Source organism: Flavobacterium artemisiae (assembly GCF_042678225.1).
Taxonomy (GTDB): domain Bacteria; phylum Bacteroidota; class Bacteroidia; order Flavobacteriales; family Flavobacteriaceae; genus Flavobacterium; species Flavobacterium artemisiae.
On sequence record NZ_JBHUDZ010000017.1, the window covers coordinates 12,939 to 70,609 of the forward strand.

Genomic DNA, 57,671 nt, shown 5'->3' on the forward strand with positions numbered 1-57,671 from the left:
AACCGAAATTCGCAAACCAATTATATTATTTGTAATTTTGCCGCACTAGCAAAATACACTATGACAACACAACAACTACACGAACAAATTCTTCAAAAAAAATCATTTTTATGCGTTGGAATTGATCCAGACTTGGACAAAATGCCTGCTCATTTATTAGAAACGGAAGATCCGATTTTTGAATTTAATAAAGCGATCATTGACGCCACACACGATCTTACTGTTGGATACAAACCAAATACTGCATTTTTTGAGGCATATGGAATAAAAGGCTGGATGTCACTTCAAAAAACAATCAATTACATCAACGAAAATTATCCTGATATTTTTACGATTGCAGATGCTAAACGCGGTGATATCGGAAACACATCGAGCATGTATGCCAAAGCTTTTTTTGAAGATTTAAATTTTGATAGTGTAACTGTTGCGCCTTATATGGGAAAAGATTCGGTTGAGCCTTTTCTAGCTTTCGAAAATAAACATACCATAATGTTGGCCTTAACTTCTAATGAAGGCGCGTTTGATTTTCAAACTTTAAATGTAGACGGAAAAGAATTATATAAACAGGTTTTGGAAACTTCTAAAAAATGGAAAAACAGCGAAAACTTAATGTATGTGGTTGGCGCAACTAAAGCTGAATATTTTACAGAAATCAGAAAAATTGTTCCAGATAGTTTCTTGTTGGTTCCTGGAATTGGCGCTCAAGGCGGCAGTTTATCTGAAGTATGCAAATATGGAATGAATGATAAAGTAGGACTTTTGGTAAATTCTGCAAGAGCAATTATATACGCTTCTAAGGGAACAGATTTCGCAGAAAAGGCTAGAGAAGAAGCTTTGAAAGTACAACAAGAAATGGAAAGTATCATTAGTTTACAGTTTCAGGTTTAAAGTTTCAAGTTGCTTTACTTTGAACTTAAATTTAAAATTTAACCGCCAAGTTCGCAAAGGTTACGCTATGAACGCAAAGTTATTTTTCTTTGCGAACCCTGCGAAAAATCTTTGCGAACTTTGCGGTAAAAAAAACATCCCAGCACACTTGAAACTTTAAACCTGAAACAAAAAAATAATGAAACAATTCACAGATCAATTAGGAACAACTCATTCCTTTGAAAATACTCCAAAACGTATTATTTCGCTTGTACCTTCACAAACCGAATTATTATATGATTTAGGTTTGGAAGAAAAAATCATCGGAATTACGAAGTTCTGTGTGCATCCGTTTCATTTTAAATCAACCAAAAAGATTGTTGGCGGTACTAAGAAAATTCATTTTGAAAAAATAAAACTTCTTGAACCTGATATTATAATTTGTAATAAAGAAGAAAACACAGAAGAAATCGTAAATCAGTTAAGTGAAATATGTCCGGTTTGGGTTACGAATATTGTTTCTGTTGAAGATAATTTTCAAATGATTTCAGATTTCGGTCAAATTTTCAATTGCAGAACCGAAGCTCAAAAGTGGAACAACAAATTGGCTTTCGCCTTGAGCGATTTCAAAAATTATATAAAAGATATTCCGTCCAAAAAAGCAGCTTATTTTATTTGGAAAGATCCGTATATGGTTGCAGGAAATGATACCTATATAAATGAATTATTAAAACTCAATCATTTTAAAAATATCTACGAACACAAAGGACGTTATCCAGAAATAGAATTAAAGAAAATGCGTCTTGAAGGCGATCCGGATATTGTTTTTCTTTCGTCAGAACCATATCCGTTTAAAGAAGAAGATGCTTTCGAAATCGGACGTTTTACACATCACGCCAAAACAATATTCGTAGATGGCGAAATGTTCTCCTGGCATGGAAGCCGATTATTAAAGGCTTTCGCTTATTTTAAATTACTTCATGAAAGGTTGAAAAAATAGTTTTTATTGTTTCAAGTTTGAAGTTTCAGGTTTATTGGAAGGTAAATTTAAACGCAAAGGGCGCTAAGATTTTTAATATTCAGTATTTATTAATAAACGCAAAGTTCGCAAAGCTTTATCTATACAGCTTTGCGAACTTTGCGTTTTAGTAAGCCTTACCAATATAAAAATCTTAGTGCCCTTTGTGGTTAAAAATTATACCCAAAACAACCAACCTGAAACAAATAAAACCTGAAACCTCAAACAAAACAAATACCAAAAAAAATGCCGACATCAGGAAGACGCCGGCATTATTTAACTAACCAAAACCAAAATAATAAATAACCAGTTTATTACATTACAAAGGTCAGACATAAAACAATGTTATGCTGTTAAGATCTTGTTATTACTTTGTTGAATATAAGTTAATGTCAAAACTTGGAGGGTTTTGTGACTAAATTGTTTTCAAGAAGGATTTGGAATTTGGTATTTTTTTATTTGAATTTATACCAAAAAAGAATGCCGGCATCTAGAAGACGCCGGCATCATTTAACTAACCAAAACCAAAATAATAAATAACCAGTTTATTACATTACAAAGGTCAGACATATATCGAAGTATTGCTGTTAAGGTTTTGTTATTACTTTGTTGGACATACGTTAAGATTTATAAAACCGCTTTTCTGAGCATTCTGCAGCGTTAAATAATTTTTGGTTATTAAAACATAATAACAATCGATTTTGTTTATGAATCTAATAATGATAAGTTTGTATATTTGATAAAACATTAAAAATCAGCAAAATGGATTCAAACAAAAAATTAACAACTGCAACAGGAACACCCGTTCCAGACAATCAAAACATTCAAACAGCCGGCCCTCGCGGACCCGTTTTATTACAAGATTTTTGGTTTCTAGAAAAAATGGCGCATTTTGACCGCGAAGTAATTCCGGAAAGAAGAATGCACGCCAAAGGATCTGGTGCTTACGGAACTTTTACCGTTACGCACGATATCACGAAATACACCAAAGCCGACTTGTTTTCTGAAATTGGGAAGAAGACTGAAATGTTTGTGCGATTTTCTACTGTTGCAGGAGAACGAGGTGCTGCTGATGCCGAAAGAGATATTCGTGGTTTTGCCATGAAATTTTATACGAATGAAGGAAATTGGGATTTGGTTGGTAATAACACGCCAGTCTTCTTTTTCCGTGATCCGATGAAATTTCCTGACTTGAACCACGCAGTAAAACGCGATCCAAAAACCAATTTAAGAAGTGCTGATAATAATTGGGATTTTTGGACTTTACTGCCAGAGGCTTTGCATCAGGTAACGATTGTAATGAGCGACAGAGGAATTCCGAAAACGTATCGTCAGATGCATGGTTTTGGAAGTCATACTTTTAGCTTTATCAATGCACAGAACGAAAGACATTGGGTAAAATTTCACTTAGTGTCACAACAAGGAATTGAAAATCTTTCTGATGAAGAAGCTGCTCTCTTGGTTGGAGGCGATAGAGAAAGCCATCAAAGAGATTTATTCAATGCGATTGAAGAAGGTAATTTCCCGAAATGGAAAATGTTTGTTCAAATTATGTCAGAAGAACAGGCAAAAACGTACCGTTTCCATCCTTTTGATTTGACAAAAGTGTGGTTAAAAGGTGATTTTCCACTGATTCCAGTTGGAGAATTTGAATTAAACAAAAACCCAGAAAACTATTTTGCAGAAGTAGAACAAGCGGCATTTAATCCAGCGCATGTTCCGCCGGGAATTGGATTCTCGCCAGACAAAATGCTTCAGGGACGTTTATTCTCTTATGGAGATGCACACCGCTACCGCTTGGGTGTAAACAATTATCAGATTCCGGTAAATGCTTCAAGATGTCCGTACAATACATTCCACAGAGATGGAGGAATGCGTGTTGACGGAAACAATGGAGGACGTAAACATTATGAACCAAATAGTTTTGGAGAATGGCAGGATACGCCAGAATTAAAAGAACCGCCATTGGCAATCTATGGAGATGCGTATGCGTACAACTTTAGAGAAGACGACAGCGATTATTTTACACAGCCAGGGCTTTTGTTCAATTTACTAACGGAAGACAAAAAACAGCTTTTATTTAAAAACACTGCTGGGCAAGTTGGAGGAGCTCAGAAATTTATTCAGGTTCGTCACATCAGAAATTGCTACAAAGCCGATCCAGCATACGGAGAAGGTGTCGCAAACGCTCTAGGAATGACAATGGATGAAGTAAATAGCTTTGATGATCCAAGATTGAGTATAGTGGCTAGGTAAGGTCTGAGTTTCTGAGCTTCTAAGTTTCAAAACTTCTAAGCTACTGAGATTTTTCCTGACTTATTTATAAAGTAAACCCGACAGGTTTTTAAAACCTGTCGGGTTTGTGTTTATGTTCAAAGATTGTAAGACTTAGAACCTTAGTATCTTAGCACCTCAGTACCTTAGGAAAAAACCACCGTCTTATTACTATAAACCATTGTTTTACGTTCGGCATGCAGTTTAATGGCTCTTGCCAAAACGATACGTTCTAAGTCGCGTCCTTTCATTATAAAATCTTCAACAGAATGAATATGCGAAACTCTGGCAATATCCTGTTCGATAATCGGCCCTTCGTCTAGTTCTTCTGTAACGTAATGACTTGTTGCTCCAATAATTTTTACACCGCGTTTAAAAGCTGAATGATAAGGTTTGGCACCTGGAAAAGCTGGTAAAAACGAATGGTGAATATTAATGATTTTATTCTCGTAAAGCGAAATTAATTTTGGCGTAATGATCTGCATATAACGCGCCAAAACAATAAAATTGATATTGTATCTTTTTAGAAGTTCAATTTGTTTCGCTTCGCCTTCTTCTTTGTTGTCTTTTGTAAAAGGAACATAATGAAATGGAATATCAAAACGCTCTGCAATTGATCTCAAATCATTATGATTGCTGATAATAACCGGAATCTCTACATTTAATTCGTCTGCGCTGTAACGTCCTAAAATATCAAACAAACAGTGATCGTATTTAGAAACAAACAAAGCCATTTTTGGTCTTTGTTCCTGATTGTACAAATCCCAAGACATATTAAATTTAGAAGCAAGAGTTTTGTCAAAATCTTCCTTGAAACTTTCAAGTGTAATTTGAGAATTTGTAAATTCACATTCCAATCGCATAAAGAAAACATTTTGTTCGACATCAACATGCTGGTCAATGTAGGTAATGTTTCCTTCAACTTGGGCAATAAATGTGGTCACTGAAGCAATAATGTTTTTTTGATCTTTACAGTGAATCAGAATGGTTATTTTTTGCATTTTTTTGGTTGGTTTTTTGGTTTAGTTTCAAAGGATCAAAATGGCAAAGGCTCAGAGTAAAAACTTTGCTCCTTTGTTACTTTGAACCTTTGCAGCTTAGAAAATCTATTTTCCGTCTTGAAGAGCAAACACACTTTTTAATAAAGGTGATGTTCTTGCAGAAATATTATTTCGAATTTCTTTTTCTTCTACAGCGATCATTTTAAAAACACCAGTAAGCGCTTGATTAGTTGTATAATCTGTTAAATCTGGGTTTATCTTTTTTACCAACGGAATAGTATTGTATTTTGTAATGATATTTTTCCAAACCGCATCGGCACCTACTTTTTCGAAAGAACTTTTAATTACCGGACTAAATTTTGAATACAATGATGTAGTAGTTGTTCCTTGTAAATAAGAAGTTGCAGCAGAATCATTTCCCAAAAGGATATTTTTAGCATCTGTAAAAGACATATTTTTTACAGCCGATACGAAAATTGGAGTAGCTTCTTTTACAGCATCTTCGGCAGCGCGGTTAAGCATTTTGATTCCTTCATCTGCAAGCGAACTCAAACCAACTTTACGTAAAGTGGCATCCACTTTTTGTAATTCTTCCGGCATTAAAATTTTTACGGCTTCATTTTTATAAAAACCGTCAACGGCAGTTAATTTGCTTACTTGTACAGTAATTCCTTTGTTCAAAGCTTCTTTAAGTCCCGACGCAATATCAACAGAACCATTTGGCAGCTGTGAAGCAATTTGCGGTAATTGGTTTAAAATCTGAGGTACTTGTGCACAAGAAGTCAGAGAAAAGGTAAGCGCAATGATAATAATTTTTTTCATTAGAATTGGGAGTTTTTTATAAGTTTCAAAAGTACTATTTATTCAAAAATAAAGCCACAATTTTATTACTGTGGCTTAACAATTTGTTTTAAAATTAACAATTGAATTTTATTTAGTTGAATGATTCGCTTTTAAATTTTTCAAGGAATAAAACTAATTATGAATTAAGCTCTCTCAATACATTTTCAGTGAGATCTTTTCCTCCAATTAAAATATAATAAAGCGATTTGAAAAATTCTAAAGGTTTCCAAGGATAGGCCCACCATCCAACAGTCATATTTGTGAATAGAAATTGCAGCGAATATTTAATGCTGCTTTCGTTTGGGCGGATAAAGTACACATTGTAGTTTCGTCTGTATTCTTTAAAAATTTTTAAAATTGAATAAGGAAAGCTGACAAATTTTGCGCCTTGCTGTACTAAAGTGTTTATTTCAAAAGACGATAGGCCTTCTGTATTTATGGCTTTGATTCTCATAATAAAAATGTTTAATTTCTATTCGTAGTTTTACTTCAAATTTTCATCGTTTAAAAATGTTTGTATTGTAAAAATTAGCTTTTTAATATTGAAAAAGCCATTTTAATAATTGAAAAAAATAAGGGGTAATCTAAGATTTGGGATCTAAGTTTGAAAGATTTTTTCTTTCAAAACTAAAAACCAATTTTAAAATTACCCCTAAGTTTAAATAAAATCAATTTTGATTTTTTTCTTATTTATCGGCTACTTTGTTTTCAGGAACCAATTCTTCAGTCAAATTTGTATCTCTGTTATAAACATCTTGAAAGAAACCAATTTCACCATTTTCGTTTACTAATGACGTAAAATAAGTAATATAGATTGGCACTTTTTTAGTTAGTTTAAAACTATTTTCTGTTTTCCCAGCCATAGCTTTATCAATTTTTGCTGGAGTCCATTCTGGATAATCTTTAAGCATTGCATACGCTAATTCTTTTGCCATTTTAAGGTTGATACAACCGTGGCTGAAAGTTCTTTTTTCAAAGTCGAATAATGTTTTAGACGGTGTATCGTGCATGTAAATATCATCCGAATTTGGGAACATAAATTTCACTAAACCTAAAGAGTTGTCTGGTCCTGGTTTTTGTCTCACTTGTCCATTTACCATTTCCATGTTTTTTTCGGCAAGATAATTTGGATCTGCAGCGATTTTAGATTTTAATTCGTTTTGTACAATACTTTGTGGCACTGTCCAATATGGGCTAAATACAATTCTGTCAATTTCGCCGTTAAAAATGGTAGTTTTTGTCAAAGGCGCACCTACAAAAACTGGAGATTTCAATTGAACTTTTCCGTTTTTAACATAAATCATTTCGTATGACGGAACATTAACCAAAACATATTCGTCACTATTCGCCATTTGAGAGGCAATTTCACGGCATCGTTCCATGTTCAACTTCAAAGTAGTGATTTTATCCGAAACCGGAATATTCATTTCTTTAATGTGTTCTTCTGCCAAGATATAGTTTGGTTTAAAACCGTTACGAACTTTGTATTTCATAACTGCATCCATTAGTTCACGGTCATACACTTCACTTTTAGAATCATGTTTTAAATCTCCTAATAAGTACAAACGAGTTCTAACTTGTGCAATCGTACTAGATTCAGCATCTGGACGTAATTCTTTATACGGCGTTTCAGCAGGAACAATAGGTTTCCATTTTTTTGAACGGTCTAATTTTTTGTATTGTTTTAAAGCATCCTGCAGTTTGTAGTATTGATCAAAACTCACTACTGCGTCGTCTTTTACATTTTTTGCAGAAGCTTCTTCGATAGTGCTGTAGTTTAAGAAATCTTTCAACAGAGCATCATAAGATACTTTTTTCTTAGCTTCAGTATTATTTTTTTTGGCGTATACAATATATAAAGAACTTAAAAGCATGTCTGCATCAGTTTTAGAAAGTTTGTTTTCTGCTGAAGAATCAAACAATTGTTCGATTTCTTTTTGATACGGAATTACCAAGTCGTTGGTGTTTTTTGCTTTTTCGTATAATACAGAACCAAATTCATTAACTTGTTCTTCATCAAACCAAATACTTCCAAGTGATCTGTTTTTGTATAATGACATCACATCAGATTTGTATTTTTTCAAATCAGAATATCTTTTAAAGAAATCATTTGAGGTTTTCTCTAAATCTAAATCTGTATTATTTAGTTTCGTTGCAGCCGGAGAATTTTTATATAAAGAATTACTATTATCAATTCTGTTAAAAGATGATATAAAAAAACTCAAACTTAAAATTACGGTGAATAGATTAAATGTTTTCATTTTTTAAATTTTTACGTTTTTACTTTTCCTTTACGTGTTCACTTTTTCATTAAAGCTTGGGGTAAAAATTTGGGGCTTTTCTACAATGCTAAATTACTTCAGAAGGCTCTCAGACATGTTTTTAGATTTTAATTAAATGTTGCGAAATTGCCATGTCTTTAAGCTTTCTTTAACTATATCAGTTACTTAGCGCAATTGTTACCCTTTAAAATCAAAAAAATGAAAACTTTTTTGTTAACATAAAGCTACTGTGATCATCAAATTTTAAAATATTTTGTAAATTGCCTCCAGAAAATTATCATATTCATAAAATGGAACAACAAAAAACATATATTCCTAAAAATAAAGTAAGAATTGTTACTGCAGCGTCTTTATTTGATGGACATGATGCAGCCATTAATATTATGCGTCGTATTATTCAGTCAACTGGAGTTGAGGTAATACATCTTGGTCACGACCGAAGTGTAGAAGAAGTGGTAAATACCGCAATTCAAGAAGATGCTAATGCTATTGCTATGACTTCTTATCAAGGCGGACACAACGAATACTTTAAATATATGTATGATCTGCTTCGCGAAAAAGGAGCAGGACACATTAAGATTTTCGGCGGTGGAGGCGGTGTAATCCTTCCAAGCGAAATTGCAGAATTGCATGAATATGGTATTACAAGAATTTATTCTCCAGACGACGGCCGTTCTTTAGGACTTCAGGGAATGATTAATGATTTGGTGGAACGTGCCGATTTTCCAATTGGAGATAAATTAAACGGAGAAATCGATCATATAGAAAGTAAGACACCGACAGCAATTGCACGTTTGATTTCTGCGGCAGAAAATTTCCCAGAAATTGCAAAACCAGTTTTTGATAAAATTCACGAAAGCAATGCAACTTCTAAAATTCCGGTTTTAGGAATTACAGGAACGGGTGGAGCAGGAAAATCTTCTTTGGTTGACGAATTAGTTCGTCGTTTCTTAATTGATTTTCCAGAAAAAACAATCGGATTAATTTCTGTCGATCCTTCGAAAAGAAAGACCGGAGGAGCACTTTTAGGAGACAGAATCCGTATGAATGCGATAAATAATCCTAGAGTTTATATGCGTTCGCTGGCAACACGTCAGTCAAATTTGGCTTTATCTAAATATGTTGCCGAAGCGATTCAGGTTTTGAAAGCGGCAAAATACGATTTGATTATTTTGGAAACTTCAGGAATCGGACAGTCTGATACCGAAATTATGGATCATTCTGATGTTTCTTTATATGTAATGACCCCAGAATTTGGAGCTGCAACACAATTGGAAAAAATCGACATGCTTGATTTTGCTGATTTAGTGGCTTTAAATAAATTTGATAAACGCGGTGCATTAGACGCTCTACGTGATGTAAAAAAACAATATCAAAGAAACCATAATCTTTGGGATAAAAGTCCAGATGAAATGCCAGTTTTCGGCACAATTGCTTCGCAGTTTAACGATCCGGGAATGAACACGCTGTACAAAGCAATCATGGATAAAGTGGCAGAAAAAACCGATTCTGATCTGAAATCGACTTTTGCAATCACTAAAGAAATGAGCGAGAAAATATTCGTGATTCCGCCGGGAAGAACACGATATTTATCTGAAATTGCCGAGAATAACAGAAATTATGATGAGACTGCAATTGCACAGCAAAAAGTAGCGCAGGAATTATACGGAATCTTCAAAACGATTGAATCTGTTTCTGGAAAAGAACCTCAGATTACAAAAGCAGGAATCGACGATTCTACTGTTTTGTCTGGAGGATTTCAGGAACATGACGAAAACAGAATCTTTTTAAATCTTTTGCTCAATCAATTTGATAAAGTAAAAATGGATTTAGATCCATACAATTGGGAAATTATCCTGAATTGGGCTGATAAAGTAGCCAAATACAAAAATCCGGTTTACTCATTTAAAGTGCGTGATAAAGAAATCAAAATTGCGACACATTCTGAAAGTTTATCGCATTTGCAAATCCCAAAAATTGCTTTGCCTAAATACGAAGGCTGGGGCGATATCCTGCGTTGGAATTTACAGGAAAATGTTCCTGGAGAATTTCCTTTCGCTTCTGGATTATATCCGTTTAAGCGTGAAGGCGAAGATCCGTCGAGAATGTTTGCGGGCGAGGGCGGACCAGAAAGAACCAACAAACGTTTTCATTATGTAAGTGCGGGAATGCCTGCCAAACGTCTTTCGACAGCTTTTGACAGTGTGACTTTGTACGGAAATGATCCAGATTTACGTCCGGATATTTACGGAAAAATTGGAAATGCGGGAGTTTCAATCTGCTGTTTAGACGATGCTAAAAAATTATATTCAGGTTTCGATTTAGTTCATGCTCTAACTTCGGTAAGTATGACAATCAACGGACCTGCGCCAATGCTTTTAGGTTTCTTTATGAATGCCGCAATCGATCAGCAGTGTGAGATTTACATTAAAGAAAATGGTTTAGAAAAAGAAGTTGAAGCAAAAATCAACAAACTATATAAAGACAAAGGAATCGAAAGACCGAAATACCAAGGTGATTTGCCAGACGGAAATAACGGTTTAGGATTAATGCTTTTGGGCGTTACCGGAGATCAGATTTTGCCTTTGGATGTTTATAACGAAATAAAAGTAAAAACCTTAGCGCAAGTTCGCGGAACGGTTCAAGCGGATATTTTAAAAGAAGATCAGGCGCAGAATACTTGTATTTTCTCAACCGAATTTGCGTTACGATTAATGGGTGACGTTCAGGAATATTTTATTACCAAAAATGTTCGTAATTTCTACTCGGTTTCGATTTCAGGATATCATATTGCCGAGGCGGGAGCAAACCCAATTACGCAATTGGCATTTACACTTTCAAATGGTTTCACTTACGTGGAATATTATTTGAGCCGTGGTATGAACATCAATGATTTTGGACCAAACTTGTCGTTCTTCTTCTCGAATGGAGTTGATCCAGAATATTCGGTTATTGGTCGTGTGGCACGTAAAATTTGGGCAAAAGCCATGAAATTGAAATACGGAGCCAACGAAAGAGCGCAAATGCTGAAATACCATATTCAGACATCAGGGCGTTCGTTACACGCGCAGGAAATTGATTTCAACGATATTAGAACGACTTTACAAGCTTTGTATGCCATTTATGATAACTGTAATTCATTGCACACGAATGCTTACGATGAAGCGATTACAACACCAACAGAAGAATCTGTACGTCGTGCAATGGCGATTCAGTTGATTATTAATAAAGAATTAGGTTTAGCGAAAAACGAAAATCCAATTCAAGGTTCTTTCATCATCGAAGAATTAACTGATTTAGTAGAAGCAGCCGTTTTACAAGAATTCGACAGAATTACTGAAAGAGGCGGCGTTCTTGGTGCAATGGAAACGATGTACCAACGTTCAAAAATTCAGGAGGAAAGTTTGTATTACGAAACCTTAAAACACAACGGCGATTTTCCGATTGTAGGTGTAAACACTTTCTTAAGCTCAAAAGGATCGCCAACGGTAATTCCGGCTGAGGTAATTCGTGCCACAGAAGAAGAAAAACAATACCAGATTACGATGCTGGACAACCTTCATAATTTCCACGAAACAAAAGTAAACGAGCATTTAAGCCAGTTACAAGAAGCAGCCATTAAAAACGAAAACTTATTCGGTTATTTAATGGAAGCTACAAAGGTTTGTTCTCTTGGTCAGATTACTTCGGCGTTGTTTGAAGTTGGTGGGCAGTATAGAAGGAATATGTAGAATTTAATTTTAGTAATATATAAAAACCTCTCAGAAATGGGAGGTTTTCTTGTTTTTAAGATATTCTTTTAAAGAATTTTAATCTCTATTAATTTGTCTTATTGTACTCTTTTATTGTCTTATAGATCCCTTTTATAAAATAAGCTTTTCCTTATTTTATTTAAATCTATACTGTAAAAACAATGACATCAGCTAAATTATTTATTTTAGGAGGAGAACGTGAGTTACTGTGGGTATATACAAATTATTATAGGTATACACTATCCGATAATTCGCCTGCAAGTGGTATTGAAGGAGGACTTATTACTTTGTGTTTTGTAACACAAGAAAACGACGATCTCTTCTTGCAAAATATGACTAAAAATGTTGAGAAGGAAACAGATAGAATGGAAAAAGGAGAAATACATTTCTATAATAAAGGAAATCACGATAACCCAATAAGAAAATATAAATTTAATGATGCTTATTTAGTCGAATTTTCAGAGATTTTTGACGCTGATGGAACGGAAAATATGCAGACTATTTTAACTATTTCGCCTGCCATTCAAAATTACGGAAGCAATGATGATCTTGTAAAACATTGGCAAGTGTCATGGCTGCCACCAACAGAGCCTGTTTATTATATACCAAAAGGGGAAGAAAAAGATCTTAGAAATTATTTAAGTGGCTATTTTTACACAAAAGAGGGTAAATATCTTGGAAGAATAGGAACAGAAGACAAAGTTTACATCACTGACCAGGCTTCTTTTTCAGAGATAGAAAAAGGAAAAAAGGTTTCAGATGATAAAATTATTTATTTTACTGATAAATATGGATTGAATAATACTCAAATGTTGGATCGAGCAAACTGGGTTTATGTTGAAGGAGTGGGATCTGTTCCTTTTTATTATGCTTATTCAATAGCAAATAGTAGAAAAATAAATTCTGAATCTAAAGTTTATTATTATGGAATGCAGGAAGTGCAAAATAAAGTAACGGTACATTTGGATAAAGATAGTTATTTATCTGGACGAGGTACATCTCAAAATAAAGATAATGCAGCTGCTTTTTGGAAAACAAGAAATAATCCTGATTTAAGAAATGCATCTATGATTAGTTGTATTTCGGCAGTAATATTAAGCGTTCATATTCCCGATAAAGATCCAACCGATGGATGCACAGGTTGGTTGGGTTATCCTGATTCTGGTCATAGAGGGGCGTTCCAAATAAAATTTTCTGGACGGTATCATATTTTTAGAATAGTAGGTAAATCTTATGGAATAGCTCCTTTAAAAACATTTGAAGATTATGATAAGGCAACAAAAAATATTAAATAATATAATTTTAGTTTTATTCTTATCGAATTATGGATATGCTCAAACATTCGATTATAGTAAGTTAAAAAACAATCCTATAAAATTTATTAATCATGAGCTAAGCTATGTCAAGAATAGCAAAGCATACGATATACTTCCCGCTTTTGGAATGGCAAAAGAAGTTCATAAATCCAGTTTAATAGATATTAAAATAAATGAAAGTCCTCCTATTTTTCATATTTGTAATGATTCGATACAAGAGAATCAGTTCAATAATGTGACGGAATACTTATTGTATGCGAAGAATAAAATAAATTTAGATTCTTTATTTGCTAATGCAATAAACAGTTCAACAAAATATAAAATCTATATAAGATTTGAAGATTATTATACGTTCACATTTAATAGTAGAAAATTTGCTGTTTTTCGTGTTACTGAACGTCGGTTTTTTAGTAATGTTTTGTACTATCATTTGATTTTACTTGAATTAAAAAATGATAGAGTAGTGGAAAGTTTTGCTTTTATTGATTGCCCTGAAGTGACATTAAGCTGTTTTGGTGATTTTAATTTTGATGGTAATTTAGATTTTATAGATTGGAGGAAAAAAGAAAGAAAAATTAGTTTGTATAGTTTACGAGGTAATAAGTTTGTAAAAGAAAGGCAATATATTGAGGTTAGACCAACAAAAAGTGAACAAAATTATGAGAGCCATTATGATGATTTGTTTAATTATAGTTTAATCGACAAAAAGAATACAAAATGGTTTTACAGTTTTTGATAATTAAATAAAAAATAAATTCATGAAACTCAAAACATTTCACAATTGAGCGGCCTTTTTAACCTTAAATTGTACTAATAAAGGTTCGCAAATTTCGAATGCTAAATAGTAATATTCTTTGGTAACCTTTTTTATATAAAGGGTTTTAGGTGAATTATTATATTTTGTGCATTCGTGTTTATCCATAAGTTCGTATGGCAGTTCTATCAGCGTTTTGACTTTTGTATTTACATCATAAATGTATTTATTATATCCATTATCTTCATCTGTGTACAAAATCAATTCATTTTTTAAATCAAAATCTCCGCAGATACCAGTTAAAATTTCGTTTCCAGTTTCTTTTTCATACAACCAAAAATAATAGTTACTTGTTCCACCGCCATTACTTTGTAAAGTAAAATAATTCTGAAAATCAACTCCTTCATAATATGGTCGATAATTCGCTATGAAAGTATCCACTAATAATTGAGTATTCTCTTTGTTATTATGAATGAGTCTAAAATTAATGACGCCTTCGTTTTTTTTATTTAAAGCCGGAAAAATAATTAATTTGTAGTTGTTTTTAAGAAAAGCACTTTGAGTTTCTATGGTATCACCTTTTTTCATAGAAAAAAACGCTGTCTATTATTTTTTTTGTCTTTTTTTCTTCTTTAGTAGGTGTATGATTATCCATTTTGCAACTAATAAAACCAATTAATAACAAGATTAAAATTTTACTTTTCATTTTTTAGAATTTAAGATTTATCATGTCCCAAAAAAATAGACAACTGTATGAATAAAAGTAGGATATTGAAATAGAAATATTGAAGGTAAAGTGCAAAATTTTCTGTAGTTTCCAAAATGAAAGTTTCGCCAGTATGAACGTTACCGCTCGTGAACTCAAAGTTTTATCCTCTACAGTTTGTCATTTCGACGCAAGGAAAAATCACACAAGTATTTCTACAAAGATTGGCGATTTACTTTGTCGAATCCCGAGTGTGATTTCTCGTTCCTCGAAATGACAAACTAGAACTGAATAATCAAAGTTATTCCTCAACAACCTCCCCAACAAACCCTAAAAATTCCATTTCATCCATAGGAAACAAATGCAGAATCGTTTCCAAAATCAACGAAACATTAATAGTTGCACTTTTATCTTTTTTAGAAAAATTATGCATATCGTTATCAAGGGCGAGGATGCAGAGTTTTAGCATATCGGTAATAAGACAGCCGAGTTCTAAATAACTGACAACCTTAAATTGTGCGATATAATAATTAGTTTCGTTGGTTGGTTTTAGCGTTGTAAAATACTGAGCGATTAATTTCTGCAGTCTTTGTAAACTTTCTGTTTGGTTCATTTCCATAAGGCGTATATTTTTAGGTTTGTATTTTACAATTTGACTCTATAAATATTATAAGAAAAATTGTACTTTTGTTTTGATTCAGCGAAGGAAGAAATAGATTTTTATGTATCCTATCAATTTTGTGTGTTTGCTACATAGCTAAATATGTTTTTTACATCTCGCCAATTCTTCTACTAAATTATTATCTTTGAATTATGAGCACACTAACAAAACCAAACCATATTGGGCGAAAAATAAGCCGAATCCGTGAACTTCGTGATATGAAGCAGGAAGCTTTAGCTCAAGCTTTAGGAACAAATCAGCAAGCGATTTCTATTTTAGAAAATAGTGAAACGATCGAAGAAGATAAACTTATTGCAATTGCTAAAGCGCTTGGTGTTACAGCAGAAGCAATTAAAAACTTTTCAGAAGAAAGTATGATTAATTATTTCAACACTTTTAATGAAAGTCCGAATAACTATTTTGGTCTTAATAATTGTACTTTCAATCCATTAGATAAATTAATGGAAACGGTAGAAGAAAATAAAAAGCTTTACGAGCGTTTGCTTCAGGCAGAAAAAGATAAAAATGAATATTTAGAGAAATTGCTAAATCAGAAATAATACTATTCAAACTAAATAAATAAAGGCATCCGCGATTGTGGGTGCCTTTTGTTTTTTGATCAGAAAAATTGCTAATTTTAACCAAAACCAAAAATATAATTTTAACCAAAAAACAAGCCAATGAGAAAAAGCATTTTTATTTTCGGATTATTATTGATAACCACTTTTGGATCTAGTCAAAAAAAAGCAGACTTAAAAACAAAGATTGATTCGGCAGCACAAACAATTTCGGAAACAAAGACAGAATCGGGAACCAAAACCTACGATTCTAAATTGGTTGGATGCTGGCGTGGTTCTGAAGTTGGCCAACAACAAGAAGGAATAAGTAAATACTGGGTTTCCTGTCGATTTGAAGATGGCAGAAGCACTTTATTATTTATTATGATTGATAAAAAAGGTAGAGTAACACAGGAAACCGAAAATGGAAAATGGTGGGTAGAAAATGGTAAATATTACGAGCTGCACAATTACGACGGCGTTATAGATATTTATAACTATCAAGCAACAGATGACACTATAGATTTTCAATCGGTAGAATTAATGGGGAAAAAAGACAGCAGTTACAAGTTTACCGATTATAGAATTCAAGAAGATTAAAGTTTTAATAGAACAAAAAAAGACAGCCTTTACAGCTGTCTTTTTTTGTTTAAGATTAATTAGTTCGACCTAACTTCGTTAAAGGTTATTTTATTGGTTTTTTATAAATCAAAATCTCATTTACTCTAATTAAGTTATTCATTTTATCCCGATCCAATTGATTTGGTTTTAGAATTACTAAACTACTATCATTAAATTCAATAACATCTAAGTTTTCGCATTCTTGAAAAATAGTATCTCTTCCACTAATTATTTTATCAGGAATTAATGATAGTGTTATTCCAGTTCTGTTTTCATTTTTATTAAGGTAGAATTTACCAGTTGACGGTACTCTAAGGTCATCGCTGCTGTATTCTTTAGTGTAATTTCCATCCTTTAATATAATTTTATCCTTGTAATCTTGGTCTTTTAAAATCCAAGTTCCGTTGTACTTGCTTTCAGTGATTTGATTACAACCAGCAGCACAAAATAAGAGTAGGGAAAAGAAGGGTAGAAATCTGCTCATAAATTATAATTGGATCTTTTATTTTTTGATTTTAATTTATCTAATATATAAATAATTCCTAAATCAAACGTTCCTCTGGAACGTAAAAATGGCTGTGTTAATACGCGGTCTACTACCTATGAAATGTTCCTACGGAACAAAATTTTTTTGTGGAATTTTCTGGAGGATTGTTTTATTTGTACGCTTTAGCAGTTTTTTTCTAGTGTATGCTTTTTTGTTTATAAAGATATTTCTTTAAACGATATATTTACGTACTAAAAAAGCAAAAATAGATTTATGAATGAAAAATTTACACTGACGGGAGGCGCAAGAATAGGAATGTCCAACGCAAGTTTTCCGCTTGCTGATTTGTACGTTGATAAGAATGTTTTAAAGATTAATGCTTCTATTGTTGGTAATTTGGTTTTTCAGCCAAATGATATAATTTCTATAGAGGCTTACAGTTCTATCCCAGTTATTGGAAACGGAATTAAGATTAATCATAGAATTGAAAAATATAGTTCAAAAGTTATTTTTTGGACCTTTAAAAATCCGATAACGGTTATAAATGAGATTAGAAAAACTGGATTTTTGGATAATATTCAATCAGAAATAACTGCAGCCGATTTGGAGATTATAAACAGACAAAATCAAGGCGGATTTCCGATTAAAAAACCAGTTGCGATATTTTACGTTGTAATTTGGAACGCGCTTTTTTTATCAGATATAATTCCCTTTTTTCTACAAGAAAAACAAGAAGGTTTTCCTATTGGAAACGGTATAAAGCTGGCCTTAGCAATAGTTTTTGTAAGCGCTATTTTGACTTTAGTTTCAGCTAAATTTCGAAGTTTAATTCTCAAAGAAAGGAGAGAACTTGATGATATTAAGAAGTTTGTTTATCTTTTACTTTTTATCAGCGGTATGCTTTTTCTTCAGTTCTCAATTACGTGTCTTTAAATAATCATTCATATCATAAAATCATGAAGCGAATAGTTTTTTCTTTACTGGTAATTATAATCGTCATATTTGGCGCTGTAACATTATTAGATAGCCTCAGTAAGAAGACTGAAATTCATTCTTTTGATAAAAAAGCAGAACATAAACTTTATAAAAGAGTAGAAGCAGTTAAAAAGCTAATTGCTGGAAACTCAAAATACAACAATAAAACGGCCTTTTTTATAGATATGAAAATAAGTTCTGGAAAGAATAGATTTTTTGTATACGATCTGCAAAATGACAAAATAATCGATAGAGGTTTGGTAGCCCACGGTTCCGGCTCTGAAACGGGAAAAAAGAACAAATTAAAATTCAGCAATGTCAATAACTCCTTGTGTACTGCATTAGGAAAATATTATATCGGATATAGTTATAATGGAGATTTCGGAAAAGCATACAAACTATACGGATTAGACAAAACAAACGATAATGCCTTTTTGAGGAATATTGTTTTGCATAAATATCGTAAAGTTCCTTATGAAGAGCAGGATGAACCTATTTGCAATAGTTACGGCTGTCCGATGGTTAACGAAAAGTATTATTCAAGAATTGAAAAACTAATTGATAGATCTGATAAAAGGATTGTTTTAGATATCTACTATTAATTCTTAGTTTACTATTATAACAAAAAAAAGCATCCGCTGCCAATGCGGATGCTTTCTTTTTTTTGTTGGGCAAAAAAGGCGGTTAACGACGGAATCCAGGATTGTGGTTCACAGACTCGTCCATTTTAACAGTTTTTGCCTTCTTGGCAGCAACCTTAATTTCGTGTGTAGCAACTTTGTCGTTTGCTTTCACTTCTAAAACATAAGTTCCAGCTGGAAAACCTTCTAAACTGATTGTTTTAGAAATTTCTAATTTGTTTGCTGCAGATTCTCCCGCATAAAGTAAATTGTGATTTTCGTCATAGATAGAAAATGAAGAATTTTCAACTGTGTCTAAAGTAAAGCTAACTACTTTTCCGTTTCCAGTTTGGATATTCAAAATATAATCTCCCTTTCCATCGATGGCGTAAGAAAATAATGTTGCTAAAAAAAAGGCAGCAACGAACCCGGCTTTGGTAAAATTTGTCATGTTTTTTTAAATTGTTAATTACTAAATGTGGAATGCGTAAAACTACAAATACAAATTTAATTTAATGCAAAAAAAGCGTGTTTTTTAAAGCTTAAAATGCTGAATTCAAACCAATTCTGTATTTTGTTTACGCTATGTACGTAAATACAGGGGTTGCGGATTTATTTTTTAGAATGTTTTTTTTAACACTTATTAAGTCCGATTTTTAATTTATAAGAATATTTTTTCAAAGTGTTAATTTTTTTTGCGTTACTATCGATTAAAAACAAAAAAAACAGCTCTAGAACCATCTGAGAGCTGTTTCTTAAATCAAAAAAATAAATAAATTTTCTTCAAAATTCTTTAAAAAATTTATTTTTAGCGTGTCGCTACGCTTGTGTTTTTAGCAAAATCAGATTTATAAACTGACGAAACTGCATTTCTGGATAAAACAGAAGTTTCGTTGTCTATTGTAATCTCATATTTTGCTTTTTTAACATTGTCTTCTACTTCTAAATAATAAGTTCCTTCTGGAAATTCCTCCAAACTAAAAGATCTTAAAATCCCCTCTTTTCCTGATGCATTTTCAGAATAAATAAGAGTGCCGTCTTTGTCATAAATAGCTAAGCTCGCTTTCTGCGTTTTGTTAAGTGCGAAAGTGATTAGTTTGCCATTAGCTTTTAATACATGAAGATTAAATTCTCCAGTTCCATCAATTGCGTAAGTGCTGATCCCTGTGAAAAGCAACGCCGCCGCTAAACTCAATTTTGCAATCTTTTTCATGATACTTAGTTTTTAAATTAATAGTTCTAATTCTCTGATGCTAAATTAGTTATACTATGTAATGAAGTACGCATCTGTATTTTCCTATTTATGTGCTATATTCTCATTTACGAAACCGTTATAGGTTAAAATTTGAATTATTTTCAACGTTTTGGTTAAAACGATAATTTTAATTTAACGTTTTGGTAAAATATGCGAAAAATGATTTAACCGCAAAGAGCGCAAAGTTTTTCCGCAAAGAGCGCAAAGTTTTATATTCTTTGCGGACTTCGCGTTTTCTCTTTGCGCTCTTTGCGGTTAAAAAATAAAAGCAAAAAAAAACAGCTCAGTAACCACAAAGAGCTGTTTTTAAAACTTGTCAAAGTTTTTTAACTTACTAACTATCTAACCTCACTTTTTATACTGTATAAAGTATAAAACTTTTTTAGCGTGTTGCCACACTTGTATTTTTTGCAAAATCTGATTTGTAAACAGAAGAAACCGCATTTCTTGATAATACAGCATCATTTGTTATATTGATTTCATATTTTGCTTTTTTCATATTGTCTTCAACTTCTAAGAAGTAAGTTCCTTCTGGAAACTCTTCAAAACTAAAAGTTCTCAAAATTCCTTCAGCGCCAGAAGCATTTTCAGAATAGATTACAGAACCGTCTTTATCGTAGATCGTTAAATTAGCTTTCTGCGTTTTGTTAAGAGCGAAAGAAACCAATTTTCCGTTGTTTTTAATTACATGAAGATTAAACTCTCCATTTCCATCAATTGCGTAAGTGCTGATTCCTGAAATAAGCAACGCTGCTACTAAACTCATTCTAATAATCTTTTTCATAGTATTTAGTTTTTAAATTAATAGTTCTAATTCTCTGATGCTAAATTACTTCGGATGTATGTTTTAGTACACAACTGTATTTGCTTATTTCTATGCTGTATTCTCATTTACGAAACCGTTATAGGTTAAAATTTGAATTATTTTCAACGTTTTGGTTAAAACGGTAATTTTAATTTAACGTTTTAATGAAATATGCGAAAAATGGTTTAACCGCAAAGAGCGCAAAGTTTTTTCGCAAAAGTTCGCAAAGTTTTATATTCTTTGCGGACTTTGCGTTTTCTCTTTGCGCTCTTTGCGGTTAAAAAATAAAAGCAAAAAAAAAACAGCTCAGTAACCACAAAGAGCTGTTTTTAAAACTTTTGAAAGTTTTTAACTTACTAACTATCTAACCTCACTTTTTATACTGTATTAAAGTATAAAAATTTTAAAGTGCCGTGAAGAAACACTTATATTAAAGAAATCTTTATTAGTAAACTGAAGTAGTACCTTTAGAAGATAATACAGAACTGTTTTCTGTTACCGTGATTTCGTATTTTACTTTTTTGTAATTGTCAGCAACTTCTAAGAAGTAAGTTCCTTGTGGAAATTCTTCTAAACTGAAAGTTCTTAAGATTCCTTCTTTTCCAGAAGCGTTTTCTGTGTAAAGAACATTTCCATTTGTATCATATATACTAATAGAAGCTTTTTGTAATTGGTTAATACCGAAAGTGATTACTTTTCCTTTTCCTTTCAATACATGAAAGTTAAGAGATTCGTTACCATCGATTGCATAAGTACTCATTCCTGTAAAAAGTACTGCTAATACTAAACTTAATTTTAAAACCTTTTTCATAATCTTTTATGTTTAAATTTTTAGTTTATTTCTCTGATGTCAAAATTACTGCAGCACTTATGTTTTTTTAACATCTGTATTTTCCAATTTATGTGCTATATTCTCATTTACGAAACCGTTATAGGTTAAAATTTGAGTTTTATATTATGTTTTCGTTAATTTGATTGTTATTTTTCAATGTTTTGCTATAAGTCAGGGTTTCTTAAAAACTACCGACTTTCTTACAAATTTGACATATCCTTATAAAAAGTATGTATAAAATGAATTATGTAAAAAAATAAACGAATAAAAATATAAGACTGAAAAAAAAGCGATGTTTTGGTGTGAAATCACAATCAGTATTATTTGGTTTTTAATGAAATATTCTCAGTTGCGAAACCGTTGTAGGTTAAAATTTAAATTATTTTAGGTATTTTTGTTAATTTTGCTATTATTTTTTAAAGAAATTATCATGAAGACAATTGCCCCAGCTCTTGAAGTGATAACTAACTCATACGGAAGTTCTTTTACCTACACTAAACACGCCGAAAAGACCAATAGCAAAGCTCATTTATGGCATTATCATCCAGAGATTGAGTTGGTTTATATAAATGGCGGGGCTGGAAAAAGACAAATAGGGAGCCATGTTTCTTATTATACCAATGGTAGTTTACTTTTAATAGGAGCTAATTTACCGCACTGCGGTTTTACGAACGAGCAAACAGGGAATACAAATGAAACTGTAATTCATATCAAGCCTGAATTTTTAGGTAATGAATTTTTCGTGGCTCCAGAAATGAAAAAAGTTCAGAACATTTTGAGTCAGGCTAAAGGCGGTATCGCTTTTGGAGGCGAAACTAAAAATAGAATAGGTAAGAAAATAGAAATGATGGAAAATGAACCACCCTTTCAGCGTTTACTTTCTCTTCTTAGTATTTTGGATGAATTAGAATCGTCTGAAGAATATACTGTACTCAATGCCGACGGATTTTCGATGGAGTTACAAACGCAGGATAATGATCGTATTAATGTGGTTTTTAACTACGTAAAAGATCATTTTCAGGAGTCAATTTCTGTAGATGAGGTTTCGAGTTTGGTTAGTATGACTACGCCGTCTTTTTGTCGTTATTTTAAAAAGATCTCAAACAAAACATTTACCGAATTTGTAAATGAATACCGTTTGGTACACGCTTCTAAACTTTTGGCAGAACAGCCAATGAGTATAAATGAAGTTTGTTACGAAAGCGGATTTAATAATTTCAGTCATTTCAGTAAATCATTCAAACAATATACAGGTAAAAGCGCTTCACAATACCGTCACGAGCATAAGATTATAATTAGCTAGTTTTTAGCTGAGTTTTTTTAGCCACGAATTCACGAATTTTTTTAATATTAATTCGCGAATTCGTGGCTTTTTATTTTAAATGTTTTGGAGTGTAGTGAAATCCGTGCATTCGCTGCCATCTTTTTTATCCTAAAAACTAGTCGGATTTTTCATATGTTTTATTATGAAAAAAAGTATATTTACAAACCCTAATCAGAAAAAAAATATAAAAAAAATGAAGAAATTTAAAATGTTATTGTCTGCATTTTTGCTTTGTCTTACCACCATGACATATGCTGCAAAAGTAGACACGCTGCAAGTTGCCAGTAACGCTATGGGAAAAACGTATAAGGCTGCAGTTGTTTTACCCAATTCTTATGCAAAAAGCAAAACAGGTTTTCCGGTAATGTATTTGTTACATGGCGCCTACGGACATTTTGGCGATTGGCTTAAAAATACTCCAAACAAAAAATTAGTTCACAATCTTGCAGATCAATACAATATGATTATTGTTATGCCCGAAGGAGAAACATTTAGTTTCTATTTGGACAGTCCAGTTAATAAAGAAAGTCAGTTTGAAACTTTTATTACTCAGGAAGTAGTGCAGAAAGTAGACAAAACGTACCGCACAATTGCCAATAAAAACGGTAGAGTTATTACGGGACTTTCTATGGGAGGACACGGTGCGTTATATTTATCCGCGAGACATCCTGATCTTTTTTGTGCGGCCGGAAGCATGAGTGGTGCTGTGGATATGGGTACAATGCTTAATAGAGATTCGGCAGCCCAAGTTGTAAAATTAATGCAGCCTGTTTTTGGCGATAAAAGCGGTAATACGGAATTGTACGAACAAAATTCTGTTTTAAGAATGGCCGATAAATTAAAAGCGAATAAACTTCCGTTAATTATAGACTGCGGCGTAGACGATTTTTTGATAGAACCAAACAGAGAATTGCACAGAAGGTTGGTTTATAACAAAGTAGACCACGATTACACAGAACGTCCAGGCGCACATACTTGGGAGTATTGGGAAAATTCGCTTCCGTATCACGTATTATTTTTTAATAAAATATTGCTTAAAAACCAACAGGTTACAAAGAAATAAGACCGTTTCTAATGCAATTTTAATCTAATTTACTTTTTTTGGTTTGATTTTTGGAATACCTTTATATAGTATAAACCTTAAAAAAGAAATATTATGAAAAAGATACTTACCTTATTTGCTGTTGTTGGATTAATCGTATTCTCGAGTTGTGAAGGACCAGAAGGACCTCCGGGACAAGATGGGGTTAACATTGTTGGAACAGTTTATGAAAATACATCCAGTAACTACTATAATTTTACTGCACAAAATAATTATAAAGTAAGATTTAATTTTCCTCAAAGATTATTTGACTCTGATGTTGTTTTAGTTTATCGATTTGGAGGAGTTGATAGCGGTAGAGATGTTTGGGAGTTTTTACCAGAAACTCACTTTTTTGATGATGGAACAAGAAATTTTTCTTTTGATTTTACATTTAGTGATTCTTTCGTTGATATTTATATGAATGGTAATAGTCTTACTGATGCAGAACTAAATTCATTTAGATTGAATCAAATTTTTAGAATTGTCGTTGTTCCTGCTGATTTTGCTGCAAAAGTAAATAAGAATAATTTTTCTGAAGTTATGCAAGCTGCTAAATTGAGTGAAACTCAGATACAAGAAATTAAGTTTTAATGCTTAAATGGAAATAATAAAAAAGGAAATCGCAAGATTTCCTTTTTTATTTATATGTATAAGATTTTATTCTTCACTTGCATTATCGCTTAATACTTTCTCTTCTCCAAACTTCAACGAAACCAAGATTCCGATTAAAAGTGATAAAGCAATAAATCCTAAAGAAGCCCATTCTGGAACTTGGATCCAATCGTGTAACAGCATTTTTAATCCAACGAAGGCTAAAATGGCTACTAAGCTGTATTCTAAATAGCTGAATTTCGCCAGCATATTAGCCAAGAAGAAATACATAGAACGTAAACCAAGAATCGCAAAAATATTAGAACTAAATACTAAAAACGGATCTTTGGTAATAGCTAAAATGGCCGGAACACTGTCTACTGCAAACAAAACGTCCATAACTTCGATAACAATTAAAGCAACGAATAAAGGTGTTGCCGCTTTTTTTGCCGTTTTGGTTTTGATAAAGAATTTTTCGCCATCCATTTCAGAAGTGATCGGTATTACTTTTCCTAAAGTTTTGTAGACAAAAGAATCTTTTGGATGAAAATCTTCTTCTTCTCCAGAAAACAACATTTTTACCGCAGTAAAAACCAAGAAAATACCAAATACATAAGTCGTCCAAGTAAATTTATTGATCAGCATTACGCCGAAGAAAATCATTAAACCTCTGAAAATAATAGCTCCAAGGATTCCCCAAAATAAAACCCGGTGCTGATATTTTTGCGGAATTTTAAATGAAGCGAAAATAATTGCAATCACAAATATGTTGTCAACACTTAATGAAAGTTCGATTAAATAACCTGTTATAAACTTCATCGCCGCATCCATTGGTTTAAGAGCGTCAGGATTTTCAATATAATTTGTTGTGTAAAGCCAATAAATAACTCCAGAAAAAAGAAATGATAAAGTAACCCAGACTAGTGTCCATTTACTGGCTTCTTTTGTACTAATAATATGTGGTGTTTTATTGAATACGCCTAAATCTAAAGCAAGAATAAAAATTACAGCAAGTAAAAAGAGTGACCAGACTATCATAACTTTTGGATTTTTAATGATTTACAAAGATAAGTCATGAAATTTAACTAGAAGTTAATTATTAAGAAAGTTCGTTTCAAAATTTCAATGTTTGGTTGTTTTTATTGTACAAAAAACACTGTAGAAAAACTTGCTATTTGTTGATTTTGCTATGAGAAAAGGTTTAACCGCAAAGAGCGCAAAGGTTTTTTTAGTGATTTTAATGAAAAAGCAGAAAAGTTCGCAACGCTTTGTGCTGACAAAGCTTTGCCAAATTATTTAGAAGTATTTCTACTTCTTTAATGAAATTCTTAGCGGACTTTACGGTTAATTTTTGAATAAAAAAAGTGCCGTCAAATAAATGACGGCACTTTAAAAAATATAATTTAAGCTTTGAATTATAGCGCTGAGTTAACAGTTTTGATAATTCTAGCAGCAATTTTGTATGGATCTCCGTTTGAAGCTGGTCTTCTGTCTTCTAACCAACCTTTCCAACCTTTTTGAACAGTCATTAAAGGAATTCTGATTGAACATCCTCTGTCTGAAACTCCATAAGAGAAATCGTGGATAGAAGCAGTTTCGTGCTTACCAGTTAAACGTTGGTCGTTGTAAGCTCCGTAAACTGCAATATGCTCAGCAGTAACAGGACGGAAAGCTTCACAGATTCTTTCGTAAGTTGCTTGATCTCCACATGTTCTTAATACAGTGTTAGAGAAGTTAGCGTGCATTCCAGAACCATTCCAGTCAGTATCTCCTAGAGGTTTTGGGTGATATTCAATATAGTAACCATATTTCTCAGTCAAACGGTCTAATAGGTAACGAGCAACCCAGATTTCATCTCCAGCTTTTTTAGCACCTTTAGCGAATAATTGGAATTCCCATTGTCCGCAAGCAACCTCTTGGTTGATTCCTTCAAAGTTGATTCCAGCAGCGATACATAAATCAGCATGCTCTTCAACTAATTTTCTACCGTGTGTGTTTTTTCCACCTACTGAACAGTAGTACATCCCTTGTGGAGCAGGGTATCCTCCAACTGGGAAACCAAGTGGAAGTTGTGTTTTAGTATCCATGATGAAATACTCTTGTTCGAAACCAAACCAAAAATCTTCATTATCATCATCAATTGTAGCTCTACCGTTAGATGGGTGAGGAGTACCGTCAGCATACATAACTTCAGACATTACCAACCATCCGTTGATACGAGTTGGATCTGGGTAGATTGCAACAGGAACTAAAAGACAGTCAGAAGAACCACCTTCAGCTTGTTTTGTTGACGAACCATCAAATGACCAGTTTCCAAGTTCTTCTAATGTTCCTTTGAAATTTTCATGCTCTTCAACTTTAGTTTTACTTCTAAGATTTTGAGTTGGTTCATATCCGTCTAACCAAATGTACTCTAACTTAATTTTAGCCATAATAATATAAATTAATTTTTTTGTTTTTTTTCGTTGGGTCAAATATAGATTTATTTTTTTAGTCCTAAAAATTAGGGGGCTATTTTGTTTAATGAAGTATTATTTTTTGGATAACTGCAATTTTGAATGGGGTATATTTTTAAAAAAGTAATTTTAGTAACTCTAAAAAGGCAAATTCGTAATAATTACGATACTTTTTTGAATTTATCGGTTAAGGAATTATGAAAAAATGTTTATTTAATCAATATTACCGCACACTTTTGTTATATTTCTTCGTTTTGAATTCATTATTCTTTGAAAAAAGCTTCTTCTGTTGCAAAATCGTCGACTAAATTTATCGAATTAATATTTAAAACAGGCATTTTTATTTTCTATATTTGTTCTTCATTTTTTTAATGAAATTGATTACGAATTTTAAAAATTACAACCATGTCAACATTACGTTTTCAAGCTTTAAAGGAAGCTTCTACAAGAAAGCCGGTGCATTTTGAAGAACTAGACAGAAAATCAAATCTTTTTGGTTCAAATGTTTTTAATGAAAAAGCAATGAAGCAGTATTTAACTTCAGATGCTTTTAAAGGAGTACGTGATGCGATTCAACACGGAACTAAAATAGAGCGAAAACTGGCAGATTATATTGCTATGGGCATGAAAGAATGGGCGCTGGCAAAAGGAGTAACACATTATACACACTGGTTTCAGCCATTAACAGGAACTACGGCAGAAAAACATGATGCATTTTTTGAAACTTCGTATGACGGTAGTGATCCTGTAGAAAAATTTGGCGGAGCACAATTGGTACAGCAAGAACCAGATGCATCAAGTTTCCCAAACGGAGGTATTAGAAATACTTTTGAAGCCAGAGGTTACACAGCTTGGGATCCGACATCGCCAGCCTTTATATATGGTACAACATTATGTATACCGACAGTATTTATTGCTTACACAGGTGAAGCATTAGATAATAAAATTCCGTTGTTGAGAGCTTTATCAGCAATGGATGAAGCAGCAACAGAAGTTTGTCGTTATTTTGATAAAAACGTAAAAAAAGTAACTGCAACTTTAGGATGGGAACAAGAATATTTCTTGATTGACAAAGCTTTGGCAAATTCTCGTCCCGATCTTATGATGACAGGAAGGACTTTATTAGGTCATACTTCTGCAAAAGGACAGCAGTTAGATGATCATTACTTCGGATCAATCCCAACTCGCGCGCTTACTTATATGAGAGATCTGGAACAAGAATGTATGTTATTAGGAATTCCAGTAAAAACGCGTCATAATGAGGTAGCGCCAAATCAGTTTGAGCTGGCTCCGATTTTTGAAGAAACCAATCTTGCAGTAGATCATAACTCTTTATTAATGGATGTAATGCAGCGTGTTGCAGAACGTCATGACTTTAAAGTATTATTTCACGAAAAACCTTTTAAAGGTGTAAACGGATCTGGAAAACACAATAACTGGTCTTTGGCAACAGATACGGGAGTTAATTTATTAAGTCCGAGCAAAACGCCAATGAGCAATTTACAGTTTTTGACTTTCTTTATTAATACAATAAAAGCGGTAAACGATAACGAAACCTTATTAAGAGCTTCTATCGCAACAGCAAGCAACGATCATAGATTAGGAGCAAATGAAGCACCGCCGGCTATTATATCGGTTTTCATTGGAGCACAGTTGTCAAAAGTTTTATTAGAATTAGAAAGCGTAACAACAGGAAAACTTTCGCCAGAAGAAAAAACAGATTTAAAACTGAATGTTGTGGGTAAAATTCCAGACGTTCTTTTGGATAATACAGATAGAAACAGAACTTCGCCTTTTGCATTTACTGGAAACAAATTTGAGTTTAGAGCTGTGGGTTCAAATGCAAACTGTTCGAACGCAATGACAACACTTAATGCTATCGTTGCCAAACAATTAAAAGATTTTAAAATTGAAGTAGACAATCTTATTGATTCTAAAGACATGAAGAAAGATGATGCTATCTTTAATGTCTTGAGAGAATACATCAAACAATCTAAAAAGATCCTTTTTGAAGGTGACGGTTACAGTGAAGCTTGGGAAAAAGAAGCAGCGAAAAGAGGTTTAAGTAACTTTAAAACTACTCCAGAAGCGATTAAAGCTAAAGTTTCTAAACAAGCTTTGGACTTATTTGAGGAATTAGGAATCTTTAATCACGTTGAGGCCGAAGCGCGTTACGAAATTGAATTAGAAGAATACACTAAGAAAATCCAGATAGAAGGAAGAGTTTTAGGAGATATTGCAAGAAACCACGTAATTCCGACTGCTATTCGTTATCAAAATACTTTAATTGAAAACGTTAAAGGTTTAAAAGAGATTTTCGGAAAAGAATTTGAAACCATTGCAAAAGAACAGATTACTTTAATTAAAGAGATTTCTGGTCATATTGAAGGAATTAATTCTAAGGTATTGGCAATGACTAATGAAAGAAAGAAAGCCAATCAATTGACCGATGCTCAAAAAATGGCTGAAGCATATTGTAATAATGTAAAACCTTATTTTGAAGACATTCGTAATCACTGCGATAAACTGGAATTATTGGTTGATGATGAAAGCTGGACGTTGACTAAATACAGAGAATTGTTATTTACGAAATAGATCTTACTATAAAATTTGTTAAAACCTGTCTTAAATAGACAGGTTTTTTTTTGTCATTATATTAAAATAATGCTTTTTGAGGGTTGTTTTTAATAATTGAAGAGCCATAATTGTAAACAAATTGTAATAAGTAACTTTTTTCCTATGAAAATTTTTAGAGGTTTTGGCAGTTCATCGAGATAGTTTTACATTTCATCGAAAAGAGGTTAAGATGTTGTAAAATAGGTATTTGTACTTGATTTGAATTTGGATAAGTTTTCTAATTTTGGTCATGAAGTTGAGAAAATAAAAACAGATTTTTGTTTTCAAATGATGTTTTAAGCCCCCCTTTTTTCCTCCCCAGGACAACAACCTGCAAAGACACCTACATAATAATTTGTATTAATAACCAATTAAATATATTTATTATGAAAAAAGTAATTTTAAGCATCTCAGCGATGCTGTTTGTAGGAGTAGCGGCAATCGCTCAAGGTAACACCTCTTCAGTAAATCAGGTAGGAAATTCTGATACTGGTATCGTGAACCAAAATGGACAAACGAATGATTCTAAGATTGACCAATTAGGAGATTCGAACAAATCAGAAGTTTATCAAGGAATTCAGCCAGGAATTTACAATGCCAAAAACAATGCAGCAGATGTAAAACAAAAAGGAAATAACAATACTGCATTTGCTTCTCAAAGTAACCATGACAACAAAGCTTACCAAACTCAAACAGGAGACTGGAACAAAGCAACAATCTGGCAAGATCAAATCGCTCCTCCAGCATCAGCATTAGGCGGATTTGATAAAGCAACTCAGGTACAAACAGGGAAAAACAACGAAGCTATTATTGATCAAGGAACAACTGGAAACGAAAAACCAACAGGAGCTCCTTTCAATGCAGCTCAATTAGCAGCTGTTAATGCTGTGAGTGTGCCATTTGCTCCTCATAACACTAACGAAGCTACTCAAACTCAAAATGGGGATGGTAACTATGCTTACGCTACTCAAGGAGGTGTTAAAAACAAATCATGGCAGACACAAAAAGCTCCAGCTGGAACTTCTGTAGCAGATGGTAACAAATCATACCACTATCAATATGGTAATGAAAACAAAGCTACTACATCTCAAGATGGTACTAAATTGAAAGAAAGCACTTTGCAAATTGGTAACAACAATACTGCAACTGTAACTCAAACAGGTGTTTCTCATAGCAGTGTTGCGTTTTCAAACGGAAACTTGAATACAATTACTGTTACTCAATCAGGAATGTAAAAGCTAAAATAAAATGTGATAGCCATAGAACGGTTATCACATTTTTTTAATTTAAATCAGTCAAGATGAAAGCTTTCATTTTAAATATTGTATTTCTATTTGTTCTATGTCCTATGCTTTTGGCGCAGGGAAAAGATGAAAATTCAGAATTTAAAAACTATAGTTCTTCTCTTTTTAATTCAAAAGAAAAAGCCTTCAGCATTGTTTCTAATGCCGTTTCTAATTTGGATAAAAAAGAGCGTGAGGAATTAAATTCAAGAATTCAATCGGGAGTAGTGATACAGCAAATCGGTGATTTTAATAGAGTATATGCTTCTTTAAAATCAAATGATACTAAGGTAGCAGTAGATCAAAATGGTGATTACAATCTGTTGTTCTTAGATAAAAATGCCAAAACAATCACACAAGGCGTTACGCAGCAAGGCGATAACAACAAAATTTCTGATTTTACATTATATACCAATTATAATGTCAATATGGAAATGATTCAAAAAGGTGATAATCAAAACATTCAGAATATTGGAACCAATTCGATGTCAAAAAACATGAAAATTACGCAGACAGGAAATGGAGCTTCCATAATTCTTATAAACAACTAAAATAACATGCTTTTTAGAAACAGACATATTACAATCTTTATTGCTCTTTTTTCTTCCTTGATTTACGGGCAGGTGCCTCAGGATAAGATCAAAGCAAAATTAGAAATCGTACAAGTAGAAGGTACCGTAAAAATTACTGGTACAGCCGAGAATCTGACAGATGTAATTCGGAGCGCTGCTTATAAAATGTCTGTAATAAAAAATAATAATAAAAGTAATAATCAGTCTAATAATGACCAGGTTGGTGTTTTTACATTACAGCCCAACGAAATACAGAAATTATCGACATCACAGATTAATCTTTCGGCAGATGACGAAGTAATTGTTTTGCTCTTGTTTTATGATGATGACAAGCAGATTATAGCAAAAGATCGTGTGGTTCTTGGTGAAGAAAAAAAAAAGACGATGTAATAATTCTTCCTGTTGATGGATTTGTTTTGAGAGGCATCATTACCGATGATACCAAAACAAAAATGGGAAAAGATTTTTACGACAGGTATTATTACAAATACAATGAACTTGGGATAAATGCAGAAAAAATAGTCACAATAGGTGAAGAATATAGTTTTGCCAGAAATACAGCCATTTCAATATCCATTGATAATGAAGTTATTTATGAATTTTTGGCCAGACCCGATGACGAATTTCTAGAAGCAGTTGCAGAAGAATCTGTAAATGCAACCTTTACTTATTTGAAAGAAAAAGAAAAAGAACGCAAATATTTCACTCAGTATTAATTTTATTATTAGCGCCATGAAATTTATTTTAACCTTCGCAGTAGTACTTTTCATCTCTCCGTTTATAAATGCGCAAGCCTTGGTTTATAAACCAGTCAATCCGGCATTTGGTGGAGATACCTTTAATTATCAATGGCTTTTAAGCAGTGCCGAAGCACAAAATAAGCAAAAAGATAAAACTGCTGGCACTACACAGCAAACTGATTTAGAAAGATTTAAAGCCAATTTAAATTCGCAGTTATTAAGTCAGATTTCAAGTTCTCTTTACAAACAGCAATTTGGTACAGATGGTATCAAAGAAGGTTCTTATACTTTCGGAAGTTATTCGGTCGACGTTTACCCGTCAGCAGATGGTTTAACGCTCAATATTTTAGATACCAATACAGGAGAACAAACACAAGTAATCATCCCAAATAAATAACATGCGCTTACATTACTACTTATCTATACTAGTTGGATTTCTTTTAACTGGTTGTGGCGCTTATTACAATCAACCCACTGGAGTTCAAAAAGCTGTTTTGGGAGAGGGTACGCCTGCTACATCATTACTAAAAGATCTGCCAAAACCAAAAGAACAGGTTGTCGTTGGTGTCTACAAATTTAGAGACCAGACTGGACAATACAAACCGCAGGAAAACGGAAGCAGTTTTAGCACAGCCGTTACGCAGGGTGCTACTTCTATATTAATCAAAGCGTTAGAAGACTCTAAATGGTTTGTTCCAATTGAACGTGAAAATATTGGAAACCTGCTTCAAGAACGAAATCTTATTCGTGCAACGAGACAAGAATATGTCAAAAATGCCAATCCGAACGAACCTCAATTGACACCGCTTTTGTATGCTGGAGTTTTATTAGAAGGAGGTATAGTTTCATATGATTCGAATATTATTACTGGCGGATTTGGAGCAAGATATTTTGGAGCGGGAGCGTCTGTAAAATACCGTCAGGATCGTGTTACAATTTATCTTCGAATGATTTCTACCTCAAATGGAAAAATTCTAAAATCAGTTTATATATCCAAAACCATTTTGTCTCAGGCAATTGACGAAAGTCTTTTTAGATATGTCAATTTTAAAAGACTTTTAGAAGTAGAAACAGGTTATACTACCAATGAGCCTGTTCATATGGCGGTGACCGAAGCAATAGAAAAAGCCGTTGAATCTTTAGTTTTAGAAGGCTTGATAGATAATATCTGGGAAGCCGATGCTCCAAAATGGCAGGTTGACAATTTAATTAAAGCTTATAAAGAAGAAACCAGAACGGCAGAAGTAACAGAACTTTACGGAAGAACTCTTGAAAAAAGAAGAAGCAAGTTCGGAATCGAAATTTCTGGCGGTGCAACGTTAATGGATGGCGATTATAAAGATCCGCTTTTTAGACCGTTTGGAAGAGGTGCTCTAAAATTTATGCTCACGCCGAGTTTCACTTTAAGTGCTTCAACCAATGTAGTTAATCTGGCAAATAAAAATCTTTTAGATGTCGGTTATATCACTTACGACTTAAATCTCGAATGGATTTTGCTTCCCAAAGACCGATTTACACCTTATCTCTATGGAGGAGGAGGTTTTGCAATGAACAGGAAATTTGAAAATACCTATAGTAAAGTGCAGTTTGGTGCTGGTTTAGAATATATGGCGACAGATTATTTAGGTATAAAATTGTTTGCAGAACAAAATATCAATTTTAGCGATAATGTTGATTACAAAAAAGCGGGAACCAGAGATGATTACTATTATAAATTCGGATTAGGGCTGACGTTTTATTTTGGAACAAAGAAGAAATAAAACAGCATTTAGGAATTTATAAGTAATTAAGTTTAAAATTTAAAACAAGCAGCAATGAAGTATTTATATAAAATAACGAGCATACTTTTTTTATTGTTTTTGGTTTCTTGCAGCGAAGAAAAAATTGGCGATACAGAGTTCGGAACCGTGACAGGTAAAGTGGTAAACAACGATACTTTTGAACCAATGGAAAACGTAAAAATACTATCGAGTCCGACAACAAGTACAGTATTTACAGATGCCGACGGAAAATTTACAGTTTCAAATGTAAAAACAGGAGAATATTCTTTTCAGGCTCAAAAAGATGGATTTGTCGCCAAGTTTGAAGCCGTAACCGTAACCGTCAATAATACAGCAGAGATTGTTTTTGAATTGAGTAAATCTACAGCCAATAATAAACCACCAACAGTTCCTGTACTAGTAGCGCCAGCAGATAATAGTACTAATCAGGCAGTGAATCTAGATCTTACGTGGACGGTTACAGATCCTGATAATGATGTAATGACCTACACCGTTACATTACGAAATGATAAAAATAGTGAGGTTAAAATTTTTGCCGATATAAAAGATAAAAAATTAACCGTTACAGATTTAATTTACGGAACCAAATATTATTGGCAGGTGTCTGTAAACGATGGTATAAATACACCAGTTTTAAGTGTTATCAGTTCGTTTACAACAGTACCGTTTCCATCAACACGATATTTATTTGTAAAAACGATAAACGGTAACAATGTAATTTTTACCGCCGATGATGCTGGAAAACAATATCAATTAACAAGCTCAGATAAAAATTATTGGCGTCCGAGAAGAAATAATCAAGCGCAGAAAATTGCGTTTATCGGAACAAACGGTTCACAAAATGATATTTATACCATGAATTATGACGGAACTGGAATTACTAAAGTGACTAATTCTGTGCCAATAGCAGGATTTAATTCTAATTATTTAGGATATTCTTGGAATGCTTCTGGAAGCGAATTTATTTATCCAAATTTTGATAAATTATACCGAATCAAAAGTGATGGAAGCGGTTTAGCAAAAATCTTCCAAACACCAAATGGTAAATTTATATCAGAATGCGATTGGAGTGCAGATGGTTCTAAAATTGCACTTAAAGTAAATGACATTAGCGGCTATGGAGTAGAAATTTATGTTATAAATCCATCAGGAGTTGTAGAAACGCCAGTTTTAGGAGGGCTTCCAGGAGCAGTAAGCGGATTAAATTTTTCAGTATCGGGACAAAAACTGGTTTATACCCGTGATATTACCGGTTTTGAAAATAGCAGTTACAGACAACTGGATTCCAAAATTTTTGAATACAGTTTTATTCTTGGGAATTCTTATGAAATTACAACCGAAAAAGTCATAGGGACAAATGATTTAGATGTTCGTTATTCTCCAAATGAGGCAGAACTTATTTTTACCAATACTTCAAACGATGGAATTTCGGTAAAAAATACGGTCAAAACGGGAATTGGCGTAGCAAACTCAAGAATCACATTATTTACAGGAACAGCAATGCCCGATTGGGAATAAAAATAACAAGCCAAGTGCTTTCATAACCAATTTTATTTCGAGGAAATCGGCAGAAGATCTTTTCTGCCGATTTTTTTTAGCAATCAAGTATCTGAATCAATAAAAGAATTAAAAAAAGGGATTATCTTTGCACCACATCAACACAAACTAATTTTCATGAGTTCAGATTCTAGCAAAAGGTACGCACAAAGAGGTGTTTCGGCATCAAAAGAAGACGTACACAACGCCATTAAAAATATTGACAAAGGTTTATTTCCGCAGGCATTCTGCAAAATTGTTCCAGATTATTTAACGCAAGACGACGAGCACTGCTTGATTATGCACGCAGACGGAGCTGGAACAAAATCATCTTTGGCTTATATGTATTGGAAAGAAACTGGAGATCTTTCTGTTTGGAAAGGAATCGCTCAGGATGCTTTAATCATGAATATCGATGATTTATTATGTGTTGGAGCAACAGATAATATCTTGCTTTCTTCAACAATTGGAAGAAATAAAAACTTAATTCCAGCAGATGTTATTTCAGCAATTATCAACGGAACAGAAGAATTAATCAACGAATTAAAATCTTTTGGTGTAACCATTCATTCAACAGGTGGGGAAACTGCAGACGTTGGAGATGTTGTTCGTACTATTATTGTCGATTCTACCGTAACAGCACGTATGAAACGCAGCGACGTTGTGGATAATGCTAATATCAAAGCTGGAGATGTAATTGTTGGTTTAGCTTCTTTTGGTCAGGCAACTTACGAAAAAGGCTATAATGGCGGAATGGGAAGTAACGGACTTACTTCTGCACGTCATGATGTCTTTGGAAAATATTTGGCGAAAAAATATCCAGAAAGTTATGATGCAGCAGTTCCAGAAGAATTAATTTATTCTGGGCAGGTAAATTTGACAGATGAGGTAGAAAATAGTCCGATAAATGCTGGGCAATTAGTACTTTCTCCAACAAGAACTTACGCACCAATTATCAAGAAAATTTTAGACAAATACACACCAAAAGACATACACGGAATGGTGCATTGCAGCGGTGGTGCGCAGACTAAAATTTTACATTTTGTAAAAGACTTACACGTAATAAAAGATAACTTATTTCCAGTTCCTCCTTTGTTTAAATTAATTCAGGAACAATCAAAAACAGATTGGAAAGAAATGTATCAGGTTTTTAACTGCGGGCATAGAATGGAGCTTTACGTTCCAGAAAATGTCGCGCAGGATATTATTGAAATTTCAAAATCATTCAATGTTGATGCACAAATCGTAGGTAGAGTAGAAGCTTCAGATGCTAAAAAACTTACCATTACAAGCGAATACGGAACATTCAATTATTAAAAAAAAATTAAACCATATAAGTTATATAAGTTCATTTAGTTTAGAAAACAAATAACTTAATTTACTTATATACCTTATATGGTTTCAAAAAAACAACGAGTATGTACGAATTACTTTTTTGGAGATATCTAGACGAAATTTACCTAAACAATCAGGAAGTTTATGAAGCGCTTGTAGAAAAACAAGAAGTTGAAGGTCTGGCTGTATTACAAATTGAAGTAATCGTAAATAGAATCAATTCTGTTTTCTCTGATTGGGAAAGAGTGGATGAAAACAGCTGGAAAAATCCAAAGGGGAAAGGGGCTTTTCAAGTGATTACAACACTTCAAAGTGTAAAAATTGACTGCTACGGAACTGAAGGAAAAACCATGAACAAATTGGTTGATGTCATGGAAGAATTCAAACTACCGCTTTACGACCCGCAGGTTCCCGTGCGTTATGATGAAATGAGCGAATAGGGTTTTGTTTTAGTTTTTTTTGTTTCAAGTTTCAGGTTTCAAGTTTTTCGCGAGACTATTTTGGAATTTCACAATATTGGAATTTAAAATTATCCATCTTTCAAAAGAAGATTTTGTTCTTTTCGGAGTTTAATAACCAATTGATCCACATAAGATTTTACCTTTTGCGGAAGCGTATTCCAAGCGGCATCTTTCTTAAAACTTCTGCAATGATCTAAGTCGCATTCTACAGCGCGAATTACATATTTTTTGTTTTTATAAACTGTAATAATTTTTATTCGGCGTATTTCATCATATTGAGTTTTAGAGCCGTAAACAATTATTGGTTCAATATAACCGTCGCCGTCAAGATCTTTAAAACTGCAGTATTTTGTCCAAAACCAAATAGTAGTTTCCTTCGGATCGTAATCTTCAAGAAAATCATTAATTCTCCATTTTTCTAAAAAACCGCCATGATCGTTTACGGCACAAACCGCCTGTATTTTAGTATTTAAAGTATCTTTTTTAGCGATTTTTTTCTGGTTTTCGGCTAACACTAATTCATAAACACCGCCTTTATCACTAAATTCATAAGCCTTGTAAATAGGAAAATCCGTCAGACCGTTAAGTTCACGCTGCTCAATCTGTTTTTTATCTAAAAGTAAATCGGTATTCTTCTGCGAAAAAACAATTGTAGAACAAACTAAGAATAAAAAGAGGATAGCATTTTTCATGAATTCAGGCGTTTAATAAACCAAAGATATTCAAAACCTATTTACTTTACCTCAATTTATATTTTTTATAAAACATATTTATTGTAATTTTCTCTCAAAAATAGATTCTTAAAAAATTAACCATTAACTAACGAATATGAGATTATTTCTTCTAGGTTTATTAGCTTTTTTCAGTCAGATTATTGAAGCACAAAATATAATCACAACAGAAGTTCATGAACCAGTAGATTTTGTAAATCCACTAATAGGAAGTGATTCGAAACCCGAACTTTCAAACGGAAATACGTACCCTGCAATCGCGTTGCCGTGGGGAATGAATTTCTGGACACCACAAACTGGAAAAATGGGAAACGGCTGGATTTATTCTTATGCAGCCGATAAAATTAGAGGTTTTAAGCAAACTCATGAACCATCTCCGTGGATGAACGATTACGGCCAGTTTTCGATTATGCCGACTACTGGAAAATTGGTATTTAATGAAAATGATAGAGCAAGTTGGTTTTCGCATAAATCTGAAATTGTAAATCCTTATTATTACAGCGTTTATCTGGCAGATTATGATGTAACCACCGAAATAACGCCTACAGAAAGAGCTGCTTATTTTCGTTTTACTTTTCCAGAAACGAAAAATGCTCATATTATTATTGATGCATTCGATAAAGGATCATATATTAAAGTGATTCCGAAAGAAAATAAAATTATTGGGTACACAACCAAAAATAGTGGAGGAGTGCCTCTAAATTTTAAAAATTACTTTGTAATACAATTCGACGAACGATTTGAAACAATAAATACTTTTAACAGTACACAACTCAAAACAGAACAAGAACTTACAGCAGATCATGTGGGAGCTGTAGTCGGTTTTAAAACGAAAAAGGGAGAAATTATTACTGCAAAAGTGGCTTCGTCTTTTATAAGTTTTGAGCAAGCCGAATTAAATCTAAAAGAAATTGGTTCGGATAGTTTCGAAACCATAAAGCAAAAAGGTCGAACGGCTTGGAATAAATCACTTAGTTCTTTTGTGACAGAAGGCGGAACATTAGCTCAAAACCAGACTTTTTATTCTTGTTTGTACAGAACAATGCTTTTTCCAAGAAAATTATACGAATATAATAAAGACGGAAAACCAGTACATTATAGTCCGTACAATGGAGAAATTCTTCCTGGATATATGTATACCGATACTGGATTTTGGGATACTTTTAGAGCATTATTTCCTTTGTTAAATCTAACACGCCCAGATGTAAATAATGAGATTCAGGAAGGACTTGTTAATGCTTACAAAGAAAGCGGCTGGCTTCCGGAATGGGGAAGTCCGGGTTTGCGAAATGTTATGGTTGGTAATAATTCGGCTTCTGTTGTTGCGGAAGCATATTTAAAAAACCAAGAAAAATATAAATATGATATTGAAACTTTGTATCAAGCTTTAATTCATGGAGCCAATAATGAAGGACCTTTAAAAGCTGTCGGCCGTTATGGCGCTGGATATTATAATAGTTTAGGATATGTTCCTTATGATGTTACAATTAACGAAAATGCCGCGAGAACATTAGAATATGCCTACGATGATTTTTCTATCTATCAACTGGCAAAAGCACTTGGGAAACCAAACGATGAAATAGAATTGTATAAAAAAAGAAGTTTTAATTATAAAAACCTATTCGATCCCGAAACCAAATTAATGCGCGGGAAAAACAAAGACGGTAAATTTATGAGTCCGTTTAATCCTTTTAAATGGGGAGACGCCTTTACAGAAGGAAATAGCTGGCATTACACTTGGTCTGTTTTTCATGATATAAATGGTTTGATAGAATTGATGGGAGGCGAAAATAAATTCGTAATACAGCTTGACAAAGTTTTTTCTGAATCTCCAATTTTTGATGAAACCTACTACGGTCAGGTTATTCATGAGATTCGCGAAATGCAGATTGCAAATATGGGACAATATGCACACGGAAACCAGCCGATTCAACACATGATTTATTTGTACGATTATGCGGGCGAGCCTTCAAAAACACAATATTGGGTTCGTGAAACGATGAATAGAATGTACAAACCAACACCCGACGGTTATTGCGGAGACGAAGATAACGGACAGACATCGGCTTGGTATGTTTTTTCAGCTTTAGGTTTTTATCCAGTTTGTCCAACTTGTAATGAATATGTTATTGGAGCTCCGTTATTCAAGAAAGTCACAGTCAATTTAGAAAACGGGAAACAGCTTATAATTAATGCACCAGCTAATTCAGCGGATAATAAATATATTGATAAAGCGTTTCTGAACGGATCAGAATACGAGAAAAATTATTTTACACATCAAGACTTAATCAACGGAGCAGTCATTGATTTTGAAATGAAAAATGAACCAAATAAAAGGAGAGGAGACAGCAAAAAAGATGCTCCGTACTCACTTTCAAATGAATAATAAATTACCACTATAATGATTAAATTGAACCCTTTAAAATCTTTCAGCTATTGTAAAACGTTGTTTATATCATCGGTTTTACTTGTTGGAGGTTCGCATTGCACAAAAGCGCAGGAAAAGAAAATTGAACTTAAAAACCTCATTCAATACGTAGATCCGATGATTGGAACTGCGAGAATGGGACATACTTATCCAGGTGCAACGGTTCCGTTTGGGAGCGTTCAACTAAGTCCGGAAACCGACACAATTGCTTACGGATTAAACGGAAAATATAATGGTGAAGTCTATAAATATTGTGCGGGATATCAATATGAAGATAAAACAATTGTAGGCTTCAGCCACACACATTTCAGCGGCACAGGCCATTCTGATTTGGGCGATTTTTTAATTATGCCTACTACTGGAAAATTACAGTTAAACCCTGGAGTCGCTTCAAAACCGCAATCTGGGTATAGATCTGCATTTTCTCATTCAACAGAAAAAGCAGAGCCGGCTTATTACAGCGTGCTTTTAGAAGATCATAATATTAAAGCAGAACTTACGGCAACAACACGTGTGGGAATGCATCAATATACTTTTCCAAAATCTAACGATGCACATATTATTTTGGACTTAACAGCGGGAATTTACAATTATGATAAAAAGAACGTTTGGACTTTTGTGCGTGTAGAAAACGATACTTTGATAACAGGTTATCGCCAGACCAACGGATGGGCAAGAACAAGAACCGTTTATTTTGCCATGTCTTTTAGCAAACCGATAAAAAGTTACGGACAGGCAGCTGTAGAAAAAAATGTTTACGGAGGTTTCTGGAGAAAATTTGATCAGACAAAGAATTTTCCAGAAATGGCAGGACAAAACTTAAAGTTGTTTTTTGATTTTGATACTAATGAAGGAGAAAAAATCAAAATAAAAATGGCACTTTCACCAGTAAGTTCGGCAGGAGCTTTAGAAAATATGAAAAAAGAAACTCCAGATTGGGATTTCGAAAAAGTAAAAAAACAAAGTCAGGAAATTTGGAATAAAGAATTGAATAAAGTTCAAGTACAAACTATTCAAAAAGAAGATTTGATCAATTTTTATACAGCGATGTATCATGCGTTTTTGGGTCCGACAGAATATATGGATTTAGATCGAAATTATAAAGGTTTGGATATGAATGTTCATAAAGCAGAAAACTTTACCAATTATACGAGTTATTCGCTTTGGGATACTTATCGTGCGCTTCATCCCTTATTTAATATTGTACAGCCAAAACGAAATGGAGATATGGTAAGTTCGATGCTAGCGCATTCTGATCAAAGCGTACATAAAATGCTTCCGGTTTGGTCGCATTATGCCAATGAAAACTGGTGTATGATTGGATATCATTCCGTTTCCGTTGTAGCCGATGCCATTGTAAAAGGAAATATTTCTTTCGATGCTGAGAAAGCGTTGCAAGCCTGCGTGAATACTGCGAAAGTTCCGTATTATGATGGATTGGGATATTATATGGACAAAGGTTATGTTCCTGAAGACAAAAACGGATCTTCGGTTTCAAAAACTTTAGAATATGCTTATGATGACTGGGCGATTGCGCAGGCAGCAAAGAAATTAGGGAAAACTGAAATTTATAATGAATTCATTAAAAGAGCTGAAAACTACAAAAACGTTTACGATGCTAAAACAGGTTTTATGCGTCCTAAATTAAATGACGGAACTTTCAAAAAAGAATTCGATCCGCTTGATACACACGGGCAGGGTTTTATAGAAGGTAATTCGTGGAATTATAGTTTATATGTGCCGCAAGATCCTGCCGAAATGATTAAATTGATGGGAGGGAATGAAAAGTTTAAAGTTCGTTTGGATTCATTATTTAATATGCATCTTCCAGACAAATATTTCGAAAACACAGAAGATATTACGAGAGACGGAATCATCGGAAATTATGTTCACGGAAACGAACCTTCGCATCACGTAGTTTATTTGTATAACTGGACAGATTCTCCGTGGAAAGCGCAGGATAAAATTAGAATGATCTTGAAAAAAATGTACCGAAATGGAGCTGATGGTTTAGGAGGAAATGACGATTTCGGGCAAATGAGTGCTTGGTATATTTTTAGCAGCTTAGGATTTTATCCAGTTGCACCAGGTTCTGACGAATACGCTTTAGGAAGTCCGCTGATGAAAAATGCCGTTTTAAATTTAGAAAACGGGAAAACTTTTGAAGTAGAAACGATAAATCAATCCGATAAAAATGTTTTTATCAGTAAAGTTCTTTTGAATGGAAAACAATTAGATAAACCATTTTTAAAACATTCAGATGTTATGAATGGTGGCAAAATTATTTTTTATATGAGTTCAAAACCGAATAAAAAATAAATAAACCGATTAGAAATACCTAACATGTTTCAAAAACCTGTTAGGTCTAATTAAAATTAAGAGTTATAAATTATACATATATTAACGACTATTACTTAGCGACCAAACCTATTTCGTGAAATTTTAATACTTAATTGGTAAAGATAATTTGTATAATTCGTGAATTCGTGGCGAAAAAAAAACGAAATTTGCACTTTAAACAAAGAGAAGAAATATGAAAATAAATTTAAAATCAGGAATCGACAAATTGCTTTTCGGAATGAAACAGAATGATGTAACAGCTGTTTTAGGAAAACCTGATAAAAACTATAACGACGAAGATGACAATGTAATTTTTGTTTACAATGCCTTGAAAGCTAGATTGACTTTTTACCAAGAAGAAGATTTAAAATTAGGATATATTGTAGCATCAAGCAGTAATCTTGAAGTTTTCGGATTTAAATTAATCGGAAGAAATATTGCTGATGTAAAGAAAGATCTGGCAACAAAAGAAATTACAAAATTTACACAAGAGACTTTTGACACTTTCGAAAATTATTTCAATGAAGATAACTGGTTTATTCTTCAAACAGAATTTAATGAAGTGGTGAAATTTGAAATCGGAGCTATTATTAATAGTAAAGATGAATTTGATTGGAAGTTTCCAGTAAAGAAATAAACACAATCTTGGCAAAAAATTAAATTAACTTTGATAAAGTTTTTGAAAATACAAAACAAAAAAACCGACAAGTAATTGTCGGTTTTTTATTCTTGTAAAAGCAATTATCCTTTTAACCATGCATTTTTAAGTTTCTCTTTTGAAGCATCGGTTGCTTTAAAAGTTTCAGCTTGTTCATAAGGTAATTTTACAGTTCCTTTAATGGTTTCCTCTTTACCACCACGTTTTACTTTTAATGTAATCGGATCATTTTCTTTCCAATTTTCACTTTCAGTAACCAAATCGTAAATATTATCAAGATTATAAGATTTATTGTTTACTGCTAAAATTTTATCTCCGCCTTTTAAATTCAGATTTTTATAGAATTCAATTGATTCTGAATCAGGACGTACAGCAATTTCTTTAGTTGCTTTATCAACTGTGATAAATGGAGTTTGTCCTTTAATGAAAGGGTTTCCAGCTTTTTTCTCAGTAGCTTTTGTTACTCCAACTTTAGCCAAATAAAAATCGTAAGGAATAGGAGTAGTTCCTGCCACATATTTGTTCAGGAATTCGCCTACTTCAGGATAAGTTAAAGAAGTGATTTTTGCGAAAAGCTCGCTATCATTAAATGGTTTTTCAACACCATATTCGTTAGATAATTTATGCATTAAATCAAGAATTCCTCTTTCTCCATTGCTTTTTTCTCTAATAATGATATCAATACACATTCCGATCAAAGCACCTTTTTGATATACATTTAAGTATTGATCTTTGTATGGCTGTTCCAAAACATTTTTACTCATCAAAGTAAATGACATCGTATCGTTTAAACCTTTTGCCTGCTCAATTTTATCTGCGATACGAGTGTAAAATTCAGCTTCATCAATTAAACCTTGATTGATTTGGAAAAGATTAGCGAAATATTCTGTAACACCTTCATACATCCATAAATGCTCAGACATTTTTGGTGCATTGTAATCAAAATATTGAATTTCTTTTGAGTGAATTGTCAATGGCGTAACAATATGGAAGAATTCGTGAGAAACGACATCTTTCATAGACTCTACCAATTTTTCTTTTGGCATAGATTCAGGTAAAACAACTGTTGTAGCTGTCGGATGCTCTAAAGCTCCAAAACCATGTGCGTCATCTTTTGCCATGCTTGATAAGTACAATAAAACAGTGTATTTTTTAGTAGAATTTACTTTCCCTAAAAAGTTTTTCTGCGCTGTCATCATCGTTTTCATTTCTGGCGTAATACTTTCTGCAGTAAATTTTCCAGTAGGAGAGTACACAGCAATTAAAATATCCATTCCGTTTACATTAAAAGTAGTGTAATCTGGTTTAGAATACATAATCGGGTTTTCTACTAAAATAGCATAACGAGAAATTGTAAAAACGTCCGAAGTTTTGCTTGCATCTTCATCTGTCATAGAAGTTGCTCCCCATAATGTTTCAGGATGCGTAATAGTAACTTTATATGGAACTTCTAATTTATCTTGAAAATAACCCACAAAACCATGCGTATTTACCATGAAGTTTTTACCTGCATCGATATTTGTTCCTGCTGGCGAGAAAATGTCATCATTACCAAATCCTGTTCCTTTTTCAGTATCAAAAGTATCGTTTACTAAATAAGTGATTTTGCTTAATTTTTTTGCACCCGAAATCGACCAAGAGTTATCGTCTAATCTTTTTACCGTTAATGCGTTTCCTTTAGCGTCAAAAGCTTTAAAATCTTCTGAATATTTTCCGTAATTGTCCGTAGAATAAGTTCCCGGAACTGTTTTCGGAATGCTGTATATGATTTCGTCAGTTTTGATAGCAGGAGGAGTTACCGTTACCAAAACTTTATCATCTTTTACATCTGTTAGATTGATGTTTACTTCTACAATATTGCTTTTTGCGGAACCAGCGCTACCTGTTTTACAGCTCCAAAAGGTTACCGCTAGAGCTAAGGTATAAAGTATTTTTTTCATTTGTTTGTGTTTAGTTATGTGTATTTGACTCACAATATGTAATAAAGTTACATTAATTTTGAAATAAAAAAAACTCCTGCAAAACAGGAGCTTTATTTTTTAGTCAAATTTATTTTTTATATAATATTTTCCATCCAAATCTTCATCAAAATCATCTATCTTGATTGGTTTAGGCTTTGGTTTATTTGCTATTGCCTTCTTTTTCCACATCTCAAACTTTTCAAGAGGCATTTTCTTCTTCATAATTTCCAGAACTTCTTTTTCTGCCAATCCAAATTCTTTTTTTATTACTTCAAATGGATTTTTTTCTTCTAAAGCTAACGAAACAACTCTTTCAGTTTGTTCCCAAGTTAATTCTTTGCGGTTACTCTTTTTCATCTCGTGAAAATTAATTCAAAATAGGGTGTTAATTATTAATAGATTGATTTTCAATTTCTGTATCAATATTAAAAAAAAAAATAATAAGTTGGTTCGGTCAGGGATACTTTTTTTACGGTTTTTGATCGTTTTTTGCACTTCTTGATTTTTGAAACGGAATTTTTAACAAATTCTGTAACTGATTGTGTTCTTCAGCCTTCATATGAGTATCAACTCCATATATCAGCTGATCTTTTGGCAGATAAGTAAAAGTTCCGAAAATTCTGTCCCAAACAGAAAAAATGTTTCCGTAATTACTGTCTGTATAGGGTAAAACATAATGATGATGCACTTTATGCATATTTGGCGAAACAATAAAATAGCTTAAATACCAGTCTAGTTTTTCGGGCAGTGAAATATTAGCGTGATTAAATTGCGAAAACACAACAGATAAAGACTGATATAAGAAAACCATCCACATTGGAGTTCCAACAATCAAAACACCTAAAGTTGTAAAAACAAACCGAATTACACTTTCTCCAGGATGATGTCTGTTGGCGGTTGTAGTGTCAATCCAGATATCTGTGTGGTGTATAAGATGAAATCGCCATAAAAATTTGGTTTTGTGCTCGACTAAATGCACCAAATAAGCACCAATTAAATCAAGAAGAAGCAGTCCAATTATGGTATAAAGCCAAAGCGGCATTTGTGGAAGCCATTGTAAGAGACCAAAATTATTTTTTACAGTCCAATCTGCTGTATAAATTAAAATAAAAGCTAAAATAAAATTGACAACAATAGTAGTAAACGTAAAAAAGAAATTTATTCCCGCATGATGCCATTTTTTATATCGCATTTGAAACAACGGAAATGTATTTTCGATTACCCAAAAAAGCGTAATCCCTCCAACAAGAATCAAACTTCTATGTGAAGAAGGAATTGTAGTGAAATAGTTAATAATCTCATTCATGATAAACTTGTCTTTTTGTTCAAATTTAATTAAAATGACAAATTACAGTTTTTAATTTTGTTAAATTTTTAATGAAATTGTATTTTAATTGGTTTATTGATTTTGTGTTAAAAAAGAAAAAGCAGCAAAATATTTAATTTCACTGCTTTTAATGATTTTTTTATAATTGAAATATTATGCTTCTTCAGAAGCATCTTTCTGTAGTAAAGTCTTGTAAAGTAATCCAGCTACGACTGCGCCTAGAATTGGTGCGACCCAAAACAGCCAGACCTGAGACAGCGGTTCTCCTCCAACAAAAATAGCTTGAGATAATGATCTTGCCGGATTTACAGAAGTATTGGTGATCGGAATACTGATTAAGTGAATTAAAGTCAATGCTAAACCAATTGCGATACCGCAGAAATTGGTATTGGCACATTTATCTGTGCTTCCTAAAATGATCAATAAAAAGAATAATGTAAGTACAAACTCAGCGATAAAAGCGGCTTGAAGCGAATAACCATCTGGAGAAAAAGCTCCAAATCCGTTTGAGGCGAATGCTCCCGCTTTTGTAGCATCAATTACAAAACCCGCTTTTCCAGAAGCAATGGTATACAAAGTTCCTGCCGCAGCAATTGCTCCAATACATTGAACAACGATGTACGGTATCAAATCTTTGACTGGAAATCGGCCTCCTGCCCATAAACCAAAAGAAACTGCTGGGTTAAAATGCCCTCCAGAAATATGTCCTACAGCATAAGCCATCGTTAAAACGGTTAAACCAAATGCTAATGCAACACCTGCAAATCCGATTCCAAGCTCAGGATAGCCGGCAGCAAATAATGCACTTCCGCAACCTCCAAATACGAGCCAGTAAGTCCCGAAAAATTCTGCGAATAATTTTTTCATAATGAAATAATTTTAATGGTTAATGTTAGTATGTGTATTGATATGCCCAATAAATCAAAACTAATTGTAGGGGCAAACGTACAAATAAAATCCATTTTGGTAAATTAAAACTTGCCTTTTTTTCTTGAAGCATATAGATATTTGAAGGAAAAATAGCAACTAATAGTGCAATTATTCCCCATGCTGCAATGTGAGTTGCAAAAGGAAAAGTTAGAAAAATGCCTAAAATTATTTCGGCAGTACCGCTTAAAATATTTATTAATTTGGGGTTTTTAAATAGAGGAGGAATGATTTTGATATACATTCTGGGATTTCTAAAATGATTAATCCCAGCAACAATATACAACAAAGCCATTAAATACAAATGCCAAGGTAAATTCATGATAGTGAGTTATTTATCACGAAATTATAAAATAAATTAACACTTATTGCATTACAAGGATGCTTTTTTTAATTTAATCTAGAAACTATGATTTTTTTGATTTGAAATTCACATTCATGATAATGATAGCCAGAATAATAAGCACGATTCCGATCCATTGAGTAAGGATTACTTTTTCGTTTAAAAGCACAAAAGCCATCATTACAGAAACAGGTAATTCTAATGCAGACACAATACTACCTAAACCAATTCCCGTTAACGGAAAACCTATATTCATAAGCATTGGAGGAATAATAGTTCCGAACAATGACAATACAATTCCCCATTTTAAGAAAATTTCTAAATTAAATGGTGTTACTTGTGTTGCAAATGCAAAAGAAAAAACAATTACTGCGCCGCCCAATAGCATATAAAGACTTCGTTGTGCTGAAGAAATTTCGGTCGCTACACGATTTGCTGTAAACATTGTTGTTGTGAATGAGGCAGCAGCTAAAATACCCCAAACCAAACCGCGCCAGTCTAGTTTAATGTCATTATTAATAATATTAGTTGCCAAAACAGTTCCGAAAAGAACAATAAATACAGCAATTACCTTTTGTTTTGAAGGAAGTTTTTTTTCTAAGATCATTTCTAATAAAACACCCATCCAAACAGTCTGCATCAATAAAACAATTCCGATAGAAACCGGTATGTATTTTACAGCTAAATAGTAAAACAAACTCGTCATTCCTAAAGAAGTTCCAGCAAGCATTAAACTAAAAATGTTCTTAGGAGTAGCTTTTACGGCAGTATTCTTGTTTTTTATTTTTTGAAAAAGATTAATAAGCAGAATACCCATAATTCCATAAATAAATTGTGATGTCGTAACTTCTGCGGTTGTATATCCTTCAGAGTAAGCTATTTTGACAAAAGTAGCCAGCATTCCGTAAGTAGTTGCACCTAAAGCTACCAGAAATACACCTTTTAATACATTGTTTTGCGACGTCATAATTTGTTTATTTTAAAAAATTCAAGCCGGCAAAGGTAAGTTATTTTATTTAAGATTTGATCTAAAATAAATACAAACCTTGGTTTATTAGTAATAGAGAAGGTTTTAAATGCTGAATTTTAAGGATTTGATAAAAAAAGAAAAACCATCAAAATGAAATTTTGATGGTTTTATTGTAAAGAAAATAGCTCTTAATTATTTATTCGGTTGATTTTGATACGTTTCGATTTCAAAAATCAAAGTTGCATTTGGTGGAATTACGCCGCCAGCACCTTTTTCTCCGTATGCAAGATTAGATGGTAAAAAGAAAATTGCTTTTTCACCGTCTGTCATCATATCTAAGGCTTCAAGAAAACCAGGAATCATACCATCTTTTTTACCAACTGTAAACGGGAAAGCTTTGTAACCGCCTTGCGCATCTCTGTTTGCATCATATTTTCCGTATGTTTTTGCTATCTCTGCCATACTGCTGTCAAAAAGGGTTCCGTCTTCAAAATATCCAGCGTAGTGAAAATAAATTGTAGAACCTTCTGCACCTTTTATACCAGTACCTTTTTTAGTAATTACATATTTTAAATTTGAAGCTGTAGCTGTTGCTTTTGCTTTTGTTGCAGCAAAGTAAGCAGCTTTTGCAGTAACTACTTTTTTAGCTTCTTCTTTTTTGGCTGCTTCTTTTTTTACATCATCGCTTAAAACTTTTAAAGCATCAAATTTCTTTGCAGCAGCGCCTTTGCGGGTAATTACGATTTTTGTCATTACATCGTCCTGAACAATCTTATTAACGTTGTCCATTCCTGAAACTACATGACCAAAAATAGTATGTTTTCCGTTTAACCACGGAGTATCTTTATGAGTAATAAAAAACTGGCTTCCGTTTGTTGCCGGACCAGAATTGGCCATTGCTAAAACACCGCCTTTTTCAAATTTTAAATCATCTACGAATTCATCTTTAAAAGAATATCCTGGACCTCCAGTACCGTTTCCGTCCGGATCCCCACCCTGAATCATAAAATCATTAATAACTCTGTGGAATTTTAATCCGTTATAAAATGGTTTTCCCTTAAGTGACGCTTTTACATTAGGATTTGTACCTTCTGCTAAACTGATAAAGTTCGCTACCGTTACGGGAGCTTTAACGTATTCTAGAGAAACAACTATATCTCCTTTTGTGGTAGAAATTGTTGCAAAAATACCATCGTTCGGGTCTGTGCTTACAGCAGGTTTTGCCGCTGTAGTTTTTGCTGCAGGTTTAGCCGCAGGTTTTTTTGTCTGTGCCTGAATATTTACTACTGCCAAGCAGAATAAAAAAAGAAATTTAAACTTCATTGCGATTTAAATTTAAGTCTGTGATTAATCTTGTAATTATGGTTTTTCTAATAATTGAATTTCGAAAATAATATTAGCATTTGGCGGGATTACTCCTCCAGCGCCAGTTGCTCCGTATGCTAAATGAGAAGGGATAAAAAGAATTGCTTTATCTCCAAAAGAAAGCTGTTCGATTCCTTCAATAAAACCAGGAATCAATCCGTCTTTTTTACCAGCAGTAAAAGGAATTGGAGAATATGCTTTCGCATCTGCTCGCTGCTGATCAAATTTTCCGAACTGTCTTGCTACATCTTCTAAACTTGTATCAAACAAAGTTCCGTCTTCTAAAAATCCAGCATAGTGAATATATACTTGTGTTCCTGCCGCAGGTTTTTTGCCTCCGCCTTTTTGTGTAACAACAAACTCTAAACCACTTGTAGTTTTAGTAGCTTTTGCTTTTTCTGCAGCATAATAAGCTACTTTTTCTTTTTGAACAACAGCATATTTGCTTTGTTCTTTAGCAATTTCAGCAAAATAATCATGGAATACTTTTACTGCATCAAACTTTTTAGCAGCTTCACCATTTCTGATAATGTTTACAGAAACAATATTATCTCCCTGAATTACTTTGTTTACTACTTCTTGCGTTTTTGCATCAACGACATGACCAAAAATAGTATGTTTCCCTTCTAACCAAGGTGTTTCAACATGAGTAATAAAAAATTGGCTGCTGTTTGTTCCAGGTCCATTATTTGCCATTGCTAAAACTCCAGCTTTGTCAAATTTTAAATCTGAGAATTCATCTTTAAATTTATAACCTGTATCTCCAGAACCTGTTCCAAGCGGATCTCCAGTTTGAATCATGAAATTCTCGATAACTCTATGAAATTTTAAACCATTAAAGAAAGGTTTGTTTTTAAGATTTTCGTGTGTTACGAATTCGTTTTTACCTTCGGCTAAAGTCACAAAATTGGCAACTGTAATAGGTGCTTTTTTATAATCCAGCTCAACAATAATATGTCCTTTGTTTGTTTCTATATCGGCATATAAACCATCTGGCAGATTACTGTGTTCATCTTTACAAGAATAAAACGAGCTGATGGCAATTAATAATAATAAAATAATCTTTTTCATTTTAAGATGTTTTTTATGGAGTTAATGTGTCTTTTTTAGTTGTAGAAACTGGTTTCGCGGCAGCTGGTTTTGGTGTTGCTGGCTTAGGTGCTGTCGTCGAATTCTGTCCTGGTGCAGTATTTGCCGGAGCAGCAGTTTGTCCTGCTGGATCTGGTACAAAATTTCGAAGTGTAACAGTACAAATCAAAGATTGATTAGGACCAATTTTTTTATTGTCGCCATGATAACCGTAAGCGATATGAGAAGGAAATAAGAAAGTAACGGTTTCGTTTTTATGCATTCTTTTAATTCCGTCACGAAGTCCCATCATGATATCTTGCTTGTCAACATAGTAGGTCTGTGGTCCAAGATCGGCTTCAGAATAAATTATATTTCCTGAGATATCTTTAACTTCTAAGTTGTAATAAGCAATATCTCCCCTTCTAGGCGCGGCAGTTTCGGCAGTATTTTTTTCTTCGTAACAAAACCAATATCCTTTTGGAGTGGCATAATATTTTACCTTCGGATTGTTCTTGATGATTTTTTTGATAACCTCTTCTTCGTTTGCGACTAACTTTTTGTTACGATCGGCCGATTTTTTCATGAAGGTTCCCGACGTTCTTTTTATTGGCTGTCTTGCTTCTTCATGATGCTTGCAGCTAACCAATAAAACGGTAAAAAGAAGCATGGATATGCTAAGTTTTAAATTGTTTTTCATGGGATTATATTTTTAGTGTGGTTACTAAATCTTCAAATTTTTTCACTGTTTCTTCCATTGTGGCTTCAGATCTACCGCCGGCTGCGTTACTGTGACCGCCTCCATTAAAATGATCTCTAGCAAATTGATTAACATCAAAACCGCCTTGAGAACGGAACGAAATTTTAATAATTCCTTCGTCTTTGTTTTCAATAAATATAGCTGTAAAAAATATTCCTTTTATACTTAAACCATAATTTACAATTCCTTCTGTATCGCCTTTTTCGTAATTAAAAGAATCTAACTCTTCTTGTGTTAACGTCATATAAGACGTTTTATGCTCTTCAAAAATTTTCATGTTTTGTAAAGCACGCCCTAAAAGCTGTAATCTGCTGAAAGAACTATTGTCGAATAATAGGACCGGAATTTCGGTATTTTCTACACCTAAATCAATTAATTCGCCGATAATTCGGTGTGTATTTCCTGTTGTTCCTGGAAAACGAAACGAACCCGAATCGGTTAAAATTCCAGTGTAAATACAAGTTGCAATGGTTTTGTCAATATCTGTCCTCTTGCCTAAAAAGTCGATAAAGTTGTAAACCATTTCGCAGGTTGAACCAAAAGAAGTGTCAGAATACGTATAAGCTGCATAATCATCCGGCTTTTGGTGATGGTCGATCATGATAAACGGAGCCGTAAGTTTGGCTAATGTATGTTCCATTTCGCCTGTGCGATGAAAAGCATTAAAGTCGAGCGTAAATATTAATTCAGCTTCTTCTAACAGTTTCGTACAGTTTTGAGTATCTTTTTCGAATATTTTTACAGTTTCAGATCCAGGAAGCCAAGCTAAAAAATTAGGAAAATCATTAGGCGCAATGACAGTTGCCTGATGGTTATTTTTAATTAAAAAATGGTATAAGCCTAATGTAGAACCCATAGCATCTCCATCTGGTCCTCTGTGGGGAATGATGACAATTTTTTTTGGGGCAGCGAGTAATAACTGAATCGCTTGAATGTCTTGTATTTTCATAGTGTGCGAATTTACATTTTTTTAATGTAATGCTGAAAATAATTTTTGGATTCAGTATTTAGTGAACAGTCTTCTGTTTTTTTCGTCTTCAGTATTTGATTTTACTCAAATTTTGGAATTTTGAATTTCTTAGATTGGATTTGTTTTGAAAATTTTATTATAAATTTTGAAGTTCTTTTTTGTGTAATTTCTGATAAAGTTTGTATTTCGGCCCTTTTACAATCTGTGATTTGTATATTCCGACAGAACCAGATGAAAAATAGGCAATTATGCAGGCAATCGCAATAAAAATTCCTGATGTTATTCCGAATAATTCCATTCCCATAAGCGTGCAGGCAATAGGAGTGTGTGTCGCGCCTGAGAAAACAGCAACAAAACCAAGTCCTGCCAAAAATGCAACTGGAAGTGGAATTATTGTTGACAATGCGCTTCCTAATGTTGCTCCGACAAAAAATAGGGGAGTTACTTCACCTCCTTTAAAACCAGCGCCTAACGTGAATCCTGTAAAAAGAATTTTTAGAAGAAAATCATACCATTCGCTTTGATTAGAAAATGAATCAACAATGACAGGAACTCCTAAACCATAGAATTTAGTTAAATTTAGAAAAATGAAAGCTCCGGCTAAAACAATACCGCCGATAAAAGGACGTAAAGGAGGATATGTGATGTTCGAAAAAAGATGTCCCCAAAAATGAGTACTTCGCGAAAAAAGTAAAGCGGCAAAACCGAACAAAATACTAGCAATTGCCACATAAGAAATAGTTTGAATACTAATTTCGGGCACAAAAGGAATACTGTAATGTGTGTGTGTTACATTCCAAATTTCGACTGTAAAATATGCCGCATAAGCAGTTAGGAAAGAAAGGATAATGCTTTTAAAATTGATTTTACTAAAAAATAAAACTTCTAATGCAAAAACAGCACCTGCCAAAGGTGTTCCGAAAACAGAAGCAAATCCGGCACTAATTCCAAGAATGATTAAGATTTTGCGTTCTGAATTATCGAGATTAAAGATTTTGGTAAATTGATCGGCAATTGCACCCCCCATTTGTACGGCAGTTCCTTCTCGACCAGCAGAACCTCCAAATAAATGCGTAATCAAAGTACCGAAAAGCACCAAAGGCGCCATTTTAAACGGAATCACTTTCTTTGGATTTTCGTATTCTTCAAGAAGCAGATTATTACCTTTTACAACAGATTCTCCCCAGTAATAATAACTCAAACCAACTAATAATCCGCCGAAAGGCAAAAGCCAGATTATCCAATTATTATGAAGTCTGATTTGTGTAACCCATTCTAAAGAAACTAAGAAAAATGCGGAAGCAGATCCTGATAAAATGCCGATTATAGCACAAATAAAAATCCATTTCGGAATATCAAGAAGTAATTGTTTCGGATTTTGCAAGGCATTAATAAGTAAAAAATTTAGCCACGAATTTCGCCAATTTTCACGAATTAAAGGAAAAAATCATTTTTAATCTTTTATCCCGATAGCTATCGGGAGTGGAAAAAAAATGAAATAGTGCAAATTAGTGAAATTTGTGGCCATAAAAAAATTACTGAACTACAGCAGTAAATTCGATTTCAACCAAGTATTCTGGCGCAACCAGTTTACTGATTTCATAAAAACCAGTAGTTGGTTTTATATCTTTAAAAAATGAAGAATGCGCTCTAGCAACCTCTTCAAAAGTGTCAACATTGGTAGTGAAAATTCGTGTTCTTATAACATCCTTCATGCTTACATTTAAATCTTCCAGCACTTTTTCAACACGCTCCAAAATGTTATACGTTTGTGCATAAGCGTCATCTGCTTTTACTTTTTCGCCGTCAACAATAGCAACAGTTCCAGAAACTTCGACAATATTGCCAATTCTTACTGCACGACAGTATCCCATTTTATCTTCCCACGGAGAACCGCTTAAAATGTTTTCTCTTTTCATTTTTTTTGTTTTTTGAATTTGTCGGTTTTATAGCAAATTCAGGTTAATTAAAGTTGTCGCAATTTAAGAATAATGATTAGGAACAGAAACAGATAAAGCCTGAAATCATATCGAAAATCAAGCTTTTTTGTTAAATTATTTTCATGAAAATTACTCGGTCTGATTCTCTTCATACAAACGAAGTTTGTTTTGAACAGTTTTTAGATTTTGCTGCAAACTTTCTATTTTGTTTAATAAATGAGTAATAGCATCAATTCCTTCTAAGTTGATTTTAAGATCATAATGCATACGAATCATTTTTTCGACAGTAGGAAGTTGTTCTGGCTCTAGAAATTCATCATTTTCTTCTACTATAATCTGTATCAAACCGTAGTTATTAAGCTCGGTTATAAAAGTATTTTCAATTTCGTGATAAATACAAAACTGTTTGATCTGGATTAAATTTTTATTTTTCATGATTTCTAAGTTTTGCCAGTTTTTCAAATAATTCTTTCTCTTTTTCAGACAAATTGGTTGGAAGTTTTATAGTATACGTTATGTATAAATCACCAAACTGATTCTCTTTTTTGTAAACGGGAAAACCTTTTCCTTTTAATTTGACTTTAGTTCCCGGCTGTGTTTCGGGTGCAACTTTGATTTTTACTTTTCCGTCAAAAGTAGTAATATACGTTTCGCCTCCCAGTATTGCAGTGTACAAATCCAGCGGTGCATCGGCATACAAATTATTTCCTTCTCGCTTAAAATCAGAATTGTTAGCAATAGTAAAAGTAATATACAAATCGCCGTTCGGACCGCCGTTTGCGCCGGGCGCGCCGTGATTCGGAATTTTAATCACCTGTCCGTTTTCAACTCCGGCCGGAATTGTAATTCTGATGTTTTTTCCGTTTACCGTTAAGTTTTGTTTGTGGGTTGTATATGCTCCTGCAAGATCCAATTGCAATTCTGCATTAAAATCCTGTCCTCTATATTTTGACTGCGTTCGGCTTCTTCCTCCGCCATACATGGAATTGAAAAAATCAGAAAAATCGCTTCCAGAGAAATCACCTCCAAAACCAGAGAAATCGCCGCCGGAATACTGAGAACTGCTCTGTTGTCTGCTTTGCTGTTGATTCGGATCGTAACCCGCTTTTTCAAATTCGTCTGCATGTTTCCAGTCTTTTCCGTATTTATCGTATTTTTTTCGATTTTCTGGATTACTTAAAACTTCGTTCGCTTCATTGATTTCCTTAAACTTTTTTTCTGCCTCTTTATCATTCGGATTCAGATCGGGATGGTATTTTCTTGCCAGCTTTCGATATGCTTTTTTGATGTCTGCTTCGGTTGCAGATTTTGTAACATCTAATACTTTGTAATAATCAATATAATCCATTTTATGATGATTTTTAAATCGTAAAATAAAGTATTGAAGTTAAGAATAATCTGCTAATTTTCAAAATGATATTAATCGCTTTGTCGAATTTCAAATTAAAAACCTGAGATTTATTTTTCGCTGAAAAACTATATTTTGGCAGGTTTTTTGATTCCAAAAATTACCATAATTTAATGTTATAAAACTCATAAAGCTGTTCGGCGTAATGAAATTATAGTATTTTTGTGATACTTGATAATTGAGCCTAATAATTAGTTATAAAAGCCGATCCAATAATCCTTATTTTAATGAAGCAGATTTTATTTTTCATAGTATTACTTACAGCAATGTCAGTTTCCGCGCAAGAGATAGGCGGAAAATACAAACCTATTCCTGCTCCAAAGTTTGGTGTAAAACCTAAAAAAACACCAATTCCAGAAGTCAAAGATCCACAAGCAGAAAATTTGGATATTCCGAGTATAAAAACACCAAATGTATTTGAAAATAAGAGCATAACTCCAAAGTCTCAATTACAAATTGGAGAAGAGAAGAGTAAATTCACCATGTCTACCGAAACCGATTTTGCCAATCCAGGCGATCGTTATGTTGATAAAATGGAGAAGGATTTGGATAGAGATTTAAAAGATGCTGGTTTAAAAGAAGGTAGAGGGCCTCTGGTTAGGAAAAATTTAGAGTTTGGCAATATTTACACAAGCTCAGCATATTTTATTATAAAGTGTCGCGATGCTGGAGCGATTGATGGAGATTTGATTAAAGCGGTTTTTAATGATTATGTTGTAGTGGAGAAAATGTTGCTACAAGCTGGTAACCAGCAATTCAAAATAACTTTTAAAGAAGGTTTTAATACATTAGCTATTGAAGCACTTAATATTGGTACGTTAGGAGGAAATACGGGAGGATTTGAAATTTTTGATGCTGAAGGGAATCATATTTTGTCTGATTATTGGAATAACTTGGATACAGGATTTAAAGCAAAATTTGTAATCATAAAAGAAAATAAACTTCTTACAAAGCCCAAAAAGTAATTTTAAGAAAATAAAAATAACAAAGGTTCAAAGGCATAAGTTTCATACTTAACCTTTGAACCTTTGTCACTTTGAGCCTTTGTACCTCAGATTAAAACGGATCCG

General features: G+C 33.2%; 56 protein-coding genes (1 of these 56 only partly in view). 27 read left to right on the plus strand and 29 right to left on the minus strand.

The genetic code is table 11. The features are described 5' to 3' along the window. The first annotated feature begins 60 nt into the window (after positions 1–60). From pyrF to ACFSC2_RS19000, 3 genes are all read left to right on the plus strand, one after another. Entirely contained in the window at positions 61–888 is an 828-nt protein-coding gene (pyrF, locus tag ACFSC2_RS18990) for an orotidine-5'-phosphate decarboxylase (RefSeq protein WP_379813983.1), read from the plus strand. Between the two features lie 178 nt (positions 889–1,066). Further along, positions 1,067–1,867 carry an ABC transporter substrate-binding protein gene (locus tag ACFSC2_RS18995; protein WP_379813982.1) on the plus strand — a complete coding sequence of 267 codons (801 nt, stop codon included), beginning with the start codon at positions 1,067–1,069 and terminating at the stop codon, positions 1,865–1,867. A gap of 780 nt (positions 1,868–2,647) precedes the next feature. Further along, positions 2,648–4,141: a catalase gene (locus tag ACFSC2_RS19000; protein WP_379813981.1), complete on the plus strand. Its 1,494-nt coding sequence runs from the start codon at positions 2,648–2,650 to the stop codon at positions 4,139–4,141. Positions 4,142–4,305: 164 nt separating this feature from the next. Here the strand turns inward: ACFSC2_RS19000 and purU are convergent, their stop codons facing one another. The 4 genes from purU to ACFSC2_RS19020 form a co-directional block, all read right to left on the minus strand. Beyond that, complete coding sequence (gene purU, locus ACFSC2_RS19005; protein ID WP_379813980.1) at positions 4,306–5,160, minus strand: formyltetrahydrofolate deformylase; 855 nt, start codon at positions 5,158–5,160, stop codon at positions 4,306–4,308. A gap of 105 nt (positions 5,161–5,265) precedes the next feature. Continuing rightward, positions 5,266–5,982 (minus strand): DUF4197 domain-containing protein, encoded by a 717-nt coding sequence (locus ACFSC2_RS19010; RefSeq protein ID WP_379813979.1) that lies wholly within the window; start codon positions 5,980–5,982, stop codon positions 5,266–5,268. 157 nt (positions 5,983–6,139) lie between these two features. Continuing rightward, entirely contained in the window at positions 6,140–6,457 is a 318-nt protein-coding gene (locus ACFSC2_RS19015; protein WP_379813978.1) for a hypothetical protein, read from the minus strand. A gap of 232 nt (positions 6,458–6,689) precedes the next feature. Next, positions 6,690–8,264 (minus strand): L,D-transpeptidase family protein, encoded by a 1,575-nt coding sequence (locus tag ACFSC2_RS19020; protein ID WP_379813977.1) that lies wholly within the window; start codon positions 8,262–8,264, stop codon positions 6,690–6,692. Positions 8,265–8,575: 311 nt separating this feature from the next. Here ACFSC2_RS19020 and ACFSC2_RS19025 point away from each other — a divergent pair, with 311 nt between their 5' ends. The 3 genes from ACFSC2_RS19025 (at position 8,576) to ACFSC2_RS19035 (ending at position 14,089) form a co-directional block, all read left to right on the plus strand. Next, on the plus strand, positions 8,576–12,016 hold the full coding sequence (locus tag ACFSC2_RS19025; RefSeq protein WP_379813976.1) for a methylmalonyl-CoA mutase family protein: 3,441 nt from the start codon (positions 8,576–8,578) through the stop codon (positions 12,014–12,016). A gap of 182 nt (positions 12,017–12,198) precedes the next feature. Continuing rightward, entirely contained in the window at positions 12,199–13,332 is a 1,134-nt protein-coding gene (gene tssD / locus ACFSC2_RS19030) for a type VI secretion system tube protein TssD (protein ID WP_379813975.1), read from the plus strand. Beyond that, positions 13,304–14,089: a hypothetical protein gene (locus tag ACFSC2_RS19035; protein ID WP_379813974.1), complete on the plus strand. Its 786-nt coding sequence runs from the start codon at positions 13,304–13,306 to the stop codon at positions 14,087–14,089. The genes tssD and ACFSC2_RS19035 overlap by 29 nt, the downstream gene beginning before the upstream one ends. 39 nt (positions 14,090–14,128) lie before the next feature. Here ACFSC2_RS19035 and ACFSC2_RS19040 read toward each other — a convergent pair whose 3' ends face one another. Both ACFSC2_RS19040 and ACFSC2_RS19045 read right to left on the minus strand, forming a co-directional pair. Further along, positions 14,129–14,695, minus strand: a complete 567-nt coding sequence (locus ACFSC2_RS19040) for a hypothetical protein (protein ID WP_379813973.1) — start codon at positions 14,693–14,695, stop codon at positions 14,129–14,131. 419 nt (positions 14,696–15,114) lie between these two features. After that, on the minus strand, positions 15,115–15,432 hold the full coding sequence (locus ACFSC2_RS19045) for a hypothetical protein (protein WP_379813972.1): 318 nt from the start codon (positions 15,430–15,432) through the stop codon (positions 15,115–15,117). 194 nt (positions 15,433–15,626) lie between these two features. Between ACFSC2_RS19045 and ACFSC2_RS19050 the strand changes: the two genes are divergently transcribed. Together ACFSC2_RS19050 and ACFSC2_RS19055 are read left to right on the plus strand one after the other, a co-directional pair. Further along, positions 15,627–16,034: a helix-turn-helix domain-containing protein gene (locus ACFSC2_RS19050; protein ID WP_379813971.1), complete on the plus strand. Its 408-nt coding sequence runs from the start codon at positions 15,627–15,629 to the stop codon at positions 16,032–16,034. Between the two features lie 120 nt (positions 16,035–16,154). Beyond that, complete coding sequence (locus ACFSC2_RS19055) at positions 16,155–16,631, plus strand: hypothetical protein (protein ID WP_379813970.1); 477 nt, start codon at positions 16,155–16,157, stop codon at positions 16,629–16,631. An 85-nt stretch (positions 16,632–16,716) separates the two neighbouring features. On the opposite strand, the gene ACFSC2_RS19060 is transcribed toward ACFSC2_RS19055, so the two are convergent. Next, a complete protein-coding gene (locus tag ACFSC2_RS19060) occupies positions 16,717–17,136 on the minus strand; it encodes a hypothetical protein (protein WP_379813969.1) in 420 nt (139 codons plus the stop codon). Positions 17,137–17,412: 276 nt separating this feature from the next. On the opposite strand from ACFSC2_RS19060, the gene ACFSC2_RS19065 reads away from it, so the two are divergent. Together ACFSC2_RS19065 and ACFSC2_RS19070 are read left to right on the plus strand one after the other, a co-directional pair. After that, entirely contained in the window at positions 17,413–18,072 is a 660-nt protein-coding gene (locus ACFSC2_RS19065; protein WP_379813968.1) for a hypothetical protein, read from the plus strand. Positions 18,073–18,095: 23 nt separating this feature from the next. After that, entirely contained in the window at positions 18,096–18,716 is a 621-nt protein-coding gene (locus ACFSC2_RS19070; RefSeq protein ID WP_379813967.1) for a murein L,D-transpeptidase catalytic domain-containing protein, read from the plus strand. An 82-nt stretch (positions 18,717–18,798) separates the two neighbouring features. Here the strand turns inward: ACFSC2_RS19070 and ACFSC2_RS19075 are convergent, their stop codons facing one another. The 4 genes from ACFSC2_RS19075 to ACFSC2_RS19090 form a co-directional block, all read right to left on the minus strand. Next, on the minus strand, positions 18,799–19,185 hold the full coding sequence (locus ACFSC2_RS19075; protein WP_379813966.1) for a secretion protein: 387 nt from the start codon (positions 19,183–19,185) through the stop codon (positions 18,799–18,801). A gap of 357 nt (positions 19,186–19,542) precedes the next feature. Beyond that, positions 19,543–19,947: a secretion protein gene (locus ACFSC2_RS19080; RefSeq protein WP_379813965.1), complete on the minus strand. Its 405-nt coding sequence runs from the start codon at positions 19,945–19,947 to the stop codon at positions 19,543–19,545. A 424-nt stretch (positions 19,948–20,371) separates the two neighbouring features. Continuing rightward, positions 20,372–20,773 carry a T9SS type A sorting domain-containing protein gene (locus tag ACFSC2_RS19085; RefSeq protein ID WP_379813964.1) on the minus strand — a complete coding sequence of 134 codons (402 nt, stop codon included), beginning with the start codon at positions 20,771–20,773 and terminating at the stop codon, positions 20,372–20,374. A gap of 466 nt (positions 20,774–21,239) precedes the next feature. Next, positions 21,240–21,605 carry a T9SS type A sorting domain-containing protein gene (locus ACFSC2_RS19090; RefSeq protein ID WP_379813963.1) on the minus strand — a complete coding sequence of 122 codons (366 nt, stop codon included), beginning with the start codon at positions 21,603–21,605 and terminating at the stop codon, positions 21,240–21,242. 451 nt (positions 21,606–22,056) lie between these two features. Between ACFSC2_RS19090 and ACFSC2_RS19095 the strand changes: the two genes are divergently transcribed. From ACFSC2_RS19095 to ACFSC2_RS19105, 3 genes are all read left to right on the plus strand, one after another. Then, on the plus strand, positions 22,057–22,929 hold the full coding sequence (locus ACFSC2_RS19095; protein ID WP_379813962.1) for an AraC family transcriptional regulator: 873 nt from the start codon (positions 22,057–22,059) through the stop codon (positions 22,927–22,929). A 214-nt stretch (positions 22,930–23,143) separates the two neighbouring features. After that, positions 23,144–24,013 (plus strand): alpha/beta hydrolase, encoded by an 870-nt coding sequence (locus tag ACFSC2_RS19100; RefSeq protein ID WP_379813961.1) that lies wholly within the window; start codon positions 23,144–23,146, stop codon positions 24,011–24,013. 93 nt (positions 24,014–24,106) lie between these two features. Further along, entirely contained in the window at positions 24,107–24,625 is a 519-nt protein-coding gene (locus ACFSC2_RS19105) for a hypothetical protein (RefSeq protein WP_379813960.1), read from the plus strand. Between the two features lie 66 nt (positions 24,626–24,691). Here the strand turns inward: ACFSC2_RS19105 and ACFSC2_RS19110 are convergent, their stop codons facing one another. Further along, complete coding sequence (locus ACFSC2_RS19110) at positions 24,692–25,663, minus strand: TerC family protein (RefSeq protein WP_379813959.1); 972 nt, start codon at positions 25,661–25,663, stop codon at positions 24,692–24,694. Positions 25,664–26,040: 377 nt separating this feature from the next. Further along, positions 26,041–27,057: a glutamine synthetase beta-grasp domain-containing protein gene (locus tag ACFSC2_RS19115; RefSeq protein ID WP_379813958.1), complete on the minus strand. Its 1,017-nt coding sequence runs from the start codon at positions 27,055–27,057 to the stop codon at positions 26,041–26,043. Between the two features lie 429 nt (positions 27,058–27,486). On the opposite strand from ACFSC2_RS19115, the gene ACFSC2_RS19120 reads away from it, so the two are divergent. From ACFSC2_RS19120 to ACFSC2_RS19165, 10 genes are all read left to right on the plus strand, one after another. Beyond that, positions 27,487–29,676 (plus strand): glutamine synthetase III family protein, encoded by a 2,190-nt coding sequence (locus tag ACFSC2_RS19120; RefSeq protein WP_379813957.1) that lies wholly within the window; start codon positions 27,487–27,489, stop codon positions 29,674–29,676. A 407-nt stretch (positions 29,677–30,083) separates the two neighbouring features. Beyond that, entirely contained in the window at positions 30,084–30,932 is an 849-nt protein-coding gene (locus tag ACFSC2_RS19125) for a hypothetical protein (protein ID WP_379813956.1), read from the plus strand. Between the two features lie 65 nt (positions 30,933–30,997). Then, positions 30,998–31,531, plus strand: a complete 534-nt coding sequence (locus ACFSC2_RS19130) for a hypothetical protein (RefSeq protein WP_379813955.1) — start codon at positions 30,998–31,000, stop codon at positions 31,529–31,531. Positions 31,532–31,537: 6 nt separating this feature from the next. Then, positions 31,538–31,942 (plus strand): hypothetical protein, encoded by a 405-nt coding sequence (locus ACFSC2_RS19135; RefSeq protein ID WP_379813954.1) that lies wholly within the window; start codon positions 31,538–31,540, stop codon positions 31,940–31,942. A gap of 26 nt (positions 31,943–31,968) precedes the next feature. Beyond that, positions 31,969–32,268, plus strand: a complete 300-nt coding sequence (locus ACFSC2_RS19140) for a CsgE family curli-type amyloid fiber assembly protein (RefSeq protein ID WP_379813953.1) — start codon at positions 31,969–31,971, stop codon at positions 32,266–32,268. Between the two features lie 16 nt (positions 32,269–32,284). Further along, positions 32,285–32,689 carry a curli assembly protein CsgF gene (locus ACFSC2_RS19145; protein ID WP_379813952.1) on the plus strand — a complete coding sequence of 135 codons (405 nt, stop codon included), beginning with the start codon at positions 32,285–32,287 and terminating at the stop codon, positions 32,687–32,689. Position 32,690: 1 nt separating this feature from the next. After that, the gene (locus tag ACFSC2_RS19150) at positions 32,691–34,052 is read left to right on the plus strand and encodes a CsgG/HfaB family protein (protein ID WP_379813951.1); all 1,362 of its coding nucleotides are present in this window, start codon (positions 32,691–32,693) and stop codon (positions 34,050–34,052) included. Between the two features lie 54 nt (positions 34,053–34,106). After that, on the plus strand, positions 34,107–35,591 hold the full coding sequence (locus ACFSC2_RS19155; RefSeq protein WP_379813950.1) for a carboxypeptidase regulatory-like domain-containing protein: 1,485 nt from the start codon (positions 34,107–34,109) through the stop codon (positions 35,589–35,591). Between the two features lie 156 nt (positions 35,592–35,747). Beyond that, positions 35,748–36,926 carry an AIR synthase related protein gene (locus tag ACFSC2_RS19160; RefSeq protein ID WP_379813949.1) on the plus strand — a complete coding sequence of 393 codons (1,179 nt, stop codon included), beginning with the start codon at positions 35,748–35,750 and terminating at the stop codon, positions 36,924–36,926. Positions 36,927–37,027: 101 nt separating this feature from the next. After that, positions 37,028–37,384: a hypothetical protein gene (locus ACFSC2_RS19165; RefSeq protein ID WP_379813948.1), complete on the plus strand. Its 357-nt coding sequence runs from the start codon at positions 37,028–37,030 to the stop codon at positions 37,382–37,384. Positions 37,385–37,473: 89 nt separating this feature from the next. Here the strand turns inward: ACFSC2_RS19165 and ACFSC2_RS19170 are convergent, their stop codons facing one another. Next, positions 37,474–38,097 (minus strand): M949_RS01915 family surface polysaccharide biosynthesis protein, encoded by a 624-nt coding sequence (locus tag ACFSC2_RS19170; protein ID WP_379813947.1) that lies wholly within the window; start codon positions 38,095–38,097, stop codon positions 37,474–37,476. 136 nt (positions 38,098–38,233) lie between these two features. On the opposite strand from ACFSC2_RS19170, the gene ACFSC2_RS19175 reads away from it, so the two are divergent. The 3 genes from ACFSC2_RS19175 (at position 38,234) to ACFSC2_RS19185 (ending at position 43,541) form a co-directional block, all read left to right on the plus strand. Further along, positions 38,234–40,522: a GH92 family glycosyl hydrolase gene (locus ACFSC2_RS19175; protein WP_379813946.1), complete on the plus strand. Its 2,289-nt coding sequence runs from the start codon at positions 38,234–38,236 to the stop codon at positions 40,520–40,522. Positions 40,523–40,537: 15 nt separating this feature from the next. Beyond that, a complete protein-coding gene (locus ACFSC2_RS19180) occupies positions 40,538–42,883 on the plus strand; it encodes a GH92 family glycosyl hydrolase (RefSeq protein ID WP_379813945.1) in 2,346 nt (781 codons plus the stop codon). Positions 42,884–43,097: 214 nt separating this feature from the next. After that, complete coding sequence (locus ACFSC2_RS19185) at positions 43,098–43,541, plus strand: hypothetical protein (RefSeq protein WP_379813944.1); 444 nt, start codon at positions 43,098–43,100, stop codon at positions 43,539–43,541. A gap of 104 nt (positions 43,542–43,645) precedes the next feature. Here the strand turns inward: ACFSC2_RS19185 and ACFSC2_RS19190 are convergent, their stop codons facing one another. The 14 genes from ACFSC2_RS19190 to ACFSC2_RS19255 form a co-directional block, all read right to left on the minus strand. After that, positions 43,646–45,502, minus strand: a complete 1,857-nt coding sequence (locus ACFSC2_RS19190; protein ID WP_379813943.1) for a M61 family metallopeptidase — start codon at positions 45,500–45,502, stop codon at positions 43,646–43,648. Between the two features lie 99 nt (positions 45,503–45,601). Further along, positions 45,602–45,880, minus strand: coding sequence for a DUF2805 domain-containing protein (locus tag ACFSC2_RS19195; RefSeq protein WP_379813942.1), 279 nt, complete (start codon positions 45,878–45,880; stop codon positions 45,602–45,604). A gap of 112 nt (positions 45,881–45,992) precedes the next feature. Then, the gene (locus tag ACFSC2_RS19200; RefSeq protein ID WP_379813941.1) at positions 45,993–46,829 is read right to left on the minus strand and encodes a sterol desaturase family protein; all 837 of its coding nucleotides are present in this window, start codon (positions 46,827–46,829) and stop codon (positions 45,993–45,995) included. A gap of 174 nt (positions 46,830–47,003) precedes the next feature. After that, the gene (gene aqpZ / locus ACFSC2_RS19205; protein WP_379813940.1) at positions 47,004–47,717 is read right to left on the minus strand and encodes an aquaporin Z; all 714 of its coding nucleotides are present in this window, start codon (positions 47,715–47,717) and stop codon (positions 47,004–47,006) included. A 25-nt stretch (positions 47,718–47,742) separates the two neighbouring features. Continuing rightward, on the minus strand, positions 47,743–48,099 hold the full coding sequence (locus ACFSC2_RS19210) for a DoxX family protein (RefSeq protein ID WP_379813938.1): 357 nt from the start codon (positions 48,097–48,099) through the stop codon (positions 47,743–47,745). Between the two features lie 85 nt (positions 48,100–48,184). Further along, the gene (locus ACFSC2_RS19215; RefSeq protein WP_379813937.1) at positions 48,185–49,087 is read right to left on the minus strand and encodes an EamA family transporter; all 903 of its coding nucleotides are present in this window, start codon (positions 49,085–49,087) and stop codon (positions 48,185–48,187) included. Positions 49,088–49,282: 195 nt separating this feature from the next. Further along, on the minus strand, positions 49,283–50,413 hold the full coding sequence (locus ACFSC2_RS19220; RefSeq protein ID WP_379813936.1) for a peptidylprolyl isomerase: 1,131 nt from the start codon (positions 50,411–50,413) through the stop codon (positions 49,283–49,285). Between the two features lie 36 nt (positions 50,414–50,449). After that, a complete protein-coding gene (locus tag ACFSC2_RS19225) occupies positions 50,450–51,526 on the minus strand; it encodes a peptidylprolyl isomerase (protein ID WP_379813935.1) in 1,077 nt (358 codons plus the stop codon). A gap of 13 nt (positions 51,527–51,539) precedes the next feature. Further along, positions 51,540–52,223, minus strand: a complete 684-nt coding sequence (gldI, locus tag ACFSC2_RS19230; protein WP_379813934.1) for a gliding motility-associated peptidyl-prolyl isomerase GldI — start codon at positions 52,221–52,223, stop codon at positions 51,540–51,542. A 4-nt stretch (positions 52,224–52,227) separates the two neighbouring features. Continuing rightward, entirely contained in the window at positions 52,228–53,232 is a 1,005-nt protein-coding gene (locus ACFSC2_RS19235) for a DHH family phosphoesterase (RefSeq protein ID WP_379813932.1), read from the minus strand. 157 nt (positions 53,233–53,389) lie between these two features. After that, complete coding sequence (locus ACFSC2_RS19240) at positions 53,390–54,637, minus strand: voltage-gated chloride channel family protein (RefSeq protein ID WP_379813931.1); 1,248 nt, start codon at positions 54,635–54,637, stop codon at positions 53,390–53,392. A 151-nt stretch (positions 54,638–54,788) separates the two neighbouring features. Next, positions 54,789–55,172: a RidA family protein gene (locus ACFSC2_RS19245; protein WP_379813930.1), complete on the minus strand. Its 384-nt coding sequence runs from the start codon at positions 55,170–55,172 to the stop codon at positions 54,789–54,791. A 150-nt stretch (positions 55,173–55,322) separates the two neighbouring features. Continuing rightward, positions 55,323–55,628, minus strand: coding sequence for a chaperone modulator CbpM (locus ACFSC2_RS19250; protein WP_379813929.1), 306 nt, complete (start codon positions 55,626–55,628; stop codon positions 55,323–55,325). Continuing rightward, the gene (locus ACFSC2_RS19255) at positions 55,618–56,541 is read right to left on the minus strand and encodes a DnaJ C-terminal domain-containing protein (protein ID WP_379813927.1); all 924 of its coding nucleotides are present in this window, start codon (positions 56,539–56,541) and stop codon (positions 55,618–55,620) included. The genes ACFSC2_RS19250 and ACFSC2_RS19255 overlap by 11 nt, the downstream gene beginning before the upstream one ends. Before the next feature lie 287 nt (positions 56,542–56,828). On the opposite strand from ACFSC2_RS19255, the gene ACFSC2_RS19260 reads away from it, so the two are divergent. Continuing rightward, entirely contained in the window at positions 56,829–57,566 is a 738-nt protein-coding gene (locus tag ACFSC2_RS19260) for a hypothetical protein (RefSeq protein WP_379813926.1), read from the plus strand. A gap of 91 nt (positions 57,567–57,657) precedes the next feature. Here the strand turns inward: ACFSC2_RS19260 and ACFSC2_RS19265 are convergent, their stop codons facing one another. After that, positions 57,658–57,671, minus strand: the 3' portion of a protein-coding gene (locus ACFSC2_RS19265) for a hypothetical protein (protein WP_379813925.1). It continues 514 nt past the right edge of the window; only the last 14 of its 528 coding nucleotides appear in the window; its start codon lies beyond the right edge, outside the window — the gene reads right to left on this strand; the stop codon is at positions 57,658–57,660.

Bases quoted from the DNA above. Each gene is read 5' to 3' on its own strand.
- pyrF (WP_379813983.1), top strand. From the start codon at position 61: ATGACAACACAACAACTACACGAACAAATTCTTCAAAAAAAATCATTT.
- ACFSC2_RS18995 (WP_379813982.1), top strand. From the start codon at position 1,067: ATGAAACAATTCACAGATCAATTAGGAACAACTCATTCCTTTGAAAAT.
- ACFSC2_RS19000 (WP_379813981.1), top strand. From the start codon at position 2,648: ATGGATTCAAACAAAAAATTAACAACTGCAACAGGAACACCCGTTCCA.
- purU (WP_379813980.1), bottom strand. From the start codon at position 5,160: ATGCAAAAAATAACCATTCTGATTCACTGTAAAGATCAAAAAAACATT.
- ACFSC2_RS19010 (WP_379813979.1), bottom strand. From the start codon at position 5,982: ATGAAAAAAATTATTATCATTGCGCTTACCTTTTCTCTGACTTCTTGT.
- ACFSC2_RS19015 (WP_379813978.1), bottom strand. From the start codon at position 6,457: ATGAGAATCAAAGCCATAAATACAGAAGGCCTATCGTCTTTTGAAATA.
- ACFSC2_RS19020 (WP_379813977.1), bottom strand. From the start codon at position 8,264: ATGAAAACATTTAATCTATTCACCGTAATTTTAAGTTTGAGTTTTTTT.
- ACFSC2_RS19025 (WP_379813976.1), top strand. From the start codon at position 8,576: ATGGAACAACAAAAAACATATATTCCTAAAAATAAAGTAAGAATTGTT.
- tssD (WP_379813975.1), top strand. From the start codon at position 12,199: ATGACATCAGCTAAATTATTTATTTTAGGAGGAGAACGTGAGTTACTG.
- ACFSC2_RS19035 (WP_379813974.1), top strand. From the start codon at position 13,304: ATGATAAGGCAACAAAAAATATTAAATAATATAATTTTAGTTTTATTC.
- ACFSC2_RS19040 (WP_379813973.1), bottom strand. From the start codon at position 14,695: ATGAAAAAAGGTGATACCATAGAAACTCAAAGTGCTTTTCTTAAAAAC.
- ACFSC2_RS19045 (WP_379813972.1), bottom strand. From the start codon at position 15,432: ATGGAAATGAACCAAACAGAAAGTTTACAAAGACTGCAGAAATTAATC.
- ACFSC2_RS19050 (WP_379813971.1), top strand. From the start codon at position 15,627: ATGAGCACACTAACAAAACCAAACCATATTGGGCGAAAAATAAGCCGA.
- ACFSC2_RS19055 (WP_379813970.1), top strand. From the start codon at position 16,155: ATGAGAAAAAGCATTTTTATTTTCGGATTATTATTGATAACCACTTTT.
- ACFSC2_RS19060 (WP_379813969.1), bottom strand. From the start codon at position 17,136: ATGAGCAGATTTCTACCCTTCTTTTCCCTACTCTTATTTTGTGCTGCT.
- ACFSC2_RS19065 (WP_379813968.1), top strand. From the start codon at position 17,413: ATGAATGAAAAATTTACACTGACGGGAGGCGCAAGAATAGGAATGTCC.
- ACFSC2_RS19070 (WP_379813967.1), top strand. From the start codon at position 18,096: ATGAAGCGAATAGTTTTTTCTTTACTGGTAATTATAATCGTCATATTT.
- ACFSC2_RS19075 (WP_379813966.1), bottom strand. From the start codon at position 19,185: ATGACAAATTTTACCAAAGCCGGGTTCGTTGCTGCCTTTTTTTTAGCA.
- ACFSC2_RS19080 (WP_379813965.1), bottom strand. From the start codon at position 19,947: ATGAAAAAGATTGCAAAATTGAGTTTAGCGGCGGCGTTGCTTTTCACA.
- ACFSC2_RS19085 (WP_379813964.1), bottom strand. From the start codon at position 20,773: ATGAAAAAGATTATTAGAATGAGTTTAGTAGCAGCGTTGCTTATTTCA.
- ACFSC2_RS19090 (WP_379813963.1), bottom strand. From the start codon at position 21,605: ATGAAAAAGGTTTTAAAATTAAGTTTAGTATTAGCAGTACTTTTTACA.
- ACFSC2_RS19095 (WP_379813962.1), top strand. From the start codon at position 22,057: ATGAAGACAATTGCCCCAGCTCTTGAAGTGATAACTAACTCATACGGA.
- ACFSC2_RS19100 (WP_379813961.1), top strand. From the start codon at position 23,144: ATGAAGAAATTTAAAATGTTATTGTCTGCATTTTTGCTTTGTCTTACC.
- ACFSC2_RS19105 (WP_379813960.1), top strand. From the start codon at position 24,107: ATGAAAAAGATACTTACCTTATTTGCTGTTGTTGGATTAATCGTATTC.
- ACFSC2_RS19110 (WP_379813959.1), bottom strand. From the start codon at position 25,663: ATGATAGTCTGGTCACTCTTTTTACTTGCTGTAATTTTTATTCTTGCT.
- ACFSC2_RS19115 (WP_379813958.1), bottom strand. From the start codon at position 27,057: ATGGCTAAAATTAAGTTAGAGTACATTTGGTTAGACGGATATGAACCA.
- ACFSC2_RS19120 (WP_379813957.1), top strand. From the start codon at position 27,487: ATGTCAACATTACGTTTTCAAGCTTTAAAGGAAGCTTCTACAAGAAAG.
- ACFSC2_RS19125 (WP_379813956.1), top strand. From the start codon at position 30,084: ATGAAAAAAGTAATTTTAAGCATCTCAGCGATGCTGTTTGTAGGAGTA.
- ACFSC2_RS19130 (WP_379813955.1), top strand. From the start codon at position 30,998: ATGAAAGCTTTCATTTTAAATATTGTATTTCTATTTGTTCTATGTCCT.
- ACFSC2_RS19135 (WP_379813954.1), top strand. From the start codon at position 31,538: ATGCTTTTTAGAAACAGACATATTACAATCTTTATTGCTCTTTTTTCT.
- ACFSC2_RS19145 (WP_379813952.1), top strand. From the start codon at position 32,285: ATGAAATTTATTTTAACCTTCGCAGTAGTACTTTTCATCTCTCCGTTT.
- ACFSC2_RS19150 (WP_379813951.1), top strand. From the start codon at position 32,691: ATGCGCTTACATTACTACTTATCTATACTAGTTGGATTTCTTTTAACT.
- ACFSC2_RS19155 (WP_379813950.1), top strand. From the start codon at position 34,107: ATGAAGTATTTATATAAAATAACGAGCATACTTTTTTTATTGTTTTTG.
- ACFSC2_RS19160 (WP_379813949.1), top strand. From the start codon at position 35,748: ATGAGTTCAGATTCTAGCAAAAGGTACGCACAAAGAGGTGTTTCGGCA.
- ACFSC2_RS19165 (WP_379813948.1), top strand. From the start codon at position 37,028: ATGTACGAATTACTTTTTTGGAGATATCTAGACGAAATTTACCTAAAC.
- ACFSC2_RS19170 (WP_379813947.1), bottom strand. From the start codon at position 38,097: ATGAAAAATGCTATCCTCTTTTTATTCTTAGTTTGTTCTACAATTGTT.
- ACFSC2_RS19175 (WP_379813946.1), top strand. From the start codon at position 38,234: ATGAGATTATTTCTTCTAGGTTTATTAGCTTTTTTCAGTCAGATTATT.
- ACFSC2_RS19180 (WP_379813945.1), top strand. From the start codon at position 40,538: ATGATTAAATTGAACCCTTTAAAATCTTTCAGCTATTGTAAAACGTTG.
- ACFSC2_RS19185 (WP_379813944.1), top strand. From the start codon at position 43,098: ATGAAAATAAATTTAAAATCAGGAATCGACAAATTGCTTTTCGGAATG.
- ACFSC2_RS19190 (WP_379813943.1), bottom strand. From the start codon at position 45,502: ATGAAAAAAATACTTTATACCTTAGCTCTAGCGGTAACCTTTTGGAGC.
- ACFSC2_RS19195 (WP_379813942.1), bottom strand. From the start codon at position 45,880: ATGAAAAAGAGTAACCGCAAAGAATTAACTTGGGAACAAACTGAAAGA.
- ACFSC2_RS19200 (WP_379813941.1), bottom strand. From the start codon at position 46,829: ATGAATGAGATTATTAACTATTTCACTACAATTCCTTCTTCACATAGA.
- aqpZ (WP_379813940.1), bottom strand. From the start codon at position 47,717: ATGAAAAAATTATTCGCAGAATTTTTCGGGACTTACTGGCTCGTATTT.
- ACFSC2_RS19210 (WP_379813938.1), bottom strand. From the start codon at position 48,099: ATGAATTTACCTTGGCATTTGTATTTAATGGCTTTGTTGTATATTGTT.
- ACFSC2_RS19215 (WP_379813937.1), bottom strand. From the start codon at position 49,087: ATGACGTCGCAAAACAATGTATTAAAAGGTGTATTTCTGGTAGCTTTA.
- ACFSC2_RS19220 (WP_379813936.1), bottom strand. From the start codon at position 50,413: ATGAAGTTTAAATTTCTTTTTTTATTCTGCTTGGCAGTAGTAAATATT.
- ACFSC2_RS19225 (WP_379813935.1), bottom strand. From the start codon at position 51,526: ATGAAAAAGATTATTTTATTATTATTAATTGCCATCAGCTCGTTTTAT.
- gldI (WP_379813934.1), bottom strand. From the start codon at position 52,223: ATGAAAAACAATTTAAAACTTAGCATATCCATGCTTCTTTTTACCGTT.
- ACFSC2_RS19235 (WP_379813932.1), bottom strand. From the start codon at position 53,232: ATGAAAATACAAGACATTCAAGCGATTCAGTTATTACTCGCTGCCCCA.
- ACFSC2_RS19245 (WP_379813930.1), bottom strand. From the start codon at position 55,172: ATGAAAAGAGAAAACATTTTAAGCGGTTCTCCGTGGGAAGATAAAATG.
- ACFSC2_RS19250 (WP_379813929.1), bottom strand. From the start codon at position 55,628: ATGAAAAATAAAAATTTAATCCAGATCAAACAGTTTTGTATTTATCAC.
- ACFSC2_RS19255 (WP_379813927.1), bottom strand. From the start codon at position 56,541: ATGGATTATATTGATTATTACAAAGTATTAGATGTTACAAAATCTGCA.
- ACFSC2_RS19260 (WP_379813926.1), top strand. From the start codon at position 56,829: ATGAAGCAGATTTTATTTTTCATAGTATTACTTACAGCAATGTCAGTT.